Here is a 44,228-nt window from a genome sequence, read left to right on the forward strand (position 1 = left end):
TGCTGGCATTGCTGAACTGCAAAAGCATGTCGATACGCTCATTGTTATCCCTAATCAAAATCTCTTTAGCTGCGCAACGCAAACGACGACGTTGATTGATGCCTTTAAAATGGCCGATGATGTGCTTTACCGCGGGGTACGGAGCGTCACCGACCTAATGATCGTACCGGGTCTCATTAATCTCGACTTTGCCGACGTTAAAACCGTCATGGGTGAAATGGGCAAAGCCATGATGGGAACGGGTATCTCCAGCAGTGAAGCCGATGGTCAAGACTGGGCCATCACCGCAGCAGAACGTGCCATCTCTAATCCATTATTAGAAGAAACATCTATTCGTGGAGCACGTGGACTGCTGATCAATGTCACAGGTGGGCCAGATCTTGGCTTGCATGACTACACCAATATCATGGAACGTATCCGTGAAGAAGCACATGAAGATGCTGAGATTATCGGCGGCCTGCTCACACGCGACGATATGACAGGCAGCATTCAAGTGTCCGTTGTCGCAACGGGAATTGATAGCCTCACTCCCCAACATGAACTTGCCTCTTCCCCCGATGATAGCGCAGTGAGCGTTCCTGAGCCAGCAACGGATGCCGCTCCAACACCTGGCATTGAGCAGAGCGCCTCTGTTGAACCTCAAAAAGAGGAAGCCTCTCCGCGGCCGCAGGAAGAGTCCGTTCATCACGAGACGTCTCACCTCCATAAACAGGAAGAGAAACCGGCCCCCTCAACCCAACCTTCCACCTCCTCGCAAACTCAACCTACTCAAGAGCGTTCTGAAGAACAACGTGGTGGTGGATTGTTCAGCCGTTTCTTCCGTACACGTCCCGCAACACCGCAGCCACAACGCGTAGCTCCATCGCTGGACGAAAGCCACCGTCCTAAAGAAGAAAGCTCACAGGGCGAAACAGCGTCGTCACCGCATCCCCACGATGGCCCCTCTTATGACCAGCAAGATAGTGCGGATCTTGATATCCCTGCTTATCTGCGCCGTCCGCAATAAAACTCTTACGGGAAGACGCTCTGTTTCTTCAACATCGTCTTCCCGTGGCGCTGTATGGCACGTTTTAAACTATTCGCTATGATTTACCCCTTGGGGGGTTCTACGCTCAGCAGAAAAGAAGGTTATGCCGAACCACCCTAGTGGCACTGCTCCTGCTGCCCTCCCCGCCCCTCCTGCGACACATGACGCTAAGGTTAAAGGCAACGCACAGCGAACCCTTCGACATCCCATCTTTTGCCGTGGTGTTGGTCTCCATAGCGGATGTGACGTTCGCATGTCCCTCCTCCCTGCTGAAGCTGGGACGGGTGTTCGTTTTCAACGAACTGACCTTCCTGATACTGCCCCTTTCCGCGTGCATACGGGCAGTATCATCCAGACACGACTCGCTACTGTTGTCGCTCCAAGCTCTAAGTCCCCTCATAATGTGGCGACTATTGAGCACCTCATGGCAGCGTTATACGCGATGGAAATTGATAATGTGCTGGTGCAACTTTCTGGCCCCGAGGTTCCTATCCTTGATGGAAGCGCTGATGCTTTCACTTTCTTGCTCAGCTCAGCAGGTTTCCTAAAGCAACAGGCTGTGCGCCAGCTTATCGTTCCCGAAGAAATTATTGAGGTTTCAGGCTCTCATGGAGAGAAAGCCCGACTCATCCCACATAAAAGCCAAACGCTAGACCTCTCTCTCTCTATTGATTTCCCTGCGCCAATTATTGGCAAGCAGCATTATCGCGCTCGGTTATGTCATTCTCTTTTTATGAAAGAGCTCGCTTTTTGCCGCACATTCGTCAATTACAGTGAGGTTGAAAGCCTCCGAAAACAAGGATTAGCCCGTGGTGGTGGCCTTCATAACGCTATTGTCGTTGACCATGACGACGTCATAAATCCAACAGGACTACACGCCCCTGATGAATTTGTACGCCATAAAGCACTTGATGCTATTGGTGATTTGTATTGTAGCGGTTATAGAATTTGTGGGCGTTTTGAAGCTTATAAAACAGGACATGCGCTTAACAATCGTTTGCTTCGTGCTTTATTTGCCTCATCGCATCGTTGGCGTTTTGTACCAGATCGACGCCGTCTTTCTGCTTCGCCCTGATAGTTTCATTGGAGAAACAGCATGTTTCTTCTTTCGCCTCTAACCTTCCGTGCTATAAGGCAGTTATGGTCAGCAGCATTGTAACGCGTCGCGCTTCATCTTTCCGCCTAGGTCTCATGTCTTTAGGGGCATGTTCTTGTCTTGGCTTCGCTTTTCTTGCCGGGTGTGCCTCTAATGGGGAGCAAGCTCCTGTACCACGGACGGCTGACGCAGAAACACTCTATAATTATGGTGTTGATGCTCTGCATGACGGTCATTACAAAATGGCCAGCGGAGAGTTTGAGCTCCTCCAGCAAAACTACCCTTACTCTGGTTACACAGGGAATGCGGAGCTCATGGAAGGGTATGCTTACTATCTGCAGGGGGAATATGCCCTCTCCGTTCAGCAGCTTGAGCGCTACCTACAGCTGCACCCTACCAGCCCTGATGCTGCTTATGCCTATTATTTGCGTGGCTTGTGCTATTACGAGCAGATCGGCGATGTGTCGCGTGACCAACTCGGTACGATTGAGGCGGTGGATGCTCTCCAAGAAGTTGTATCCCGCTTCCCGCAAACTTCATATGCACGTGATGCTCAGCTCAAGATTGACCTTTGCCGCGACCATCTCGCCGGCAAGGAAATGCTTGTTGGGCGTTTCTACCAAGAAGAGAAAGATTATCAGGCCGCTATCGGTCGCTATCAACGCGTTGTGCAGGATTTCCAGACCACAAACCATGTTCCAGAAGCTTTAGAGCGGCTTGTGGAAGTCAATTTGGATCTTGGTCTTCCTGATGAAGCACGACAGGCGGCCTCTGTTTTGGGTTATAATGACCCAGACAGCAAATGGTATCGTTACGCCTATAATAAGCTGAAATATAACAACCAACTGACACCGCAGATCCGCAAGCCTGGCTCAGGCAAGAAGAATCGGGCATCTGAACATACACAACCCACCACATCGTCTGTGCCATCGGCACAAGGCCCGCTGGCGATCGCAAAAGTACCGTCATCTCCTGTTCAGCAATCTTCCTTATCCAAATTTGGTAATGTTCCACCTCAAAGTACTGCTGCGCAACTTCCTCAGGAACAACGGAGGAAAAGAGGGTTTTTCTCCTCTGTCTTTACGCCTGTTGGTAACTTCTTCACCCCTGTTGGAAGCTTCTTCTCCAATACATGGAACAAGATTTTCTAACTCTTTCGCATGAGAGGGTCGGTCTGGGTTTGACAGTTCCCTCACCACAGCCGACAATCGTGGTATGCTAACACATCTTTCGATCCGTGATGTCGTTCTGATTGAGAAGCTAGACCTCCCTCTTCATGCGGGCCTTACGGCACTCACTGGCGAGACCGGAGCGGGAAAATCCATCCTTCTCGACAGTTTAGGGCTCGCACTAGGAGAGCGCACCAATAGTCGTATCATCCGTGCCGGTGCCGATCAAAGTCGTGTTACTGCTGTATTTGAGCTTCCACTGAACCACCCGGTTTATGCTCTTCTCAGAGAGCTTGATATTACTTCTGTAGAAGAAGGTGAGCCGCTCGTGCTCCGACGCGTCGTCACCAAAGATGGGCGCTCTCGTGCTTATATCTGCGACCATCCCCTTGGCATTAACGTGCTACGACGTGTCGCAGCCTTGTTGGTTGAAGTACAAGGCCAGCATGAGCAGATGGGATTAGCTGACCCCAGCACACATCTCGCTCTTCTTGATAGTTTTGGCGTACCACGCGCTTTGCGCAAACATACAGCCGACTGTTGGCAGGCTTGGCAAAATGCCCAGCAAGCCTTGGAGAATGCGCGTAAAGCGATGGATGACGCGATTCGTGATGAAGAGTGGCTGCGCCATACAATTGACGACCTATCTGCCCTTGCGCCACAAGAGGGCGAAGAAGAGGAACTCGCTGCCCAGCGTATTCAACTTCAACAAGACGAGCGCCGTGGCGAAGCCGTCGCTTCTGCCCTTTCGGAGCTCACCCCGCGTGACCGTCGCAGCACGACACCAGCTAATGCCCTCCGCGCCGCCAGCCGTGCGCTTGCCCGTCTTCTGCCCTCTCCCCTGGATCATGAGCAAGAGGGAGAAGAAGCATCCGCCCATCAACAACAAGCTCAAGAAGCTCTCGATGCCCTTGATAAAGCAGAAGAAGCGTTAGCCGAAGCTGAAACGCTTCTCTCACGCCTTGCTGCCGATACAGGCACGGACACACGCTTGCTTGAAGATACGGAAGAACGCCTTTTCACCCTCCGTGCAGAAGCTCGTAAACACCATATTAGCGTCTCGGATCTCCCTAATTTTCTTACAGAATTAAAAGAGCGTCTTTCTCATATTGAACAAAGCTCCGAAGAGCTCAGCGCGCTTGAAAAGGCTGCAAAAGAGACCCGAATAACGTTCGAGCAATCAGCTCATACGCTCAGTGAAGCACGCCATAAGGCGGCCTCTCGTCTTGAAAAAAAGGTTATGGCAGAGCTAAAGCCGCTTAAATTAGAGCGTGCCCGTTTCATTGTTCAACTTACGCCCTTAGCGCCGGAACATTGGAACCGCCATGGGATGGAACAAGGAGCTTTCCTGATCGCAGCGAATCCGGGACAACCTCCAGGGCCACTCGGTAAAGTCGCTTCTGGTGGGGAGCTCTCCCGCCTGATGCTAGCCTTGAAAGTCGTACTTGCCGGGCAATCCTCACTTACAACACTTGTTTTCGATGAAGTGGACTCAGGGGTTGGTGGCGCGACAGCCTCTGCTATTGGGGAACGCCTCCACCGCGTAGCACAGAATGTGCAAGTGCTCGCCATTACCCATAGCCCACAGGTCGCTGCCCGTGGAGACCAACAATTGCGTATTGCAAAGAGGGTCTCACATAACCAAACGCAAACCTTGGCAGAGCCTCTTTCTCACGAAGAACGGCGTGAGGAAATTGCCCGCATGCTTGCAGGCAATACGGTAACCGATGCCGCCCGTGCTGCTGCTGATAGCCTTCTTGGATCTCATTCTGCATGACCTCTTCTGACATTATTAAACGCCACGCTGAGCTTGAGAAGAACATTGCCCGCTGGGATGAAGCCTATCATGGGCATGATGATCCCGATGTGTCCGATGCTGATTATGACAGCGCACGGCTTGAGCTTTCCATGTTGGAAAAACGCTATCCTGACCTCAAAAAAGAAGGCGGTGCGAGCTCTCGCGTTGGCGCGGCCCCTAACCCCGCTTTTGGCAAGATACGCCATAAAGCCCCGATGCTCTCGCTTGATAACGTCTTTAACGCAGAAGATTTCGGTCAATTTGTCACCCGTATTGGCCGCTTTTTAGACCTTGATGAGACTGCCACGGACACTCTTACTTTTGTGGCGGAACCCAAGATTGACGGCCTTTCTATCAGCCTCACCTACGAAAAAGGCCAGCTTGTTCGTGGCACAACGCGCGGCGATGGAGTTGAAGGCGAGGATGTCACCGCCAACATTCGCACGATTAAAACAATCCCTGAAACCTTAAAGGCCGGGGCCCCTGACCTCATTGAGATCCGAGGGGAAATCTTCATGAGCAAAGCGAGCTTTTTAGCTCTCAATGCCCAGAAAGAAGCCAAAAAAGAACGTCCTTTTGCGAACCCTCGCAATGCCGCTGCTGGCTCTTTACGACAACTCGACCCGGCTATTACCGCTCAACGTCCACTAGGGTTGTTCGCCTATGGAATGGGCTATAGCACGGAGCCCGTTGCCCAAACGCATACAGAATGGCTCGCCTTGCTCGAACAATGGGGTTTCACCGTTAACCCCCTTTCCAAGAACATCGCTCATGCCAGTGACATTCCCGCTTATGTTGATCATCTCGCGCGTGAGCGGCCTGATCTGGATTATGATATTGATGGTATTGTCTTCAAAATTAATGACCTCAGCCTTCAGCAGCGGTTAGGCTTCGTTGGGCGTGCGCCTCGTTGGGCTATTGCGTGGAAATTCCCAGCTGAACAAGCCATAACACGTCTCCATGAAATTGAAATTCAGGTAGGCCGCACGGGAGCCCTCACTCCGGTTGCGCATTTAGAACCTATTAATGTCGGTGGGGTCGTCGTCTCGCGCGCGACCTTACATAATGATGACGAGATTAAGCGCCTTGACGTTCGTCCCGGTGACCTTGTGCGTATTCAACGTGCTGGTGATGTCATCCCACAGATTGTTGCTGTCGTGGATGCCGACCACACCCATCGTAGCGCTCCCTTTACCTTCCCCACACACTGTCCTGTTTGTGGAGCCCATATTGAGCGTGTAAGAGATGAAGCTGTGCGCCGCTGCTCGGGCGGTCTAACCTGCAAAGCACAAACCGTTGAACGCCTCATTCACTTTGTCTCACGTAATGCGTTTGATATTGACGGGCTAGGCGACCGGAGCATTCGTAGTTTTTTTGACCGTGGTTTTATTCAAAAACCTGGGGATATTTTCCGCCTGCATAATCATGAAAGTGCTATTCTCTCCATGGAAGGATGGGGCCGACAGTCACTGGGCAAGTTGCTGCGCGCCATTGATGAGCGCCGCACTATTAGCTTCCCCCGGTTTATCTTCGCCCTTGGTATTCGCCGTATTGGGGAACGCAATGCGCGTTTGCTCGCCCGTCATTATGAAGAATTTTCCATATGGCGTCAGGCTATGAAAAAAGCGACAGCTCCTGACAGCAACGCCCGTGCGACATTAAGCAGCATTATGGGTATCGGCCCGGCTATTGCTGATGAAGTGGCAGCATTCTTCAATGAGCCCCATAACATCACAGCCCTCGATGACTTAGCCGCTCAGCTGAACATCACCGCCGAAACCCCAACGGTCGAGGATGAAGCAGAACAAAAACTTCGCGGTGAGACACTCGTCTTTACTGGGTCACTGAGCACGATGTCACGTTCAGAGGCAAAGGCCATCGCTGAACGTCTCGGCGCGCAAGTAACAGACAGCGTGTCTAAAAAAACGACCCTAGTGATTTTGGGAGAAAAAGCAGGATCAAAAGCGAAGAAAGCAGAATCCTTGTCTATTCGATGCATCAATGAGCAAGAATGGCGCACACTCGCTGATATGGAGGCCTCTTCGTAAAAATACCGACCTTTATGATTTGGTGATGGCCTTCTACCAGAAGATCAGGTTATGAAGGAAGAAGCATGTCTTTCTTATCGTCCCCCGACCATCCACTTCTTCTCCTCGCGCTCGGTTTGCTCGCAACGGCAGTCCTTATTGGCGTGTCTGTGCTGATCTCTCTTTCCGAGATCTCCTTCGCGGCGGCGCGCGAAACACGGATGCGCACGCTGGCCGAAAATGGAGACCGGCGTGCGCTTGCCTTTCTCAAGCTCCGTCGCAATAGCGGTCAGGTCATGACCACCATCCAGATCTGCCTGAATGCCGTTGGGGTTTTGGGCGGGGTCATCGGGGATGCGATGCTCAGCGGCCCCTTCTCTATCGGTTTGCAAGACCTCGGAATGGGCGCTGCGCTTGCTGATAAAATTGGCTCTTTAAGTGCCTTTATTCTTGTGACTGGTCTCTTTGTGCTTTTTGCTGACTTATTGCCAAAACGCACAGCTATGAATGCGCCAGATCGCATTGCTCTATCGGTCTATTGGTTTCCTGCCCTTGCGCTAAAGCTGCTTTACCCAGCCGTATGGATTTTTTCTCATATTGCTGATGCCATCCTCAAAATCTTACGCATCCCAGCCACGGCAACGGTGGATATCGTCACACCAGAAGACCTCCGCGCTATGTTGGCTGCTGGCACAGCATCAGGCATTCTCCTCGAGCAAGAACATCAAATGATCCAAAACGTCATGGCGCTGCAAAATCGCTCAGTTGCCTCGGCCATGACACCGCGTGATGAAATCGTTTATCTTGATGTGCAGGAAAGCCTAGAAAGCCAGCGTGATAAAGTACGAATGCGTCCTTATTCGCGCTATCCACTCTGTGATGATAGTCTAGATCATGTCATCGGATCCATTCGCGCTGAGGACGTTTTGGCTGCTGTGGTCGATGAGCCGGGCGCTTTAACAGATCCGAACTCATCAGCCCATAAACAGATTTTTCACATGCGGCGCGACGTTCTTTCCCTCCCTGACACGCTCAATCTGTGGGAAACCCTCGCCCAGTTCGACACACATGGCGCTGGTTTTGCTCTCATTATTAACGAATATGGCCTTGTCGTTGGGCTCATCACCTATAAAGACATTATGGGTGCCCTTATGGATGGATTGGCTAATCCGTTTGAAGAACAAGCCATTGTCAGTCGTGATGCTGAATCATGGCTCATTGATGGGGCTGCTCCTATTGGCGATGTGATTCGTGAACTCTCGATCAATCTCTTCGTCGATGACCATCACTTCGATACAATCGGCGGCTTTGTCACCAACCGCCTTCGCCGTATGGCGCGCAAAGCAGACCGTATTGAAGCCGCTGGTTTCCGTTTTGAAGTCGTGGATGTCGAAGGATTCCGCATCAATCAATTGCTCGTCACCCGCATGAAAGACGAACCTACAGGGCGTTAACCTTCTCCCTGCCCGTTTTTTCAAGGAGACACCGCCCATGCGTGCCTTTGCTTTTTTGAGACGTTTAGCCCTTACTGGAAGCGTTCTGACCCCCTTTTTCTGTGCATCAGCCTCCTCCTTACAAGCAGATCCACAGGGAACGGCATTTCGTAATTTTGAACGCTTCCATTATACGCTCGAATGGCACGACGATCCCGTTAATGCGACACTAAGCGGTATCCATACAGGAGATAGCCTCCTTCCTGACCTTTCTGACGCAAGCCACACGCGCCGCCTTGCCCGTATTGCCCAAGAAAAGACGGCGCTCAGTGCACTAGACCTCTCCCATGCACCCCAGCATGACCAGGATGACCGTGATATTCTCCTCGCCTCCCTCGAAGGAGAGCGCGTCACTCTTGAGAATATTCAGCCAGACCGCCACCAGCCAGATTATGCTCTTTCGGTGGTTACAAACAGTCTCTATGGCCTCGTGGCACGTGATTATGCACCAGCACCTATCCGTCTAAAGGCCGCTCTATCACGTTTAAACCTCATTCCTGCATTCTTAGAAACAGCCACGGCACGCCTTACGGATGTACCCGCCGTCTATAAAGAAATTGCTCTCGAAGATTTAGAGGGCGCACAAGAGTTTATCCGGCAAGATGTTCCTGCTGCTTTTTCCAATGTCCACGACACTGCTCTGCAACAACAGCTTACACAAGCGACACAAAAAGCCTTGAAGGCCTTAGCACAGTATAAGCACAGCCTGACCGAACGTCCCGCCTCAGGCTATTTCGCGCTTGGACGGCAAACTATGGTGCAGCTGCTCGCTGCCGATATGATCGACCTGACCCCAGAGACCATTATGGCCCAAGGGGAAAAGCAGCTTGAAAAAGATTATGCAGCGTTTTGGGCCGTCGCCCATCGCATTAACCCACAACATCCTGAAAATGCTCTTGCGGACGTGCGCAAAGACCATCCATCCGCAGCACAGCTTGTGCCAACTGTGCGACAACAGCTGAGTGATGTGCAACATTTTGTTCAAGAACGCCAGCTTGTCACACTACCTTCAACATCTTTGCCACTTGTGCGCACAACACCAGGTTTTGAGCAGGCCCTTATCTCCGCAGCCACGGAATGGCCTGGGCCGTTTGAAACGAAACACCTCCCCTCTTTTTATGATGTTACCCCTCCTTCTGTTCATTTTTCCTCTCTACAGAAAGAGCTCGCTTTACAGGATTTTAATCGCCCAGAACTTCTTAACATCACCATTCATGAGGCGATGCCCGGCCATTTTGTGCAAGGCCTCTATCTTGATGCACACCCTAACTGGTCGCTCACGCGTCGCAATGGTGGCTCCTACACCATTACTGAAGGCTGGGCTCATTACTCAGAGCAGATGATGGTTGAACAAGGGTTCGACCATGCTTCCCCTTCTTTACACCTCATGCAACTACAAGACGCTCTGCTACGAGATTGTCGCCTACTCGTCTCTTTCGGAATGCATATGAAAGGGATGTCCCTTTCTGAAGCAAAAGAATTGATGCAGAGCCGATGCTTACAATCCCCCGTTGCGGCTTATAAAGAGGCCCGCCGCGGCACCGCAGATCCCGGCTATTTCTCTTACACGTTGGGGAAGATGATGATCCTACAGCTTCGCAGTGACCTACAGAAGCAACAGGGCAGTCACTTCTCTCTACAGCACTTCCATGATTCTCTCCTCAATGCAGGGCTTGTGCCTATGCGCGTTATTCGGCGTGAACTCACCGGACAGGATGGCTCTTTATTATGACCCTCTTTTCCCCACGAGCTGGCGATGCACTCCTTATCATCGATATGCAAAATGACTTTCTCCCAGGTGGAGCGCTTGCTGTACCTGATGGGGACGCGCTCATTCCCGGCATTAATCGTCTGATGCACTCTTCTTTTGACGCTATTATTGCTAGTCGGGATTGGCACCCGGCCAATCACACCTCATTTGACGAACAAGACGGCCAATGGCCTGCTCATTGTATTGCAGGCACATACGGGGCTGCCCTTCATAAAGAACTTCACCAAGTCCCTATCAGCCATATCATCCATAAAGGTATGCGTGCCAAAGCTGAATGCTACTCTGCCTTTGCCGATGAATATGGTGTTTCGACGGGATTATCCAGCCTAGTAACGGGGCTCGGTATACGGCGCGTCGTGCTCTGCGGCGTTGCTCTTGATTATTGCGTTAGAGCCAGCGCCCTTGATAGCCTCAATGCAGGTTTTGAAACCGTCGTTCTTACAAATCTTTGCGCAGCAATTGGTGAGCGCGCGCAGGTGCTACAAGCCATGCAAGACGACGGGCTCACCCTTCTTGAAGCGTAAGAAAGCCTCCACTAAGGCGCTTTATCAAGCCACCCACCTGTAAAGCCGGCACGATGGAGCCCTTGCCGAATGAACTGATTTTTCTTCATCACGTTCCACACAAAACCGCTGCGCCAATTTTCAAGCATGATGACAATAGGGCCCTGATCAATCCCTAATTGCTGCCCATCAACCCACATGCCTTTGTCCGTTTTAAAGGACGGGTTAAACGCATCAGCAAAACCGTAACGTCCATAAAGTCGATCCCCATAACGCTGCTTCATCGCCTTTAACGCAGGCAGTGCAATTTCTGGAGCAAAAGCGACAGATCCCCCCGCAGCCGTTGGCGCAATTGTGCCATCATCAAGGACATAATCTTTCCCAGCGCCTCGCGCGCTATACGCCAAATAATGACGCGCTTCCCCTTTATAGGGCTGGGTAGCATCACCGGGGCCATCTGAAGCGGTCAAGCCCCATATGGTGTCCCCATAATCCTTCCAGTTCCCCGGATTATGCTGAGCATAGCTTTTCTGAGCGTACACAGCCTCCCGGCTATTTTGGAAATAATCGGTATGATGTTGACGATTAAAATCATCCTGCAACCCACGGAAATCAATCCACGACTCGCTATATTGATGGCCAAATAGCGGTGCAAAATTAAGGAATTTCCTTCCCTGAAAATCCCCCCATTGAGCATCATAAGTAGCCGTCCATTGGTGCCATGTTTCAGGGGCTAGGGCATGTTCGGGTGCACCAAGCGCTAAAATATAAATCAGTAACCCTTCATTATACCCTTTCCAGTCAGCCGGTAAAAAGCCGTGCTCTGGCGTCCAGCCCATGCTGAGCCACGGGCCATGGTTTTTCATCCATTTCCAATCAACACGCCGATACAAGCCCCCTGCAAGGGAACGTATCTCCCCTTCTTGAGCTGAGGGATGATCATAATAAGACTGTGCAAACAGGACACCCCCCATCAACAAGGCTGTATCAATACTCGACAGCTCCGACCACGGCGCAACGCGCAGCCCCGTCTCAGGGTCAAGAAAATGATAGAAAAAACCGTGGTTCCCAGCCGTACCAGTGGCGGCCTCTCCTTGAGGCAAACGCGACAAAAAACGCAACGTGGTGAGGGTTCGCTCTACGGCTTGGTCACGCGTTACGTAGCCCCGCTCTACACCAATCCCATACGCCGTCAGACCGAAGCCAACACTCGCAATACTTGCAGCCCCATGGGGCAAAGGAGCACGATCTGGGACTAAACCATTGTGCGAAACTCCATAGTCCCAAAACCAGTCAAATGTTTTATGCTCAAGGTCTTCTGCAAAAGCCTGATCGTTTGCAGCCGTTACAGACGATACAGGCTGCACGACTGATGATGCTACCTTAGACGGGCTCTCTGTCCCCCAAGCGGGTTGAACCGCCCAAAAACCAATAAACGCCACACCACATTGTGACAGATACCTAAGAACGCTGATGTTACTCATAATAATAGGCTGCCACTCTTTATTTTTAATATCCTCCCACCATAAACGATGATGGGCTTCCCGGGCAAAGTCGCACATCATCGCCTGTATGGCTTATCATTAATATGTGAACGTCAATTCAGATTGATAATAGGTTGAACTTTGCGCTCCAACCCGACGCATAGCGTGCGACGACATAAACCGCACCACATGCTGATCCCATGTTAAATGAGGCCCAAGATTCAACGTCACATCCGCCTGCGGTGCCATACCAACATAAGCGCCGCGTTCATTTTCTGGATTATTCATCTGCCGACTAAAGATATTCCGTCCATACACTGAATACGTGTCATCATGTGTACTGTAGCGCCAATAGAATGGGTATTTAAACTGAACCTTGAGATAATTCGTTGGCGAGAAGGCAAACTTCGGAGCAAAGTTCACCAAGTTTGAACCCGTTAAATAGTTTGTGGGGTCAAGATAGTTCGTATTAACACCGAAAGGCTCGATATATGTATTCATAGAAGAGGTTGAGCCACGTGCCCCACCACCTGAATAAATATCGACCTGAGCCCCCACGCTCGGCTTCCACATAACATTTCGGAAGTGATAATCTGCCGTCGTATTCACGGAAAATGCATTCACACCACGATGTTTACCGTCATAATGCACCGTACTCCGGCCATTATAGGCGCTCATAGCCGCTTGGTGGAAAACACCCTGCTGATATGCCCCACCAACGGAGAAACTAAGCGGCCCAGCTTCACCATGCCAACGCAACCCAAAGTTATTACGTGTGGTTGACCCCCAGGCAGAAGGCTCTGACATGACAGTACTTTGGGCAGGCCCTCCAGCCATTTTGTAGCCGTAGTAGAAAAGATTAATGAAAGAATATCCCTTTTCACCCATAAACGTAAAATCAGGCGGGGCAATCGTGACATTTACCCCATAGAGGCGTGTGCTGTAATCCTCCGTATTACGAAAAGCCTGCGGACTTCCAGCAGGATGTTGGTCTTTTGTTTTCACGAAATCAAAACCATCAACCCGCACGCGCTTCCAAATCTGATAAACGCGAAACCCGTTCCAAGTCAGCGGCACGTTAAACACGTCACGGTTACCGATCATATAATCAGGCGCATCTAAAAATTGCTGCCGCCCAAAAATAAACCCACTATGACCACCGAGCAGATCACCACTAAATTCAACAAAAGCCTGCTGGGCATCAATATTTTTACGGAAAGTGCCGTCATAGCCATAAGGACGCCAGCCTCCTGCATCAGCGTTAATAAGCTGACCAAAAAACCTTACATGCTTGCCTAGATGGAGATCAGCACTCCATAGATTACGGACAGCAAAACGCCCAGAGTTACGAGGATACCGCCCGCCTCCGACATCTCCAATCTTTCCAGGGGGCATTTGTGATCCCAAAACCGGATGATGATCATACCAGTTGCGGATACGCGTTTCACCCTCAAGACTTAACCAAATAGAACCACTGTCATTCAGTCTCATATGTTTATAGGCATCTAAGGGATCATTCTGATCACAAACAGGCTTAACTTTTTTAGGCCCTTCCATCCCTGCTGGCGTACCATACTGAGATTCAGGGCCAAACCCCGTTTCACTACCATCACCACGCGCAAATACACCAAACGAGCTCGTTTTAGCGGCATCCTCTTGAGGGCTCGGGCCACAACCTCCTGGCGCTGTATGCATCAAACGATCAAGCAACGAACGTTGTGGTGTCTCTGTCTCCGTATGTGTCACATGATCATCCGGCGCCGCCTGAGCTGCCGCCATACAGGAAGTTAGACCAATCGCGAGAAAAGCCGAATGCAAGGCGGTACGCGTTAAAAAAGTCTGTCGCATGGTCTCGTTTCAACATCTAGTTACTTTCTACCTCACGACAAACCCCAAATTCCGCCACTATGTTTTGATGAAAATCAACAAAGTTAAAAAAATATTACATAATAGATCTATAACTGTAATTCATTATTCCTATTACAAGAATAAGATAACTTGTTTCCTTTGTATCATGGGAATAATTATCACTTTTCATCAATTGATTTTTAAGGTTTTGTTTTTTATAGAATAAAATGAAATTTTATTTCAACTTGAAGTGAAATTAAATGTATCATTCTATAATTATAATGATATTTACCCTATCAACAAAACACTCAAAAAAAATTTGAGCATTCTCTTTTGTTTTTAATTATTTTTATATATTGCAAGTATATTTACATGAAATGTTTACGTATTTTGTAAAAACAAAATAATAGATATTAATATCATAATCTATCTCAAATATTATAATACATTCCCATACAATGACGTCTATATTTTTAGAAATTTTTCTGTATCATTGTATTGTATAAATTAATATTCCATTTTCATATCTCACATATTACGCAGTTAGTATGTCATTTTCCAAAATTATTAAATCAAATAGTAAGGTAACGGCATTTAGCCATTTCATAGATTGCCTATATATTAATGATAGACTGTGCCTGGTTGGCAAATTCACGAAAGATCGTGGTTAAAAAAGTGCGATCTTTTCGCATAAATAGGATTCGACACCATGTGCCTATAGCGAATCTCATCAACAGCAACAGACCAGATATTTGTTGCCCGATTCTGCCAAAAATCAGTCTATTTGCTGATTTTTCTCTCAAGATAAGATTGAGTTGTTGGGCATTACGAACCGATTTCTCACGTTGATCACGCACAACGGACTTAACACGCGCGCTCTGCCATTTCTCCTAACCATTCTAAATGTATATCCTATTTTAGGATATTATTCAGTCTCACTTCTACAGGGCCCTTTTTTCTGGAGGCTTTTATGAAATCTATTTTTTCCGATCGGTACACGAAAATGCTGCGATTACTCATCACGGCACGTAAGGAAAAACCTCTTACACAGGTGGAGCTCGCCCGGCAGCTCAAAAAGCCTCAATCTTTCGTCTCAAAATATGAGCTTGGCGAAAGACGCATTGATGTTATCGAATTTATGGTGATTTGTGAGGCGATTTCTGCCGACCCCTGTGACATCATCCGGCAACTTTAGTCGGATCAAGGCAATTCACGTAAAACAAGACCGCGCTGCTATGCACTGGAATTTATGCCCTATACGTTCCCTATGAGGAATATCACTCATTTTTTAAAGAGGAGAAAATATGAAAATCTACAGTTTTCGGCTGGTGCGCCCTGCTGGATTCGAACCAGCGACCCACAGCTTAGAAGGCTGTTGCTCTATCCAGCTGAGCTAAGGGCGCTCTGCCTTCGTAATCTGCAGTGGTCGGGGCGCCCGGACTCGAACCGGGGGCCTCTTGTACCCAAAACAAGCGCGCTACCAGGCTGCGCCACGCCCCGACGACAAGGAGGTTTATAGGAGAGCTGAGCTAAATAGGCAAGAGGGTTTCTTGCCTATTTCACTGTTTTTTTTAAAAAAATTAGCTTTTCGTGCCACGATTAAGAGGTGGAACAAAAAGAGGTGCGGTATCCCATGGGAATAAAACCCAGGTATCCTGCGGGACTTCCGTCACAAAGTGATCTGTGAAAGGCTTTCCATCAGGCTTTGCATAAAGACATGCAAAAACAGCTTTTGGAAGCATCTCGCGCACGTAACGAGCTGTAATGCCTGAATCAACAAGATCATCAACAATGAGGAAGCCCTCACCATCACCAGCTGCTTCTGGTGCTTTTAGTGTGACGGGTTTTTGTTGTGTCCCCTCCTCTGCTTCATAACTGACGACGGAGACGCTTTCGATTAAACGACACCCTAACTCACGGCCAAGAATCGCCGTTGGGATAAGGCCACCTCGTGTAATCGCGACAAGACCACGGAATGGCTTATGCTTGTGCATAAGCTCCGTTGCCAACAAACGGGCATCGCGATGAAGCTGATCCCACGTAACGGTCGCATAGTTCACATTCTGAGGTGTAGTATTTTGTGTTGCTGTCATGCTTTTCATCTGCCTTCAGTCGACAAATTTTGCAACTCTTTGAGCCAAAGAAAGTACAGCAATAAAAAAGCCCAAGCACAAGGCCTGGGCTTTTAAAATTGGCTCCCGAAGTAGGACTCGAACCTACGACCCAACGATTAACAGTCGTTTGCTCTACCAACTGAGCTATTCGGGATCAGTTGTGTGTCTTTTACCGAAACAACTCGCAGAGGTAAACCCCTTATTTTTCTTTTCAAAACAAAAAAAGGCACAACATGAAAAAAGCCCAAGCACAAGGCTTGGGCTTCCAAAATTGGCTCCCGAAGTAGGACTCGAACCTACGACCCAACGATTAACAGTCGTTTGCTCTACCAACTGAGCTATTCGGGATCAGATGAGCTTTCTTCTATCCAAATGCTCCGAAGAGGTAAACCCCCCTTCTATCAAAAAAGATCATAACAGCCTGATTTATTTTAAAGACAACGTACAGAATCGCCCAACGTCACACGCCCTGACTTTTCTACGATAACATTCTGGCCAAACATAATGCCTTTTTCCTGTCGTCGAAACGTGCCGAGCTCTTTAAGCGGTTGTCCGGCTTCAGGGATATGCCCGGTCTCTTGATCAACCGTTGTGACAATGCAACGTGAACATGGCTTGACCACCCGCAAAACAGACTCTCCTACCGCCAGCAAACCCCATCGGTCTTCCGCCCACGGTAGCGTTCCTGAAACAACGATATTGGGACGAAAGCGTTCCATTGGCACCGGATGAGCCAAACGCTTGTTCAGGTTGTTCAGTGAGGCTTCTGTACATAACAAACCTGGGAAACCATCGGCAAAAGAGGTTGGATAGTCATATCCCTTATAGTGCTGTTTCCGCACTTTTTGGGGCTCATCCATATACACAAGACGACACGCTCTCCCAAGAATAGAAGAAAGCCACTCAGCAGCTTGGTCGCCAGCATCGCACGTTAATACGTTACTCTTCCAAACAGTGACTGATCGCCTATCAGATCGGCTGGGACAATCTACATCAAGAATAGCAGCATGTTCATGTATAAGAGTTAAGCCATTTTCCCGCATGATAGGCTTAATCTGAGCCATAATGGGAAGTTGACGCTGCGTTAAAAAACGCCCTTCCGAATCAACCACCATCCATCGCCGATCCCTCTCTGGCCCCCATGGTTCAAAGGTGAATGACGAACACGACACGCCACCTAAACTTTTAACTGGGTAGATATGCAGAGAGGCAACCTTCACGAACCCACTCCTCTATGAAGCATCTGATGCTTCAAGCTCTTCCCGCCCCTGGGTCGCGAGCTGATCAACACGCTCATTTTCCACATGGCCTGCATGAGCTTTTACCCAATGCCATTCGATATCATGCCGTTTAGATACATCTAAAATACGACGCCATAAATCCATATTGGCAACGGGATCACCCGACGCATTGCGCCAATTCCGTCGCACCCATCCGGTATGCCATCGCGTAATCCCATTCCTGAGATATTCACTATCGGTTGTCAGATGGACGGTGCAACGTTTGGTCAATGTTTCTAGGGCAACGGCGGCAGCTGTAAGCTCCATACGATTATTCGTCGTTTCAGCTTCACCACCCTTTAGCTCACGCTCACGCCCTTGGCAGCGTAGCAACACGCCCCATCCTCCCGGCCCCGGGTTCGGTTTACAGCCCCCGTCTGTCCAAATTTCAACATGCGGAACTGTGTCGTCAGAAGATATGTCAGACATAGTCCTGCTCCGCAAAAAAGGCCAAGCGCTTTTGATATTCCCACGGATCTTTCCGCGTCACCAAAGCATCCTTTGGAGTATGCACCCAATCATAAAGACGCGTTAGCAAAAAGCGTAATGCGGCCCCCTGACACAAAATCGGCAAAGCATCGCGCTCTTGAGCAGAAAGAGGACGAATAGCTTCGTAGCCTTTGATCATGGCCTTTGCCCATTCTGAGCGATAGGTCATATCCTGATCAAAGCACCATGCATTAAGACAAATCGCGAGGTCGTACGCCAAAAAGTCCGTGCATGCGAAATAGAAATCAATCACACCGCTCAAAGCACCCTGATTAAAAAAGACATTATCAGGGAACATATCCGCATGGATCGGGCCACGCGGCAATGTTTGCTCGTCTGGCCAATGCTCTTCCAGCCATGCCAAACGGCTCTGTGCCTCGGTTATAAGAGCCTCTAGTGACGAATCACCATCACTCCTGCAACGTCCTAGAAGGTCTTTCCACCCAGACACATCAAGGGCATTCCGCCGCGTGGGTGCATAGCTCTGCCCAACTTGATGCAACCGCGCCATCATGCGGCCAACTGCCTCACAAGACGAAGCATCATATTGTGTAAGAGACTTCCCTTGGAGGAACGTAACAATGACAGCTGGACGCCCAGCGAGGGTTCGCAACGCTTCCCCGTCACGACCAACCACAGGAAGGGGGCATGCAATCCCCTCTTGGGCCAAATGCCCCATAAACCCCAGAAACCAAGGAAGTTCTTCTGGGTTCATACGCTTTTCAAAGAGCGTGAGGATAAACACGCCCTTTGTTGTGGTGAGACGAAAATTACTATTTTCGATCCCCTCGGCAATCCCCTCATAAGACTGAAGGGTTCCGAGGTCATAAGACGTCAAAAAATGACGTAATGCGTCTTCCTGTAGCTCCGTATACACGGCCATGACTAATCAATGTGCTCCTGACAGCGGGTGAGGCAAGCGGAAATTGATATTTTCCTCTTTCACAATGCGCTCTTCAATCTGTAGATCAAAACGCAAGGAAAGCTCTTTGATCATTTCCTGAACAAGGCTTTCTGGAGCAGAAGCCCCCGCACTCATGCCGAGTGTTTTGACCCCTTCAAGCTCGCTCCAATCCATATCAGCCACTTTCGGCACAAGGAGCGCACGTTTTGCCAAAGAACGTTCCGCCACTTCACGTAAACGCTGAGAGTTAGAAGAGTTCGTCGCACCAATAACAACAACAAGATCGCACTCAGCAGCCAATTCTTTAACGGCTGTTTGGCGATTCGTTGTCGCATAACAAATATCTTCGCGGCGTGGCCCTTCAATTTTGGGGAAACGCTCCCGTAAGATCGCGACAATCTCTGACGTATCGTCAACAGACAGCGTCGTCTGCGTAATAAAAGCGAGCTTGTCAGGGTCAGCAGGCTCAACAGCCGCTGCCTCTTCCGCATCATTGATGAGTGTAACAGCACCAGGAGGGAGCTGGCCCATCGTACCAACGACTTCAGGATGCCCCGCATGGCCAATCATGAGGATATGACGCTGCTCGTCACCGCCACCAGCGAAGTGACGCTCCGCCTCACGGTGCACTTTAGACACGAGCGGGCACGTCGCATCCAGATAGATAAGGTTACGGCGCTCCGCTTCTGCAGGCACTGACTTAGGCACACCATGAGCGGAAAACACCACATGGGCATCTTGCGGCACTTCATCAAGTTCTTCCACAAAGATGGCACCTTGAGCCTCAAGTCCCTCCACAACAGTGCGGTTATGGACGATTTCATGGCGCACATAAACAGGCGCACCGTAACGGCGGAGCGCCTCCTCAACGACACGGATAGCACGGTCGACCCCCGCGCAAAAACCACGCGGGCCTGCAAGCAAAAGACGCATAGAACGCTTAGGCGTTGGTGCATCTGCCCCGGGGGGTGCAGAGGTTGAAGGTTCTGGTCTCGTCTGTTCTGACATAATCTTCCCCAGGCAGGCGATAATCACTATGATAAAAAGGCGTCAACGCTCTTACAGGGGTGTAAGAGGGGTTTTGACACACTCACTCAGGCGCTTATATCGGATGGATTGCCTCTTGGCGCAATGTCTGCGCCGTTTTCTTGTGGAGTTTCTGCGACTGATGTCCACGCCTCGCCTTCATTTTTCCTCGTTTCTTCGCGTGGCAGGCCCCGCCTGTGCCCTCTTAGCTCTAGGCGGACTGGGAGGCTGTGGTGAAGAAGATACAGGCCTTAGTGCCTTCGCACCTGCCTGCCCTCATTTCGATGTGCCCGGCTCTATTGCTGATCGTTTTGTCTATAATGGCAAGGGACTCGATATTGGGAACCAAATTAGCCATACGCAAATCCTCGCTGTGAACGGTGATTGCAGTGATGGCCCTAAAGATGCGCAACATCGCCCGCTAACACGTGTCCGCCTCAGTCTTGCCCTTCAGCAAGAGCGCGGCCCAGCAGCGACCCATATGTCCGAAGATGTACCCTACTTCGTAGCCATCGTTCAGGACGGGAAAATTGTTGATAAAAAGACCTTTACCGACACGCTCCGTATGCCTCCATCGCGCGATGTGCAGCGCATTAATACACCGTTGCGCTTTATCGACATCCCGACAGGGAAGAATCCACAAGTCAGCCCTTACTCAATGGAAATCGGCTTTCAGCTCACGCGTGATGAGCTAAATTATAACCGGCAACATCTCAAGAATGTGGCGAACTTTGAAAGCCATGTCCAATAAGCCATAAGCCCCTAGCCTTTCATTCAGCGAGCCTTCCGTTGCTCGCTTTTCAATGACGGGCTAGCGCCTTGGCTTACAAACCTTTCCGCCGGCGATAATGACGAATCTGCCGCGTATAGTTCCCCATAGGCAAGCTACGATTAGCCCCACCATAACACCAGAAATGCACAAACCCACGGGCACGCTCTGGGGCCATACTGCCATACTCCTTCACAATCGGAGAGTTTGGATCTCCTCCAACATCGGTCACACTATTGATCAATGTTGCGTCAAATGCATCTATTTTCCGCAAAGCATAATTCATCACGGATTGTTCATGGAACGGGATGCTGCCACGACCGTGCATGTCTGTATAAATTAGATTCGTCAGAAACGCTGGGTCTAATAAATGCCGTTGCGCCTTTACATTAGGCACGAGAAAAACACCCGTATTAAAACCAGCTTCTGTCCGTCCTAAATTGTATGGATCCTTAGAATAGAGAACCGCTCCATTACTCTGCGAATGTCGGAAATCCCCATTAAAATTCTCTAGCTGCGCACTCGACATCCGCTCTAATGCGCCGCGTAGTAAGTTCGGCTCAATGGGTGAATTCACAGCAATATCACCATCCATATAGAGCAAAGGCGCGTAATCATCGAGCACACCAGAACTAAAGAGTGTTTGTCGTGTTGAGATATAGTCAGGGTAATCAAATGCACTCATCGTGATAATACGGCATTGATCCCGCATAGAAGGAGGAACGACGCTTTTAATCTGCTCAGATAGCAAATTCGTCGCAACAAGAATCTCTCCCGTATAAAAGCCCGGGTTCATAAGACTTTCTAATGATGTCCGGAATTCTTGTAAGACCTTATCACCGAAAACAACGTAAAGAACGCCCGGCCGATAAAGAGCGGCGCGATATACATTCCGCTCCGCCATAAATAACAACTCATGCGGCGCCGGTTGTTTCATAATCGCTTCACAAAGCTGATCAAAATCGACCCGAAGCGACCCAAATTTTAAAGAACGGAAACTACTCTTCCACTCATCTACCGTTGCTTTCTCTCCATCAGGGCCCAGCGACCACGTTTGCCGGACAACAGCCCACAGCTTTGTAAAAGCCTCCCATGGGATAAGGCGGAACATACTGCGATCCCCAAAACGCTCTGGATCTCCCTCCACCACGTCCACAGCACCTTGTGCCGACACAGAAAGATAACCGCCTTTTTCCTTTAAACGAACAAGGCCGGACTCATTCGTTGTTTCAATCGTCATTAATCCCGCAGAAACGGCACGGTTAGGGCGGCCCGAGAGAAAATCATACCATAACGTATAAGGCGGCGCGCTCAGAAAGCTCCATTTATCGCCCTTCTGACCAAGCGACATAACTGTATCGAGCGTTTCTAGCCCTCCTAAACGGCCACAAAAAAGCCCTTCCTCTGCCGCACACGGCACCCGAAAATCATGGGTAATCAGAGCATAACGTATCATGATAACGTCCTTGGCAAACTCTCAAGATGAGACCGCATAAGAGTCTTACGATGGCTATCCAACCATTCCTCACAACACAAAAACGTGCCGTCCACCTGTCCGGGCATTGCTTGGTCGTCAAGGTTACAGTCCCGCTGTGTTAACAAGGCTGGATCAAACGCCCCCAAAACAGCGGCGACATAATGGAAAATACCCGCCTCATGCTCAGCATAAGCAGGGTGCCGCGGGTTCCCTAAATAGGAAACGGCAGAGCGTAGCGCCTCTTCTAGAAAGGTCTTTTGCTGGCGCGTTGACGGCACCACCACTACGGACATCGTAAATCCATACCGTATCTTATGCCCCTCCGGCAGCTCTGCCCCTAGAAACGCACCATGTTTGTTTGCTTGAGGGGCGTCATCTCCCTCAAAAACATGTTCAACAGGCGCCCCTAGCGAGGCCCCCTGAGCAAAGCGTCGTAACGTCTTGTCGAGAGGTCGCGTCACAAGGACAGAGCTTTTTAAGCAAACAACAGGTGCGTACTCATCAAACATCCCACTCGCCAGAGACGCTAAGAGAGGCATTGCCTTGTCACGCTCTCCACTCATACACAAACGTACCAAGCGATGACGCCCCTTCAACTCAGCAGGAATAAACGCTTCAACACGCTGAGCAGGCATAGCTGATGCAATACACACATCCCCTTGATAGCGTCCGCATTCGACCAAACTGCGAAGAGAAAGCGCTAATTCTGCGAGCTGTTCTGTCTGTGTTAGGGAGTAAAAGACCACCGGTTTATAAGGGACGGCCCGATGAATGGAACGCTCAGCCATAACCAGCAGCTCCTGTTGTGACAGGCGCAACCGCTCTCGAGCCGCTATGAGGAAGTCTTTAAACTCAACCACCAAACGGCCAAAATGAACCTCCCATATCGTGCTTTCGCCGCTACAGGCCTGCGCTAAGCGTTGATTATCTCCAAGCACCCAGCGTTCTTTCATAACGTGCCAAAGGGCGCGCACATCATCACCGTCCAACAAACGGAAACGACATTCACGCCGATGAGCCATCGCACCAAAAGGGGTTATCGCTCCGGAGAGTTGTGCATGAAAATAACCATCTAGCCCAGTGAGGCGACAAATGCCCGCATCGAAAAGATCGCCCTCCACCTCAATACGAGCTTCAGGAACGCAACGATCAAAACAGCCTGCATTAATGTCATACCACCACTGCTCAGGCGTATGCGTTACAAGGTTCCACCCTCCATTATACCACTGAAGTGACACAACATGAGTGAGGTCTGCCAGAGTGTCTAAAGCTCGCGCAATAAGTTTGCCATGTTCCATACATAGAACGCGCAGATCGTAAGTCAGAAGGGCAGAGGTCATCACATGCCGGCTCCCCACAACTCCTTCACGTTTTTATAATAACGCTCCATCCTCTCATGGCGTTTATCATCCGCAGCAAAGCCAGACAGACCATTTGCATGAAATGGATTGAGCTCTTCATCACATTCATGATGGAGGAGAGTTTCCACAAGAGAAGGAGAAAAGTCTCCAACCTGCCGCAGCCCATAATTAAGGATAGACTGCGCTTCACGCGGGATAACGTTCTCTCCATATTCTTTGATACAGAGAGACAGCAAATCAAATGCTTTCTCTAGATACGGGCGGTGCAACGTGACATGAGGAACCACCATAAGCCCCGAAAGCTGGCCTTCTTTCAGCCCTGCGATAACGTCTCGCTCTTGTGGCCCGTTGAAAATTCAGGGTGATGAAAATAGCCTCTTGCTGATACGCGACGTACCAAAGCGCAACGCCCTAAAAAGCTTTCAATATTCCGGTCGAAAACAACACCGGCCTCCACAAAAAGCAACGGCGTATAGTCTGCCAGCATACCCGGATCAGCCATCAAGCGTGCACGCGTACGCAAAGCTGCAAAGCGGTCTGCATCCTCAACCGACACCACGCGGATCGCCTTGCTATCATAATGTGGGGGGAAACAAGCCCTTACTTTTCCCTCAGGCTGGTTGGACGTGACCATGACCTCCCCGTGATATTGTCCAAGGCTTTCCAAACTCTCCAGAGCAATGGGCAATTCCGTCAATGATGACGCACCAAAAGCCTCAATAACGATAAGAGGATTGTAATCAGTAAAGCGCCAGACCTTCCATTCCTCATTCAACAGCAAATCACCATGCTGCTGTGACTGCCGTGCAGCTTCTATAAACTGTTCAAAAGAGACCTTAATATCCCCAATAAAAAGCTCTTCAACGGTGCTTTTTTCTATCTCTATACGAACATGTTCGCCACCTGGGCCACACACCCATCGTTTGGCCAACATCTCACGTAAAAGCATCAATTCATCTAGCGCCATAAAGCGCAACACAGCCGCCGACGGTTCCTTCGCGTCGAAACGAATATGACCCGACCAATCAACACTTAAATAATGACCATTGGCACGCAGAAGATTAAGCTTAACACCACGTACGTCAAACGCGACACCCTGTGCTGGCAGTAATGACACCATCTTTTTCGACACGGGGTCATACCAGCGCACAGGCTGCGAAACAGAACGAAGATACCAGTGCCCCCCCCTGTTGAACGAGGCCAACAAGCCCCTCAAGGGGGCCCTCGCTGCTCAAAGAACGCGCGTAGAATTGGCCATCCTCTCCAACACAGATCACCTGACAGTCAGGTGTCATGAGAACCTGAAGGCTCACTTAGCTTTCTCCCTCTTATATTGCCGTCACGCCACAGCAAAAAAATATCATTAAGCGTTTATTACAGCGCCGGAAAAGGACATCACACATGTTACAGCCGCGCTTTCCTACCCTGCCCATAGAAGGTGGAGCCACAATCCACTAAGCACAGCCACGGCACCCAAAGGACATACCAGATTTCAGATGGCCCTTTAAGAGGGCATGCAATGTCTGTCATCACGACGAGCGCTATGAAGCAAAAGACTGCCATAACCTCCCAATCTACACGTTTGATACAGCGCATCATCGGCCAGCCAAAAGCTAAGACAAGCAACAACTCTCCAACAAGTCCGTAGCTATAAAAAGTGCCTAGATAGAGATTATGCGCATGCGCAAACGATTGACCATCAACAGCGACACGCACCGGCGCGCCTTGACCATGCCCAATCCATGGTGTTTGCCAGCTCTGCTGCCATACTGTTTTCCAAATAAGGCGATGATAGCTATCGCCGCGCGCTACAGCGTCTTGCATAAAAGACGCAACCCGCCTCCACAGGATAACGCCACTGATAAAAAGCGAGCCTCCGACAAGAGTGCATAAACGCCAAGACCGACCTTTTTGTGCGGTTACAATCAGCAATAATGCCGCGACAGCAACAGCAACACACGGTGTGCGGCTCCCACTAAAGAACATAAAAGAAGGCAGGATCAGCAAAGCGGCTATCGTAGCCGATGATGCTTTCTCGTTCTTTAGAAAAGACGCGCTTGCCCATAGAAAACATATTCCAGCGATAATCACGGCGGGCAATGTGGTGTGCAATACTCCAATCCCACCGGGCCGGTCTCTGCTCTCTAAACCCAAAAGAAGTGTCAACAAAGTCGCGCCAGCATTGAGTGACATCCCAATGACACACACACGCTTGAGCTGATACGAGAAGTCTGGACGATCCCCTAGTGCTAGCACGCCCCCGAGCAAGAAAAGAGCTGTACACACGACATCGGCAATACCATGCCATGACGGGCTCCACGTGATACTCAGTAAGGCCCAAAGAACAAAAAGACCGCCTCCAAACGCTTCACGCGGGACAGCCAAAGGCCCACACGCAACACGGCCCATAAGAAGGGGGATAAAGAGGAGGTAAAAACATAAGGCCCATACCGGCAAAGACGGCATGACAAAACCGCTTGCGACAAAACCAAGCACAACGAGAGGCCAATATCGCGTGATCATAGAGAAAGCGCATCCCAAAACTCACGGTTCGCGCCATTTTCTCCCAAAGCATGATGAATGATATAATCAGCAATGCGGCGCTCATTAAAAAGCTCATGATAACGCCGCCATCCTGCACGAGCGACGCGTTGCCGCTCTTTTGTGTCATGATGATAAAAATCAATATGATCGACTAGTTCACTGATAGAACTAAAAAAAGCCATTTCATCATCAGCAAAGAACTGATCATAGCCTGTTTTACGTTCTATAAGAATTAACTGACCTGAGCCAATCATATGAGCTAGCCGATCGGAACTATACAAGGGATAGTCCGCACGTCGACTAATATTCAGCCCCATCGCCGCATTACCCAAACGCCCCGCATAGTCTGCACCACTGCAATAGGGCTGTCCACGCACTCCCGCATAAGAAAAACGGATAGTCTCTGGCGCATGCTCTTCCAACATGCGGCAAAACGCATTCATTTCCCACGATGTGCCGCACACAATCCGTTGTCGCGCTGGATTACCACACGCATAAAAGACATCAGCCTCTAGCTCACGTTTTTCATGAGCCCGCCCACGCTCAACAGACCAATCAACAGGGTTTGGTAAAAAACCGGCTTTACCCTTTGGCCCTATCAACTGCCTTACCATAGGCCCTGCTGTTGAAATAAAACTTGCATCGACAACCGCATGTCGCGCCGCAAAGTCACGCGCATTCTCTTCCACAAAAAGAGCGTCGATGTTCCATTGAATCACCACTAACCCCGGAAGGGCTTGTCTAATATCCGCAATAACGTCTGGTGGAATCATGTAGCCATGACCCAACAAAAGAATGTCAGGACGGCATGACAGCATAAACTCTTTCAATGCACGGCAAAGATGCCTTCTTCCCCATCGACGACTACCAAACCATCCGCTTGCTCTAGCAACATCACGATAAGAAAAATTAATGACATGATGGCCATTACGAATAAGACCATTTGTCAGCTTACCCCCCACACTAAATTGGCTTGGAGCACGCTTCTTTAAACTAAAGAAAAAATCACCAACGTGAACAATCTTGAGGCTGCGTTGAATCATACCCTTGAACTAGGCCCATAACCCGTCCTGACACAATAGGCGGCGATCAGTTTCCTCTTCTCCCCAACCATCCTGCATCGTCTCATTTCTGCTCACTTAAAAGAAAGAAGAGACAGCACTGCTTATAACGTTGACATATCGCAATAAAAAGAACACATCTCAACAATTGACAGGACGACGCTGATAAGGAACGAACACACCATGCCTTATAGACATCTTCACACAGCGTCTCCCAAAGAACTTACCATACGTGGCATTCTCCTCGGTGCCCTGATTACGGTCATCTTTACCGCCGCCAATGTTTATTTAGGCCTCAAACTTGGCCTCACCTTCGCCTCGTCTATTCCCGCCGCTATTATCTCCATGGCCGTTTTACGCCTTTTAGGCCGTAGCTCTGTGTTGGAGAATAATATGGTTCAAACACAGGCCTCCGCAGCAGGTACTTTATCGTGCGTCTTTGCTGCTCTTCCTGGGCTTGTTTTGGTCGGCTGGTGGCACTCTTTCCCCTATCTTCCTACCGTTATTTTGACGATGGCTGGCGGAATGACAGGCGTTTTATTTACCATTCCTTTGCGACGCGCTCTCGTCACTGAGTCCCAACTCCCCTACCCTGAAGGCACGGCATGCGCAGAAATTTTACATGCGTCTTCTCCTGAAGGAGACCGCAACCAACTACGTCTTCTCGGTATCGGCAGCCTTTTGTCGGCCTGTGCCAGCTTCGCAACCTCAGGCCTCAACCTTCTTGCCGGAAGCATCTCTTATGCGACGCGTTTAGGCTCGTCAGTCTTTAGTATCAGCGGTTCTTTTTCCTTCGCCCTCTTGGGCACGGGGTATCTCGTCGGTCTTTCCGGCGGTATCGCCATGCTGCTCGGCGTATTACTAGCATGGGACGTTCTTGTCCCACTCTTTGGCGCCTTGTCCCCATCAGCCCATCCTTTGCAGGACGCACCGATTCTATGGGCTCATAAGGTACGCTTTATCGGTGCTGGCGTCATTGCTATTGCCTCTTTGTGGACACTCCTCCGCCTCAGTCGTCCGGTTATCCGCGGTGTGCGCACAGCTTTTTCAGCCTCTCTGCGAGCACTCAGTGACGAAACAGACCGCGATCTCTCACCTCGTACCATCATCATTTTAGGCGTAGTTCTTACCGCCCTGCTCGTTCTTGTTTTCGGATGGTTTCTACTCCCTGCTGGATTAGGATGGCAAAGCATCCTTCTCATGACCTCACTCGGCGTTTTCCTCTGTATGACACTTGGGTTTATCGTCGCCAGCGCTTGCGGCTATATGGCCGGGATTGTTGGGTCTTCATCATCTCCCATTTCAGGCATTGGCATCATTGCCATTATGAGCATCGGACTTATTTTTTGCGCCCTTGAGGCCACGCATTTGCTCACCCCTGCTCAGCGCCCTATGGCTATTGGCTTCAGTTTGTTTGTTCTCTCGGCCATTACAGCGTCAGCAGCTGTCTCCAACGATAATTTACAAGACCTCAAGACTGGACAGCTTCTCGGAGCCACACCATGGAAACAAGAAATTGCCCTTCTTATCGGTTGCGGCGTCGGTGCTCTCGTTATCCCTTGGCTGTTAAATATTATCTATAACGCCTACGGTCTTGCCGGTCATATGCCTCATCCTGGGATGAATCCTGCCCAAGCACTCCCCGCCCCACAACCCGCTTTGATGGCTGCTCTAGCACAGGGTATCATCAACCACAGCTTAGATTGGACAATGTTAGAAATTGGGGCCCTTCTGGGGGGCTTCCTCATCCTAACAGACACGCTATCCCGCCGTTTTAACGCCCCCCTCCCTCCGCTTGCTCTAGGAATGGGGCTCTATCTCCCTCCGGATGTCTCGGTGATCGTTGCCGTAGGAGCCATCCTGGGTCGTATTCTTCATCGTGGGAGCAAAAAACGTGGCACGATGATTGCTTCTGGTTTTATTGTTGGAGAAAGCGTTATGGGTGTCCTGTTGGCAGGGATCAGCAGCGCAAGCGGACATACCGACACACTCAGCCTCTCCCTGCCCTCATGGCTCCAAACGAGCCTTAGCATTGTTGTCTTTATCAGCGTGCTTTGGTGGTTTTCGCGCCAAGTAACGCGCTCATTCCCTCACGCTCAGTAAGGGAATGCATCCTTCAATCTTTCCACCATTGGACGGGCTCCTGCTCTTCAACCACGTCCATTTTTTTTGCAGCCGCTTGTGTTTTCTGACGTTTCTGGCTTTGACGACGAACAACCGTTTTTTCACGCTCTCTCGCATGATGTAACTCGGCCTTAAGGCGCAATGTTTCCTCTTGCTGGCCCTCAAGAGCCTTTTTCTGTTCATCAACCTGGAGACGATAATGCGCTAAACGAGTTTCGAAGCTCTGCAGACGTTGTTTTAGCGCCTCCGCCTCCGCTTCCGCATCACGACACCGACGTTTTTCCGCGCGTAACTCACGTCGTAACTGCTCCGCATCATTCTGCTCATCTAACGTTGCGGTATTACCCTGTCGATTGTCTCGGAAAAACTGACGACTCTGCGCCTTACGACCTGGTGCTGCATGTTCTACAATGACGTGGTTGCCACCAGAAAAGCGGCGCCTACGTCCAAAAGCTGTATTCCCTCTTGTTGGCTCATGTGGACGCCCTGGTGACGCCACTCTGGAATCTCCATGACGTGGAGAATCACCATCACCCGCCCCAAGACGAGAGAGAGCCTGACGAAGAGAATCTTCAGTTAAGTGCGGATCTTCTTGCATACGTAAAATTCTACAATCGTACTATCTAAATCAACTACCCAAACTTCCCAAGCCCACGCTGGTCACGCATCACTTGCAACCTTTTTAACGGAGGCCTGAAGAAGCTACGAGCAGAAGCATGCCTATCATCCCATGATTAAGGCAGGCTCTGCCATATTGTCGGACATGTTGCTACTCTATTTTTATTCCCATGTCACCCTGCAGAGTAGCACGAACATAGACATTAATTGTGAATAATGACTCTCCCTCACAAAGAAGTCATTTAATACCTCACAAGGTCACGTGCTTTTCGTTGCATATCCTGCTCAATTTGTAACGCCGAACCTGCAAGAGTTTTTACATCCGCTGTACTTCCTTTCTTTTGTAAAATTTCTATTTTTTTATGATCATTTACAGAAAAATAATGTGATAATATTTGTAAAAAGGCACGATCAAAGGATCGACCATAAAGATGAGAAAGATGATCCACTGATTGCTGATCTTTCACACTTAAAGAAGACGGAAGTTTTATATGTAAAGGTTGGATTAACTTCATGATCGCATCTTGATGCTTTTTATAAGAATCAGAAAGCTGACTTGAAAACTTCTTCACAAGGTCACGTTCGCTATGAGTTGGCACTAATGCCACTAATGTTTGGACGAAAAGAGCGTGCTCGTTCATCACTTGAATTGCTGGAAAATCCTCACTGCTTACAGGAGTGACAGCAGGACTAACCGGGCCCTTTGGAAGGGGGGGAGCTGGAGGGGCATCCGGAGCAAGTAGAGTATCACACCCTCCAAGCCCAAGCGTTAACATCACCCCACCTAACACACTAAACTTGGCCAGCTTTGTCATAAACTCTATTCTTCCTTCTCTCTTTGCGGCTCTTTTTACAAGGTGACCTTATGCAGTCCTCTCACATGGATCGTCCCCCACCAGTACGTCCTCTTTTCTCACTCCATACCAGCCTTATGTTAAAAGCCTGTTTCGCAATAGCCGCTCTTATGAGTGGAAGCAGTGTTGCTCTCCAAGCTATGGCCGCCCATTTGCCGGAAGCTGCATTTTCCGCTCCTCATGGGCGTGATATGGTTCATATGGCAGCGAACATCGCTTTATGGCACGGGATTGCACTGTGCGCCCTCACAGTTGGAGCCCCCTATTTACACCCATTACGCACACATATTGCTTGTTTAGGGATGCTGCTCGGCACTCTTCTTTTTAGCATTTCGGTAACTCTGTATGGCCTTCACATAACAAGCAGCGCCCCGCCAGCTCCTTTTGGAGGTTCTCTCCTTATTTTGTCATGGCTATTAGCAGCCAGTGCTCCCTTTCAAGGCCGCTCCTCATCTTGAGAGTTCTTTTTCCAACGCGCCCATCCCCAGAGCATCCCCATTTGTAGGGCAAAAGCGAGTAAAAAACAGACAATCACAATCGCACTCATGATCAGCTGTTCTCGCCCTAGTGCGCTCGTAATATGGAAAAGAACATAAGCCCGCTGCCACAAAGCCGTCCCAGCCGCATGTTGCACCATATGTGATACTGGTGCGCAAAAACGCACAAGTGCCATAAACAATAATGTCAAACCAATAAGACCGGCTGTTCGCCCTAAGGTTGAAGCGACGCTCACTTCTTTCCTATTAGAAATCGTGTTTTCGTTACGAGCCACACACTCTCCCTTCATTCATCAAGCCCTCAGGTGCCTAGACCATAACGGGCATTCGGGTACATATGAATAGGGTGACACTCTATCCCTGACGATAAGGTTTTTATGCGTTTTTTCTCTTTTGCCGCCCTCGCCGGCCTTACCACTCTCTTCGTGCAGCCAGCTCACGCTACATCTTCTGCCCCGCCTACTCTCCATAACAGCACGATAGAACCGACCGCAGCACCTTATCCTGACGCATCCCTTGCTCCCATCCAAGTCCGTGAAGCTTTCATCACTGCACGGAAAACACATCGTCGCGTTCTTCTCGATTTTGGCGCTAATTGGTGCCCAGACTGTCGAATCCTCGCGGGTATTATGGCTTCGCCTGACGTTGCCCTTTGGCTAGAAAAAAACTTTGTCGTCGTTCCCATTAATGTTGAACGCCTTACGGCCAATATGGACATCGCCCACAATTACAACGTTAACATTTCAGCTATACCAACCATGCTCATGCTGACCAGTGATGGTCGCCTTCTCAATAAAGACGGAACCCTCTCCTTAGGCAATGCCCGCCGTATGTCTCCACAAGCCGTTGTTGATTTGATCGCCCAATGGAACGCGCGACCTTGATCCTTATCAGCACTCTTAGCTTTATCGGATTCCCTGCACAAAGCGTTTAAGCCGCGTGCAGGCTTCCATAAGCTGTTCATCCGATGCAGCAAATGACAGGCGCACATGCGGCCCTAAACCAAACGCAGAACCTGGCACAACGGCTAAATGTTCTTCTTCCAGCAAAGCTTCTGCAAAAGCCACATCATTCTCCAACGCATAGCCTGCTGCTGAGCGCTTACCGATCAACGACTTAATCCCCGGATAAGCGTAGAAAGCCCCCTCAGGCATCGCACATGTCATCCCTGGGATCGCACGTAAGCTCTCAACAACCTTATTGCGCCGCCGCTCATAGGTGGCTCGCATGACCTCAATCCCATCCATGCTGCCATATAACGCTGCCTTGGCACCGCCCTGCGCTAACGTGCAAATGCCTGACGTTATATTGCCCTGCACTTTAACCATCGCCCGGATCAACGCTTCAGGCCCGTACGCAAACCCAACACGCCACCCCGTCATCGCATAGGCTTTGCTCACGCCATTGACGATAAGAATGCGATCCGCCAAATCCGGCGCTACTTGCGCTAAAGAAAGATGTTTCCGTCCATCAAAGGTAAGATGCTCATACATTTCATCACACATAATCAAAACATGCGGCGCAGCACGTAAAACCTCAGCAATGGCCTCAAGGTCTTTACGTTCTAAAATGGCCCCTGTCGGATTATTTGGAAAGTTGAGCACCAGCCAACGCGTTTTTGGCGTGATGGCTTGAGCGATATGGGCGGCGTCAGGCCGAAATCCATCCTCTTCACGGCACACGACGTCAACAGGCACACCGCCAAACATCCGCGCGATGAGAGGGTAGCTCACCCAATAAGGGGACGGAACAATCACCTCATCCCCTTCTTCCAACGACGCCATGAAGGCGTTGAAAATAACCTGTTTGCCACCATTGGAGACCATGAGCTGCGAGAGCTTTGCCTCCAGCCCATTATCGCGCTTAAACTTATACGCGATAGCTTCCAGCAGGTCTTTCTGTCCAACAATAGGTGGATACCCTGTGCGGCCCTCTTCTACTTCACCGATCGCCCCGGCTAACGCCTCAGCAGGTGATGGGAAATCAGGCTGTCCGAGTGCAAGCGAAAGCACAGGCTTCCCTTCAGCAGCAAGCTCACGCGCCCGTGTCGCCACGGCGATTGTGGCAGGTGCTGGAAGAGACGAAATCCGCGTTGCTGGACGAAACATCACTGCACCCCTTCACAAAAACGACGAATACGCGCACATGCGTCAACCAAAAGCTCTGTGCTCGTCGCATAAGAGACACGGAAATAGCCCGGCATTAAAAACGCAGAACCATGCACAGCCGCAACGCCTGTTTCTTCCAACAAAGCTGTCACGAAGTCTTCATCCGTGGCCAACTGTGTCCCTTGAGGAGAAGAGCGCCCAAGGAGTTTCTTAACCGAAACAAAGACATAAAATGCCCCTTCTGGCCGCTGGCACTCCAACCCCGGAACAGAGGAGAGCGCCTCCACAACTTGATCACGACGCCCTTGATATACAGACACCATCTCATCAATACAGTCCTGCGGCCCCGTCACCGCAGCCAAAGCTGCCGCTTGCGCAATCGAGCACGCGTTGCTGGTACTTTGGCCTTGAAGCTTAATGAGCTGCTTCGTTAACTCAACAGGCGCCGCCGCAAAACCAATGCGCCATCCCGTCATCGCATAAGCTTTGCTCACGCCATTCATCGTTACGGTGCGCTCACGCAGACGCGGCTCAACCTGCACCATCGTTGATGACACACGTCCATCATAAATCAATTTGGCATAAATATCGTCTGTCAGTAGCCAAACCTGTGGGTGCTCTAACAATACATCCGCCAACGCGCGCAATTCTTCCTGAGAATAGGCCGCCCCTGTCGGGTTGCATGGAGAGTTCAGCACAAGCCAGCGTGTCCGTGGCGTAATCGCCTGACGCAATTGCTCTGCTGTCAGTCGAAAACCCGTTGCTTCTTCAGTCGGGACAACAACAGGCGCTCCATCGGCCAAACGCACAATATCAGGATAAGACACCCATGCTGGCGCAGGAATGATCACCTCATCACCCGCATTGAGCGTCGCGGTCATCACATTATAAATGACCTGCTTTCCCCCTGTGGAAACTGTGATCTCCTCAGGACAATAATCGAGACCAAAATCTTTATTGAGCCACGCAGCTACCGCTTTACGCAGCTCAATAGTACCTGCAACATCAGTATACTTCGTCTCGCCACGATTGATCGCCTCAATGGCCGCTTGTTTGACGAAATCTGGCGTATCAAAGTCCGGCTCACCCGCGGAAAGACTGATAATGTCCCGCCCCTCAGCTTTCAAAGCGCGGGCCTTCTGGGTAATAGCAATCGTCTGGCTAGGTAAAATACGCCCCATACGGTCAGCACTTACGGCCATACTCGTCTCTCCCATAAGATGGCCCCGCCCCTTTTACAGCAAGGCGGGGCGTCAATCGCTGTTAAGCTTGCGCTGCCATTTTGCTCAATACAGCGTCACCCATCTGCTCCGTTGTTGCATGGGGCTCGCCTTCTCCGGCGATATCTGCTGTTCGCAATCCATCAACCAACACGCCAGAGACAGCACGTTCAATCAACTCAGCCTCATCTGGACGGTTGAGCGAATACCGCAACAACATAGCTAAAGACAGAATTTGTGCGAGCGGGTTAGCAATCCCTCTGCCGGCAATATCCGGTGCACTGCCATGAATAGGCTCATACAACGCAGCACGCTTGCCATGCTCATTCTCCGCCCCCAGCGTTGCAGAAGGCAGCATACCGAGGGAGCCAGTCAGCATTGACGCGAGGTCAGACAACAGATCCCCGAACAAATTACCCGTCACCATCACATCAAACTGACGTGGATCACGCACAAGTTGCATCGCGCAATTATCAGCCAGCATGTGCGTCAACGTGACATCGGAATATTCAGCCTCATGAAGATCCGTCACAACCTCACGCCATAGCAAGCCACTTTCCATGACATTGCCTTTTTCGATCGAGCACACACGCCCATCGCGCTGACGTGCCAGCTCAAACGCCACACGCGCTACGCGCTCAATCTCTGCGGTGGTATAAACTTCCGTATTTACACCGCGCTTCGTGCCGTCAGGCAGGGTTTCGATGCCGCGCGGCTCACCAAAATACACACCACCGACCGTTTCACGCACGATCATCAAATCCAGCCCACGCACCACTTCCGGCTTCAAGGCAGAAGCAGACAACAGCGCATCAAAGAGCTTAGCGGGACGTAAATTCGCGTATAATCCGAGCTCTTTCCGAAGACGCAAAATCGCTACTTCTGGACGCTTATCAAATGGTGCGTCTTTCCACGCAGGATCCCCGACTGAACCGAACAAGACGGCATCCGCATCACGCGCTTGAGCGATCACCTCATCACGAATGGGCGTATCATGGGCTTTTAAAGAGGCTCCACCGACGAGCTCCTCTGTCAGCTCAACGTTAAGCCCGCGATGGTCACGCAACCAATGCAGCACTTTAACAGCTTGCGCCATAATCTCAGGGCCAATGCCATCACCGGGCAGAAGCAGCAGTTGATGGGTATCGCTCATGAGTTTTCCCCTTCCGTTGATGGGATCCATGCCCGGTTAGCGCGTTGTTCAAATTGCTCAATCTCCCCCTCACGCAGAAGGGTTTGAGAGATGTTATCAAGCCCTTCCAAGAGATTGTGACGCCAGAACGGATCAACATCAAAAGGGATCGTTTCGCCATCAGGACGGATGATCTGTTGTTTTTCCAGATCAACCGTTAAACGCGCATTCTCCCCCTGACGCGCATCATCCATCAGCGTTTCACAAATGTCTAAGGGAAGACGGATGGGCAGCAGGCCGTTCTTAAAACAGTTACTGTGGAAGATATCGGCAATGCTCGGTGCAATCACGCAGCGAATACCAAAATCTTGCAAGGCCCATGGCGCATGCTCACGCGAAGAACCGCATCCAAGATTATCCAAGGTAATTAAGATGCCTGCTTTGCGGTACGCTGGCTTATTGAGAACAAAATCAGGTTTTTCATTCCCTTGCTCATCATAACGCTGATCAGCAAACAAATGCTTCCCAAGCCCCGTCCGCTGAATCGTCTTCAAAAAACGTGCCGGGATAATTTGGTCTGTATCAATATTCTCTTGTGGGAGCGGTGCTGCCACCGTCGTCAGACGTGTAAACTTTTCCATCACCGCGCTCCTTCCATCAGCTCACGCACATCACACAATGTTCCCGTCACAGCGGCTGCGGCTGCCATGCTAGGGGAACATAGATGTGTCCGCCCTTGCGGCCCTTGGCGTCCTTCAAAATTTCGGTTGGATGTCGATGCACAGCGTTGCTGTGTCTCAAGCTTATCGGGATTCATACCCAAACACATCGAACAGCCTGCTTCGCGCCACTCAAACCCAGCATCACGGAAAATTTTATCAAGCCCTTCGGCTTCCGCCTGCTGTCGCACAAGCCCTGATCCCGGGACGACCATCGCGCGCACGGAAGGCACCACTTTACGGTTCTGGACAATAGCAGCAGCGGCTCGCAAATCTTCAATGCGGCTATTGGTGCAAGAGCCAATAAAGACCGCATCCACTGGCGTTCCAGCCAATTTCTGCCCTGCCTCAAGCCCCATATAACTCAACGTGCGGCGAATACGCTCTGCTTTTGCTGGGTCCGTCGTCTCATCCGGGCTGGGCACCAGCCCATCAATGGCCATCACATCTTCAGGGCTTGTTCCCCATGTCAATGACGGTTTGATCTCCGCAGCATCAAGGACGACTTCCTTGTCGTAATGTGCCCCGTCGTCAGAACGAAGACTCCGCCAATACGCCACAGCTTGCTCAAAGGCTTCCCCTTTTGGCGCATACGGGCGCCCTTTGACATACGCAAAGGTCGTCTCATCAGGAGCCACCATCCCGGCGCGAGCCCCAGCTTCAATCGACATATTGCACAGCGTCATCCGGCCTGCCATATCCAACGCACGCACGGCAGAACCGGCATACTCGATAACATAGCCCGTGCCACCTGCTGTCCCAGTGCGGCCAATGATCGCCAGCATAATATCTTTTGCCGTCACGCCCGGGCCAATCTGGCCCTCAACACGGACAAGCATGTTCTTCGCACGCTTTTGCAACAATGTCTGTGTTGCAAGCACGTGCTCCACTTCAGACGTGCCAATACCAAAGGCCAAAGAGCCCAAGGCCCCATGCGTCGAAGTATGGCTATCCCCACACACAATGGTCATGCCCGGCAGGGAAATCCCCTGCTCTGGCCCTACCACGTGGGCAATGCCCTGTTTCCGTGACAGAAGTGGAAAATACGGAACCCCAAATTCCTCAACATTACGCTCCAGCGTTTCAATCTGAAGACGACTCTGCTGATCTTTAATCGGCAGCGAGCGATCTGAGGTCGGGACATTATGATCGGCTACAGCAAAAGTAGCCCCGGGACGCCGCACCGGGCGCCCCGCTGCCCGCAAGCCTTCAAAAGCCTGCGGGCTGGTCACCTCATGAAGAAGGTGACGGTCAATGTAGAGAAGGCACGTCCCGTCTTCGAGGGTAAGAACCACATGATCATCCCAGATTTTGTCATATAATGTTCTGGGAGAAGACGGTTTGTGCATTTCTCTATCTCCAGTTAGGACGCAGCCTTTTTGCTGCCTTTGTTAACATCACGCGGACGCTCAGCGATACGTGCTGACTTACCAGAACGACCACGCAGGTAATATAGTTTCGCACGACGAACCTTACCGCGACGCACTACCTTAATCTCTGCGATCGTCGGTGAGAAGAGCGGGAACACACGTTCCACACCTTCACCGTTAGAAACCTTGCGCACAGTGAAGCTGCTACCCAATGCGCGGTTGCTACGAGAGATCACAACACCCTCGAAAACCTGAACACGCTCACGTGTCCCTTCAACAACGCGCACACCCACGCGAACCGTATCACCTGGAGCAAATTCCGGCACGCCGCGAATAGCGGAAAGACGCTCCATCTCACGCGCCTCATACTGCTGAATAATGTTCATGACCAAACTCCTGAAAAGAAACTCAACTACATTAAGGTCGCTGTTCGTACGCCGCCCATAAATCTGGGCGTTGCGCGCGCGTTACAGCGATGGATTTTTCATGACGCCAACGGGCAATATCCTGATGATGACCAGAAAGCAGAACCGACGGAACATCCCGCCCTTCCCACTCTGCTGGACGCGTATAGTGAGGATATTCAAGCAGGCCTTCAGAGAAACTCTCTTCCTCCCCACTATGAACAGACCCCATAACCCCGGGAAGAAGTCGAACACAGCCATCAAGGAGGGCTAGCGCGGGGATTTCTCCTCCCGAAAGCACAAAGTCTCCCATACAGAACTGCTCAACAGCGTGTTTTTCCAACACGCGCTCGTCCACTCCTTCAAAACGTCCACACAAAATGACGACTCCATCACCTTGCGAAAAACGCTCAATATCCTTTTGCTCTAACCGTTTACCGCGCGGCGTCGGATAGATCACCGGACATTGACGGGCGCCTCTTACATCAGACAGTGCATGATCTAATACGTCAGGACGCATCACCATACCTGCCCCACCCCCAAACGGCGTATCATCCAGAGCACGATGCCGACCACGCCCATAAGGGCGAAGGTCATGAGCCCGGCAAGACCACACATCATTCTCTAAAGCACGACCGGCTAAAGAATACCCCAACGGGCCGGGGAACATATCGGGAAAAAGCGTGAGAATATCAGCGTGCCAAGTCATGAGCGTATCTTCACATCACCCGACAAATCACCTTCCACTTCAACCATTTCCGGCAATTCAACCACAAGACGATTCGCCTTACGGTCAATCTCCGGTACGCAGGCTAAAGTAAATGGAATAATCTGCCCGCTCTCTAGCTCAAGGCTCGTCCCCGCACCGTAATCATGCACTTTGGTCACAATACCAAGTCCCTCACCTGAAGAGGACACAGCCGCCATGCCAAGCAAATCGACATGGTAAAACTCTTCCTCATCAGTCTCAGGCAAAGCATCACGGACAGCATACAGACGACGATTGACCAACTTCTCTGCTGCATTACGATCAGGCAAAGCCTGCCCATCAGCGCCAAGAAGTGCAGCAATCCCAGGGGCTTTCCAACGCACATGCCACTGCCCCCCATGCTCATCATGCAGCGCACCAATTTCTTCCACCATGTCGGCAGTTTCTGTGGCTGGATGAAGACGCACGAGCCCCCGCACACCATGAGGTTTCCCAATGGTGGCAATCAGAACATCACGATCTGAAGGGTGGCGTGGCAAAGGAAATTCTCCCGTTTAAACGTCAGTCAATTAGGAAGCGGCTGCTTCAGCAGCGGCAGCAGCACGCTCCTGAGCCTTCTTCTTCGGTGCCGATTTCTTGGGCTGGTCACGGAAAACAGGCTTTGGAGCCAGACCTGCATTACCAAGGAAGCGCGCAACACGATCTGTCGTCTGCACACCATTGGACAACCAGTGCTTGATGCGCTCTTCGTTCAAACGCACGCGCTCTTCATGGTCAGAAGGCAGCATTGGGTTATACGCACCGACCTTCTCCACAAAGCGACCATCACGTGGGCTGCGGCTATCAGCCACAACAATGTGATAGTACGGGCGCTTTTTGGAACCAGCGCGGGAAAGACGAATCTTCAGGCTCATACGAACTCCTGCAAATTAAGAGAGTTAAACGTCAACAAACTTCGGCCAAGAGGACACTCAGCCAAAGGGATTAGGGCCACCTGGGCCGCCCATCCCCTTGAACATATCGCCCAGACCTCCGGCACCCCCCATGCCACGCATCAACCCAGATAGACCCATCTTGCTAATACGTTTCATCATGGTGGACATTTCATCAAACTGCTTGAGCAGTCGGTTGACCTCTGGCACGCTCGTGCCAGAGCCCGCCGCAATACGCTTTTTCCGCGAGGCTTTAATAATCCCCGGTGTCCGGCGTTCCTGCTCAGTCATGGATGAAATAATCACCTTGTGGCGATCAAAGATCTTAGAATCGAGATTCTTCCCTTCCAGCTTATCCTTCAGCTTACCCATACCGGGCAGCATGCCGAGAATACCGGAAATCGACCCAAGGCGATTAATTTGATTGATCTGTGATACATAATCATTGAGATCAAACTTGCCGGCGAGCATCTTCTTGGCAACACGCTCACCTTCTTCCTGATCCAACTGCTCTGACGCTTTTTCAACCAGCCCGGCAACATCACCGAGCCCCAAAATACGTCCAGCAACACGCTCAGGATGAAATTCTTCTAAAGCGGAAACTTTTTCACCCGACCCGGTGAATTTGATCGGCGCCCCTGTGACCGCCTTCATAGACAAGGCCGCACCACCACGTGCGTCACCATCCATACGGCTCATCACAACGCCTGTGATACCGATTTGGTCTTTAAAGGCTTGCGCTGTATTCACCGCATCCTGACCAGTCATCGCATCGACAACCAATAAGGTTTCTGCCGGGTTCGTTGCATCACGCACCTGACGGACCTCGTCCATCAGCGCTTCATCAATCGCCAGACGCCCCGCCGTATCAAGCACGACGATATCATAACCTTCGCGACGCCCCGTCTCCATGGCACGACGGGCAATCTCCACAGGCTGCTGACCATCAACAATAGCCAAAGACGTGACGCGTCCTTCCGTCTGCTGCCCTACCTGCTCAGCCAACTGCTGCAATTGCAGCTGCGCTGCCGGACGCTGCACGTCCAAACTTGCAAGCAGCACTTTCTTGCGATCACGCCCCGCTAAACGCAGCGCCAGCTTACCCGATGTGGTGGTTTTCCCAGCCCCCTGCAAACCAACCATCAAAAATGGGATCGGCGCTGGCGCAGAAAGATTGAGCGGAACAACCCCTGCTCCGCCGAGCGCCTCAATCAGCGCATCATTAACAATCTTAGCAACAGCCTGACCGGGGGAAACATCATCAAGGACTTCTCCGCCGACAGCGCGCTCTTTGACATTTTTAACGAAGCTTCGCACCACAGGCAGAGCCACATCCGCTTCCAGCATAGCCAGCCGGACTTCCCGCATAGCTTCTGAAACGTCACTTTCTGAAAGCTTCCCTCCTCGAGAGAGACCTTCAAAGACTTTCGACATTCTACCTGAAAGCTGGTCGAACACGTGATACCCTTAATTCCATGACAAACGCGCCACTGCGCGAACCCTCGCGGAGTGACGTGTCCGTAAACCTTTTCGACTTCTAAGCTTCTGCTTCTTCAACGTCAAGTATTTTGATGGGTTGACGCCGCCTCCGTTTTGATGTTTATGCAGGATCACGCTTTCAGGAGCGCACAATATGCGGATGGGTGTCCGAGTGGTTTAAGGAACTGGTCTTGAAAACCAGCGTGCGGGGAACCGTACCGTGGGTTCGAATCCCACCCCATCCGCCATATTCAATTCCCAAGCAAAACCATGCAACATCATAACGGCTGTTTTCTGCCGTTTTCTTATTATGATGTTGCCCCATCTTACCCCATGCGGCATCATACAACCGCACAAAAAGAGGGGCTCACATGGGGGCCTCTTCCAAATGTGGGGGCTTTTCTAATTTTATGCTGACAAATCTTGCGATCAAAAACGCGCAATCGCGCGAAAAAGCCTATAAGATGGCAGACGCTCAAGGACTGTATATCTTGGTAAAGCCAAACGGTTCTAAGCTTTGGTACTTAAAGTACAGGTTTGGAGGCAAGGAACGCAAGCTTTCGTTTGGCCCATATCCAGAGGTCAGTCTGACAGCAGCGCGGCAAGCGAAAGAAACGGCTCGCGCTGAATTGCGAGAAGGCCAAGACCCATCTCTTACCAAAAAACAGAAAAGGGCCGCCGCCTCTAAAGAAGAAAGCACTTTCGGTAGCGTTACCCAGAAATGGTTTGAACACAACGCAGCACGCTGGACAGCCAAGCATCAACATGATGTCATATCTAGCTTAGAACGCCTTGTGCTCCCTTCTCTTGCCAAAATCCCGCTTGATAGCATTACCGCCCCAATGGTTCTGGAAGTCCTCAAAAGGATTGAGCGTAACCGAGCCATAGAAACGGCTCACCGCGTACGACAACGCATAAGCGCAGTTTTCTGTTATGGAATTGCTTGCGGCCTTGCAAATAATGATCCCGCATCTCAGCTCAAGAGCATTCTCAAGCCGGTTCCTAAGGGCAGACAACCAGCTATTACCGACCTTCCCACTCTTTGCAAAATGCTCGAAACCATAGAAGAAAACCCGGCTCAGCCTGTAACCTTGCTAGCCTTCCGGTTCCTAGCCCTCACCGCCGTTCGCTCTAGCGAATTACGAGAGATGCGTTGGGACGAGGTAAATGGTGATGTTTGGTCTATACCTTCCGAACGAATGAAAATGAAACGTCCCCATATTGTGCCACTAGCACGTCAAGCCATAGAGATACTTGAAGTGGTCAAATCTATTACGGGGAATGGGCCGCTTGTGTTCCCATCTGTCCGTTGGTCTCATAAGCCTATGTCTGATATGACCCTTAGCGCCCTCATCAAGCGAGCAGGCTACACAGGGCAACACGTACCTCATGGATTCCGTGCGTCATTTTCTTCTATCATGAACGAAAAAAGGCCCGAAGATCGAGCCATTATTGATCTGATGCTTGCTCATGTGTCTAAAAATAAAGTTGAGTCCGCTTATAATCGGGCTCAACATCTCGAAAAACGACGAGAGATAGCCCAAGAATGGGCTGATCTCCTTTTGCAAAATTGCCTTCGCGCTTATGACCTTCTCTTTACTGAGCGTCGTCCTTCTCCTGCTCCATCTCCGAAATGAACTTGGAAAGAGTGCTTGCTTTCCAACGGACAAAGAAATTTTTTTTATTAGCAGTTGTGAAGCGCCTTACATCAGGAGGAGGGAAAAATCCCGATGCCATCCAACGATCCAGTGTCGACTTCTCAATGGAAAGAGCCTCTATAATATCTTTTTTCTTCAGAAGTTTCTCAACCTGCGTCATCTCTCATCCTCCTGATCTGCGTATTCCTCCAAGGCCGAGACAAGAACGAGCACGTCGCCGACTATTGGCTCGCCCCACAAGTTATCTGCCCGAGTGTCTAGCGTTTGCTTATGCCAGCCGTTGACGTAGTAAAACATACGCCCATCGTCTTTCTTGTTGGCTTCGACCCACCCATAACGATGTGGTTCCGAAGCAGTTGGGAACTTGGCGGGGTAGCGAATGCCGTATCTGAATTCTGGCATATCCCCCGCCTCACGGAACGGAACCCATTCGCGACGCTGATTCCAACGCTCCTCACACTCTTGGGCATCACGACCACGCGGGCCCTCAGAACCACATTCGCTGCAAAGCATTTTGAAACGGAAGGTGTAGGTTGCTCCTTCCGACCCACAGAACGGGCACGGCTTTAGCTTGTCAGTCATGGCCGGTCTCCTGTTCTTGCAAATCATCAGAGCGTGCACCGCATGTATCGCAAATCAACGGTTTCTCTTCGCAATAAGAACAAGGGGCACAAACATGACAGGAACAATGCTCAGACACTAGGAAATATCTTGTCCCATCGCATCCCATTACCTCACAGCTATCAATATCTACTCTCATCCCCGCCTCCATTTCTTCCAGAACACGACCGCGATCTTCCACAGCCAGAACAGCATTGTTGTCAGTGTTGGGATGCCCCCTCGCGGGCAGTTAGGGCGGAAACGGCGCTCTCGATGTCTGACGTAGAGGCCCATTCCGCAATAAATATTCATTGATAGAAGTATGGCATGAAAGATATTCATCACATGCCCTCCGCAAGGTTGTATACCTTGTCAAGCAAGTAACTAAACTCGCTTCGGTCTTGCGTTTCAAAAGCACGCATCAAATCAGCGACCAGTTCATTGCCCGTTACATCACATGGTTTTGCTGGAGGTAGATTGAGTTTGCGACTCACGACTTCTTCCAGCAGATATTTATCATCGACCTGACTAATGGCGTCGTCTGCGTCTATCTCGGCTTGAAC

The 44,228-nt window shown here is 50.5% G+C and carries 43 protein-coding genes and 5 tRNA genes (1 of these 48 only partly in view); 15 read left to right on the forward strand and 33 right to left on the reverse strand.

All coding sequences use genetic code 11. The annotated features are described in order from the left end of the window. The 8 genes from ftsZ to GS535_RS02885 form a co-directional block, all read left to right on the forward strand. Positions 1–1,006 carry the 3' portion of a cell division protein FtsZ gene (gene ftsZ, locus GS535_RS02850; RefSeq protein ID WP_160792352.1) on the forward strand. The gene continues 461 nt to the left of window position 1, outside the view, so the window shows 1,006 of its 1,467 coding nt (coding positions 462–1,467); its start codon lies beyond the left edge, outside the window; the stop codon is at positions 1,004–1,006. A gap of 124 nt (positions 1,007–1,130) precedes the next feature. After that, a complete protein-coding gene (gene lpxC, locus GS535_RS02855) occupies positions 1,131–2,102 on the forward strand; it encodes a UDP-3-O-acyl-N-acetylglucosamine deacetylase (RefSeq protein WP_160792353.1) in 972 nt (323 codons plus the stop codon). A gap of 116 nt (positions 2,103–2,218) precedes the next feature. Then, positions 2,219–3,274, forward strand: a complete 1,056-nt coding sequence (locus GS535_RS02860; protein WP_370518168.1) for an outer membrane protein assembly factor BamD — start codon at positions 2,219–2,221, stop codon at positions 3,272–3,274. A gap of 64 nt (positions 3,275–3,338) precedes the next feature. Then, positions 3,339–5,069, forward strand: coding sequence for a DNA repair protein RecN (recN, locus tag GS535_RS02865; protein ID WP_160792355.1), 1,731 nt, complete (start codon positions 3,339–3,341; stop codon positions 5,067–5,069). Further along, on the forward strand, positions 5,066–7,138 hold the full coding sequence (gene ligA, locus GS535_RS02870) for an NAD-dependent DNA ligase LigA (RefSeq protein ID WP_160792356.1): 2,073 nt from the start codon (positions 5,066–5,068) through the stop codon (positions 7,136–7,138). The genes recN and ligA overlap by 4 nt, the downstream gene beginning before the upstream one ends. Before the next feature lie 65 nt (positions 7,139–7,203). Then, complete coding sequence (locus GS535_RS02875; RefSeq protein ID WP_160792357.1) at positions 7,204–8,571, forward strand: hemolysin family protein; 1,368 nt, start codon at positions 7,204–7,206, stop codon at positions 8,569–8,571. A 37-nt stretch (positions 8,572–8,608) separates the two neighbouring features. Beyond that, the gene (locus tag GS535_RS02880; RefSeq protein WP_160792358.1) at positions 8,609–10,342 is read left to right on the forward strand and encodes a DUF885 domain-containing protein; all 1,734 of its coding nucleotides are present in this window, start codon (positions 8,609–8,611) and stop codon (positions 10,340–10,342) included. After that, a complete protein-coding gene (locus GS535_RS02885) occupies positions 10,339–10,905 on the forward strand; it encodes an isochorismatase family protein (protein WP_160792359.1) in 567 nt (188 codons plus the stop codon). The genes GS535_RS02880 and GS535_RS02885 overlap by 4 nt, the downstream gene beginning before the upstream one ends. 11 nt (positions 10,906–10,916) lie before the next feature. Here GS535_RS02885 and GS535_RS02890 read toward each other — a convergent pair whose 3' ends face one another. Together GS535_RS02890 and GS535_RS02895 are read right to left on the reverse strand one after the other, a co-directional pair. Continuing rightward, entirely contained in the window at positions 10,917–12,449 is a 1,533-nt protein-coding gene (locus tag GS535_RS02890) for a glucoamylase family protein (protein WP_160792360.1), read from the reverse strand. A gap of 18 nt (positions 12,450–12,467) precedes the next feature. Then, positions 12,468–14,216 (reverse strand): alginate export family protein, encoded by a 1,749-nt coding sequence (locus GS535_RS02895; protein ID WP_160792361.1) that lies wholly within the window; start codon positions 14,214–14,216, stop codon positions 12,468–12,470. Positions 14,217–15,186: 970 nt separating this feature from the next. On the opposite strand from GS535_RS02895, the gene GS535_RS02900 reads away from it, so the two are divergent. Continuing rightward, positions 15,187–15,411, forward strand: a complete 225-nt coding sequence (locus tag GS535_RS02900; RefSeq protein WP_160792362.1) for a helix-turn-helix transcriptional regulator — start codon at positions 15,187–15,189, stop codon at positions 15,409–15,411. A 131-nt stretch (positions 15,412–15,542) separates the two neighbouring features. Here GS535_RS02900 and GS535_RS02905 read toward each other — a convergent pair. The 9 genes from GS535_RS02905 to ispH form a co-directional block, all read right to left on the reverse strand. After that, positions 15,543–15,619 (reverse strand) — tRNA-Arg (locus tag GS535_RS02905). Between the two features lie 20 nt (positions 15,620–15,639). Beyond that, a tRNA-Pro gene (locus GS535_RS02910) sits at positions 15,640–15,716 on the reverse strand. Between the two features lie 80 nt (positions 15,717–15,796). Beyond that, the gene (gene gpt, locus GS535_RS02915) at positions 15,797–16,318 is read right to left on the reverse strand and encodes a xanthine phosphoribosyltransferase (RefSeq protein ID WP_160792363.1); all 522 of its coding nucleotides are present in this window, start codon (positions 16,316–16,318) and stop codon (positions 15,797–15,799) included. 90 nt (positions 16,319–16,408) lie between these two features. Beyond that, a tRNA-Asn gene (locus GS535_RS02920) sits at positions 16,409–16,484 on the reverse strand. A gap of 118 nt (positions 16,485–16,602) precedes the next feature. Then, positions 16,603–16,678: transfer RNA gene (locus GS535_RS02925), tRNA-Asn, on the reverse strand. Between the two features lie 83 nt (positions 16,679–16,761). Beyond that, entirely contained in the window at positions 16,762–17,550 is a 789-nt protein-coding gene (locus GS535_RS02930) for an MOSC N-terminal beta barrel domain-containing protein (protein WP_160792364.1), read from the reverse strand. A gap of 12 nt (positions 17,551–17,562) precedes the next feature. Next, positions 17,563–18,039: a ribonuclease HI gene (gene rnhA / locus GS535_RS02935; RefSeq protein WP_160792365.1), complete on the reverse strand. Its 477-nt coding sequence runs from the start codon at positions 18,037–18,039 to the stop codon at positions 17,563–17,565. Further along, positions 18,032–18,982, reverse strand: coding sequence for a homoserine kinase (locus GS535_RS02940; protein WP_160792366.1), 951 nt, complete (start codon positions 18,980–18,982; stop codon positions 18,032–18,034). The genes rnhA and GS535_RS02940 overlap by 8 nt, the downstream gene beginning before the upstream one ends. A gap of 6 nt (positions 18,983–18,988) precedes the next feature. Beyond that, positions 18,989–20,011 carry a 4-hydroxy-3-methylbut-2-enyl diphosphate reductase gene (gene ispH / locus GS535_RS02945; RefSeq protein WP_370518164.1) on the reverse strand — a complete coding sequence of 341 codons (1,023 nt, stop codon included), beginning with the start codon at positions 20,009–20,011 and terminating at the stop codon, positions 18,989–18,991. Positions 20,012–20,171: 160 nt separating this feature from the next. Between ispH and GS535_RS02950 the strand changes: the two genes are divergently transcribed. After that, entirely contained in the window at positions 20,172–20,780 is a 609-nt protein-coding gene (locus GS535_RS02950; RefSeq protein ID WP_160792367.1) for a hypothetical protein, read from the forward strand. A 73-nt stretch (positions 20,781–20,853) separates the two neighbouring features. Here GS535_RS02950 and GS535_RS02955 read toward each other — a convergent pair whose 3' ends face one another. From GS535_RS02955 to GS535_RS02985, 7 genes are all read right to left on the reverse strand, one after another. Then, positions 20,854–22,254: a hypothetical protein gene (locus tag GS535_RS02955; protein ID WP_160792368.1), complete on the reverse strand. Its 1,401-nt coding sequence runs from the start codon at positions 22,252–22,254 to the stop codon at positions 20,854–20,856. Then, on the reverse strand, positions 22,251–23,618 hold the full coding sequence (locus GS535_RS02960; RefSeq protein ID WP_160792369.1) for a hypothetical protein: 1,368 nt from the start codon (positions 23,616–23,618) through the stop codon (positions 22,251–22,253). The genes GS535_RS02955 and GS535_RS02960 overlap by 4 nt, the downstream gene beginning before the upstream one ends. Next, on the reverse strand, positions 23,615–23,926 hold the full coding sequence (locus GS535_RS02965; protein ID WP_160792370.1) for a hypothetical protein: 312 nt from the start codon (positions 23,924–23,926) through the stop codon (positions 23,615–23,617). Before GS535_RS02965 ends, GS535_RS02960 begins: the two co-directional genes overlap by 4 nt. Positions 23,927–23,949: 23 nt before the next feature. Continuing rightward, positions 23,950–24,768 carry a hypothetical protein gene (locus tag GS535_RS02970; RefSeq protein ID WP_160792371.1) on the reverse strand — a complete coding sequence of 273 codons (819 nt, stop codon included), beginning with the start codon at positions 24,766–24,768 and terminating at the stop codon, positions 23,950–23,952. A gap of 4 nt (positions 24,769–24,772) precedes the next feature. Next, the gene (locus tag GS535_RS02975; protein WP_160792372.1) at positions 24,773–24,949 is read right to left on the reverse strand and encodes a hypothetical protein; all 177 of its coding nucleotides are present in this window, start codon (positions 24,947–24,949) and stop codon (positions 24,773–24,775) included. Between the two features lie 91 nt (positions 24,950–25,040). Further along, positions 25,041–26,159, reverse strand: coding sequence for an O-antigen ligase family protein (locus GS535_RS02980; RefSeq protein ID WP_160792373.1), 1,119 nt, complete (start codon positions 26,157–26,159; stop codon positions 25,041–25,043). Beyond that, positions 26,156–27,223 (reverse strand): glycosyltransferase, encoded by a 1,068-nt coding sequence (locus tag GS535_RS02985; RefSeq protein ID WP_160792374.1) that lies wholly within the window; start codon positions 27,221–27,223, stop codon positions 26,156–26,158. Before GS535_RS02985 ends, GS535_RS02980 begins: the two co-directional genes overlap by 4 nt. Before the next feature lie 201 nt (positions 27,224–27,424). Between GS535_RS02985 and GS535_RS02990 the strand changes: the two genes are divergently transcribed. After that, positions 27,425–29,344 (forward strand): OPT family oligopeptide transporter, encoded by a 1,920-nt coding sequence (locus GS535_RS02990; RefSeq protein ID WP_160792375.1) that lies wholly within the window; start codon positions 27,425–27,427, stop codon positions 29,342–29,344. 13 nt (positions 29,345–29,357) lie between these two features. On the opposite strand, the gene GS535_RS02995 is transcribed toward GS535_RS02990, so the two are convergent. Next, complete coding sequence (locus tag GS535_RS02995; RefSeq protein WP_160792376.1) at positions 29,358–29,963, reverse strand: hypothetical protein; 606 nt, start codon at positions 29,961–29,963, stop codon at positions 29,358–29,360. Positions 29,964–30,225: 262 nt separating this feature from the next. Further along, positions 30,226–30,798, reverse strand: coding sequence for a DUF4142 domain-containing protein (locus tag GS535_RS03000; protein WP_160792377.1), 573 nt, complete (start codon positions 30,796–30,798; stop codon positions 30,226–30,228). A 50-nt stretch (positions 30,799–30,848) separates the two neighbouring features. Here GS535_RS03000 and GS535_RS03005 point away from each other — a divergent pair, with 50 nt between their 5' ends. Further along, positions 30,849–31,295, forward strand: a complete 447-nt coding sequence (locus GS535_RS03005) for a DUF423 domain-containing protein (RefSeq protein ID WP_160792378.1) — start codon at positions 30,849–30,851, stop codon at positions 31,293–31,295. Here the strand turns inward: GS535_RS03005 and GS535_RS03010 are convergent. Continuing rightward, complete coding sequence (locus GS535_RS03010) at positions 31,274–31,609, reverse strand: hypothetical protein (RefSeq protein WP_370518165.1); 336 nt, start codon at positions 31,607–31,609, stop codon at positions 31,274–31,276. The genes GS535_RS03005 and GS535_RS03010 overlap by 22 nt on opposite strands. Positions 31,610–31,711: 102 nt before the next feature. Here GS535_RS03010 and GS535_RS03015 point away from each other — a divergent pair, with 102 nt between their 5' ends. Continuing rightward, positions 31,712–32,218 (forward strand): thioredoxin family protein, encoded by a 507-nt coding sequence (locus GS535_RS03015; protein WP_160792380.1) that lies wholly within the window; start codon positions 31,712–31,714, stop codon positions 32,216–32,218. Between the two features lie 21 nt (positions 32,219–32,239). On the opposite strand, the gene GS535_RS03020 is transcribed toward GS535_RS03015, so the two are convergent. The 10 genes from GS535_RS03020 to ffh all read right to left on the reverse strand — a co-directional run bounded on the left by GS535_RS03020 (position 32,240) and on the right by ffh (position 41,386). Continuing rightward, a complete protein-coding gene (locus GS535_RS03020; protein ID WP_202401629.1) occupies positions 32,240–33,442 on the reverse strand; it encodes a pyridoxal phosphate-dependent aminotransferase in 1,203 nt (400 codons plus the stop codon). Further along, on the reverse strand, positions 33,442–34,644 hold the full coding sequence (locus tag GS535_RS03025; RefSeq protein ID WP_160792382.1) for a pyridoxal phosphate-dependent aminotransferase: 1,203 nt from the start codon (positions 34,642–34,644) through the stop codon (positions 33,442–33,444). The genes GS535_RS03020 and GS535_RS03025 overlap by 1 nt, the downstream gene beginning before the upstream one ends. Before the next feature lie 61 nt (positions 34,645–34,705). After that, positions 34,706–35,815 (reverse strand): 3-isopropylmalate dehydrogenase, encoded by a 1,110-nt coding sequence (gene leuB / locus GS535_RS03030; protein WP_160792383.1) that lies wholly within the window; start codon positions 35,813–35,815, stop codon positions 34,706–34,708. Further along, positions 35,812–36,435: a 3-isopropylmalate dehydratase small subunit gene (gene leuD, locus GS535_RS03035; RefSeq protein ID WP_160792384.1), complete on the reverse strand. Its 624-nt coding sequence runs from the start codon at positions 36,433–36,435 to the stop codon at positions 35,812–35,814. The genes leuB and leuD overlap by 4 nt, the downstream gene beginning before the upstream one ends. Further along, on the reverse strand, positions 36,435–37,862 hold the full coding sequence (gene leuC, locus GS535_RS03040; protein ID WP_160792385.1) for a 3-isopropylmalate dehydratase large subunit: 1,428 nt from the start codon (positions 37,860–37,862) through the stop codon (positions 36,435–36,437). The genes leuD and leuC overlap by 1 nt, the downstream gene beginning before the upstream one ends. Positions 37,863–37,876: 14 nt before the next feature. Further along, positions 37,877–38,269: a 50S ribosomal protein L19 gene (gene rplS / locus GS535_RS03045; RefSeq protein ID WP_018981000.1), complete on the reverse strand. Its 393-nt coding sequence runs from the start codon at positions 38,267–38,269 to the stop codon at positions 37,877–37,879. 31 nt (positions 38,270–38,300) lie between these two features. Further along, positions 38,301–38,996: a tRNA (guanosine(37)-N1)-methyltransferase TrmD gene (gene trmD, locus GS535_RS03050; protein WP_160792386.1), complete on the reverse strand. Its 696-nt coding sequence runs from the start codon at positions 38,994–38,996 to the stop codon at positions 38,301–38,303. Continuing rightward, positions 38,993–39,535 (reverse strand): ribosome maturation factor RimM, encoded by a 543-nt coding sequence (gene rimM / locus GS535_RS03055; protein ID WP_160792387.1) that lies wholly within the window; start codon positions 39,533–39,535, stop codon positions 38,993–38,995. The genes trmD and rimM overlap by 4 nt, the downstream gene beginning before the upstream one ends. 30 nt (positions 39,536–39,565) lie before the next feature. Beyond that, positions 39,566–39,910 carry a 30S ribosomal protein S16 gene (rpsP, locus tag GS535_RS03060; RefSeq protein ID WP_018981003.1) on the reverse strand — a complete coding sequence of 115 codons (345 nt, stop codon included), beginning with the start codon at positions 39,908–39,910 and terminating at the stop codon, positions 39,566–39,568. A gap of 57 nt (positions 39,911–39,967) precedes the next feature. Then, a complete protein-coding gene (gene ffh, locus GS535_RS03065) occupies positions 39,968–41,386 on the reverse strand; it encodes a signal recognition particle protein (RefSeq protein ID WP_160792388.1) in 1,419 nt (472 codons plus the stop codon). A gap of 179 nt (positions 41,387–41,565) precedes the next feature. Between ffh and GS535_RS03070 the strand changes: the two genes are divergently transcribed. Then, a tRNA-Ser gene (locus tag GS535_RS03070) sits at positions 41,566–41,655 on the forward strand. A 162-nt stretch (positions 41,656–41,817) separates the two neighbouring features. After that, positions 41,818–43,044: a phage integrase central domain-containing protein gene (locus GS535_RS03075; RefSeq protein ID WP_160792389.1), complete on the forward strand. Its 1,227-nt coding sequence runs from the start codon at positions 41,818–41,820 to the stop codon at positions 43,042–43,044. 177 nt (positions 43,045–43,221) lie between these two features. Here the strand turns inward: GS535_RS03075 and GS535_RS03080 are convergent, their stop codons facing one another. Together GS535_RS03080 and GS535_RS03085 are read right to left on the reverse strand one after the other, a co-directional pair. Continuing rightward, positions 43,222–43,647, reverse strand: coding sequence for a hypothetical protein (locus GS535_RS03080; protein WP_160792391.1), 426 nt, complete (start codon positions 43,645–43,647; stop codon positions 43,222–43,224). Positions 43,648–44,006: 359 nt separating this feature from the next. Beyond that, positions 44,007–44,228: hypothetical protein (locus tag GS535_RS03085; protein ID WP_160792392.1), on the reverse strand; the 222-nt coding region annotated here is incomplete at its 5' end.

The sequence above is a fragment of the Saccharibacter sp. EH611 genome (assembly GCF_009834765.1).
Lineage (GTDB): Bacteria > Pseudomonadota > Alphaproteobacteria > Acetobacterales > Acetobacteraceae > Saccharibacter.

Excerpts from the sequence above, each read along its gene's own strand:
- GS535_RS02880 (WP_160792358.1), top strand. The coding sequence starts at position 8,609 with ATGCGTGCCTTTGCTTTTTTGAGACGTTTAGCCCTTACTGGAAGCGTT.
- GS535_RS03080 (WP_160792391.1), bottom strand. The coding sequence starts at position 43,647 with ATGACTGACAAGCTAAAGCCGTGCCCGTTCTGTGGGTCGGAAGGAGCA.
- recN (WP_160792355.1), top strand. The coding sequence starts at position 3,339 with ATGCTAACACATCTTTCGATCCGTGATGTCGTTCTGATTGAGAAGCTA.
- GS535_RS02985 (WP_160792374.1), bottom strand. The coding sequence starts at position 27,223 with ATGATTCAACGCAGCCTCAAGATTGTTCACGTTGGTGATTTTTTCTTT.
- leuC (WP_160792385.1), bottom strand. The coding sequence starts at position 37,862 with ATGCACAAACCGTCTTCTCCCAGAACATTATATGACAAAATCTGGGAT.
- GS535_RS02860 (WP_370518168.1), top strand. The coding sequence starts at position 2,219 with ATGTCTTTAGGGGCATGTTCTTGTCTTGGCTTCGCTTTTCTTGCCGGG.
- GS535_RS02995 (WP_160792376.1), bottom strand. The coding sequence starts at position 29,963 with ATGCAAGAAGATCCGCACTTAACTGAAGATTCTCTTCGTCAGGCTCTC.
- rpsP (WP_018981003.1), bottom strand. The coding sequence starts at position 39,910 with ATGAGCCTGAAGATTCGTCTTTCCCGCGCTGGTTCCAAAAAGCGCCCG.
- GS535_RS03000 (WP_160792377.1), bottom strand. The coding sequence starts at position 30,798 with ATGACAAAGCTGGCCAAGTTTAGTGTGTTAGGTGGGGTGATGTTAACG.
- ispH (WP_370518164.1), bottom strand. The coding sequence starts at position 20,011 with ATGTCAGAACAGACGAGACCAGAACCTTCAACCTCTGCACCCCCCGGG.
- GS535_RS02895 (WP_160792361.1), bottom strand. The coding sequence starts at position 14,216 with ATGCGACAGACTTTTTTAACGCGTACCGCCTTGCATTCGGCTTTTCTC.
- leuB (WP_160792383.1), bottom strand. The coding sequence starts at position 35,815 with ATGAGCGATACCCATCAACTGCTGCTTCTGCCCGGTGATGGCATTGGC.
- rnhA (WP_160792365.1), bottom strand. The coding sequence starts at position 18,039 with ATGTCTGACATATCTTCTGACGACACAGTTCCGCATGTTGAAATTTGG.
- GS535_RS03005 (WP_160792378.1), top strand. The coding sequence starts at position 30,849 with ATGCAGTCCTCTCACATGGATCGTCCCCCACCAGTACGTCCTCTTTTC.
- GS535_RS03020 (WP_202401629.1), bottom strand. The coding sequence starts at position 33,442 with ATGTTTCGTCCAGCAACGCGGATTTCGTCTCTTCCAGCACCTGCCACA.
- GS535_RS02980 (WP_160792373.1), bottom strand. The coding sequence starts at position 26,159 with ATGATCACGCGATATTGGCCTCTCGTTGTGCTTGGTTTTGTCGCAAGC.
- GS535_RS02940 (WP_160792366.1), bottom strand. The coding sequence starts at position 18,982 with ATGGCCGTGTATACGGAGCTACAGGAAGACGCATTACGTCATTTTTTG.
- leuD (WP_160792384.1), bottom strand. The coding sequence starts at position 36,435 with ATGGAAAAGTTTACACGTCTGACGACGGTGGCAGCACCGCTCCCACAA.
- GS535_RS02875 (WP_160792357.1), top strand. The coding sequence starts at position 7,204 with ATGTCTTTCTTATCGTCCCCCGACCATCCACTTCTTCTCCTCGCGCTC.
- rplS (WP_018981000.1), bottom strand. The coding sequence starts at position 38,269 with ATGAACATTATTCAGCAGTATGAGGCGCGTGAGATGGAGCGTCTTTCC.
- trmD (WP_160792386.1), bottom strand. The coding sequence starts at position 38,996 with ATGACTTGGCACGCTGATATTCTCACGCTTTTTCCCGATATGTTCCCC.
- gpt (WP_160792363.1), bottom strand. The coding sequence starts at position 16,318 with ATGAAAAGCATGACAGCAACACAAAATACTACACCTCAGAATGTGAAC.
- GS535_RS02900 (WP_160792362.1), top strand. The coding sequence starts at position 15,187 with ATGAAATCTATTTTTTCCGATCGGTACACGAAAATGCTGCGATTACTC.
- GS535_RS03015 (WP_160792380.1), top strand. The coding sequence starts at position 31,712 with ATGCGTTTTTTCTCTTTTGCCGCCCTCGCCGGCCTTACCACTCTCTTC.
- GS535_RS02990 (WP_160792375.1), top strand. The coding sequence starts at position 27,425 with ATGCCTTATAGACATCTTCACACAGCGTCTCCCAAAGAACTTACCATA.
- GS535_RS02885 (WP_160792359.1), top strand. The coding sequence starts at position 10,339 with ATGACCCTCTTTTCCCCACGAGCTGGCGATGCACTCCTTATCATCGAT.
- GS535_RS02955 (WP_160792368.1), bottom strand. The coding sequence starts at position 22,254 with ATGATACGTTATGCTCTGATTACCCATGATTTTCGGGTGCCGTGTGCG.
- lpxC (WP_160792353.1), top strand. The coding sequence starts at position 1,131 with ATGCCGAACCACCCTAGTGGCACTGCTCCTGCTGCCCTCCCCGCCCCT.
- GS535_RS03025 (WP_160792382.1), bottom strand. The coding sequence starts at position 34,644 with ATGGCCGTAAGTGCTGACCGTATGGGGCGTATTTTACCTAGCCAGACG.
- GS535_RS02950 (WP_160792367.1), top strand. The coding sequence starts at position 20,172 with ATGTCCACGCCTCGCCTTCATTTTTCCTCGTTTCTTCGCGTGGCAGGC.
- ligA (WP_160792356.1), top strand. The coding sequence starts at position 5,066 with ATGACCTCTTCTGACATTATTAAACGCCACGCTGAGCTTGAGAAGAAC.
- GS535_RS02890 (WP_160792360.1), bottom strand. The coding sequence starts at position 12,449 with ATGATGTGCGACTTTGCCCGGGAAGCCCATCATCGTTTATGGTGGGAG.
- GS535_RS03075 (WP_160792389.1), top strand. The coding sequence starts at position 41,818 with ATGCTGACAAATCTTGCGATCAAAAACGCGCAATCGCGCGAAAAAGCC.
- GS535_RS02965 (WP_160792370.1), bottom strand. The coding sequence starts at position 23,926 with ATGGTGGTTCCTCATGTCACGTTGCACCGCCCGTATCTAGAGAAAGCA.